The sequence below is a fragment of the Sphingomonas phyllosphaerae genome (assembly GCF_029623345.1).
GTDB lineage: Bacteria > Pseudomonadota > Alphaproteobacteria > Sphingomonadales > Sphingomonadaceae > Sphingomonas > Sphingomonas phyllosphaerae_C.
This window is the reverse complement of record NZ_JAPYKH010000021.1, coordinates 1-54,184: the sequence shown is the minus strand read 5'-3', so window position 1 is coordinate 54,184 and position 54,184 is coordinate 1. Positions and strand designations below refer to the sequence as shown.

Here is a 54,184-nt window from a genome sequence, read left to right as displayed (position 1 = left end):
GAGCTTTCGGGCGGGCAGCGCCAGCGCGTCGGCGTCGCACGCGCGCTCGTCACCGGGCCGCGGCTGCTGCTGATGGACGAGCCGTTCGGCGCGCTCGATCCGGTCACGCGCGAGGCGCTGATGGACTCGGTCGCGCGGCTGCACCGCGACCTCGCGCTGACGACGGTGATGGTCACCCACGACATGGCCGAGGCGCTTCTCGCCGCCGACCGCGTGCTGGTAATGGAGCATGGCCGCGTCGTTGCCGACGAGACGCCCGCGGCGCTGCTCGCCGGCGCGGGCGGCGAACGCGCCGCGGCGCTGGTCGCGGTGCCGCGCGCACAGGCCGAGCGGCTCGCCGCGCTCGCGCACGGCGGCCAGGCTGGGGACGGGGCATGAGCGAGGCACTCGCGCGCGTCCCCGCGCTGGCGGCGCAGCACCTGCTGCTCGCGCTCGCCGCGCTGCTGCTCGCGCTCGCCGTCGCGCTGCCGCTCGGGCTGCTCGCGGCGCGGCGACGCTACCTCGGCGCGGCGGTGCTGGGCTTCGCCAGCCTGGTGCAGACCGTCCCCAGCCTCGCGCTGCTCGCGCTCTTCTACCCCGCCTTGCTGTGGCTCTCGGCTTTGGTCGGCGGCGGCATCCCCGCGCTCGGCTTCCTGCCGGCACTGCTCGCGCTGACGCTCTATGCGCTGCTGCCGATCGTGCGAAACCTCGTCACCGGGCTCGCCGGGATCGACCGCGCGCTGCTGACCGCCGCGGACGGGATCGGCATGACCGCGGCGCAGAAGCTGCGCTGGGTCGAGGCGCCGCTGGTGCTGCCCGTGGCGATGGCGGGGGTGCGTACCGCCGCGGTATGGACGATCGGCGCGGCGACGCTGTCGACCACTGTGGGCCAGCCGAGCCTGGGCGATCTCATCTTCGCGGGATTGCAGACTCAGGCCTGGACGTTGGTGATGGCGGGCTGTGTCGGCGCGGCGGCGCTGGCGCTGGCGGTGGACGCGCTGCTGGGCTTTGCCGAGCGGGCGGCGGGGCGGCGGCAGTGGCGGCGCATGGCGGCGGCACTGGCGCTGCTGGTCGCCGCCGGCGCGGCCGCAAGCACGCCGCTGTGGCGCGGCGGTGGCGACGGCGGGCGAACGGTGGTGGTCGGCGCCAAGAACTTTTCCGAGCAATATATCCTGGCGCGGCTGATCGGCGCGCGGCTGGAGCGGGCAGGGTATAGCGTGACCTACCGCGACGGGCTCGGCTCGGCGGTGGCGTTCGGCGCGGTGGCGAGCGGCGCGGTCGACGTCTACGTCGACTATGCCGGCACGTTATGGACCGGCGCGATGGCGCGGCGCGACACCCCGCCGCGCGCCCGGCTGGTGGCCGAGCTGGCGCGCTGGACCGAGCGGTCGCGCGGCGTCACCTTGCTGGGGACGCTCGGCTTCGAGAACGCCTACGCCTTCGCGATGCGCGGCGCCGATGCGCGCGGGCGCGGCATCGCCTCGCTCGACGATCTGGTCGCGGCGGCGCCGAGGCTGCGGCTCGGCGCCGACCTCGAATTCCTCGACCGGCCGGAATGGGCCGCGATCCAGGCCGCTTATCCTTTGCGCTTCGCCGCGACGACGCCGTACAGCCCGACCTTCATGTACCGCGCGCTGGCAAGCGGACGCGCCGACGTGATCAGCGCCTTCTCGTCGGACGGACGGATCGCGGCGGAGCATCTGATTGTGCTGAGCGACCCGCGCGGCGCGATCCCCTCCTATGACGCGGTGCTGCTGCTGGCGCCGGCGCGGCGCGACGACGCGCGCTTCCGGGCGGCGCTGGCGCCCTTGGTAGGGCGCATCCCGGTGGCGGCGATGCGCTCGGCCAATTACCTGGTCGACCGCGACACCGACAAGAAGTCGCCGGAAGCGGCGGCGGCGTGGCTGGCGTCGAAGGTCGGACTGGGCGAGTGACTCCCCTCCCCTTCAGGGGAGGGGTCGGGGGTGGGGGCCTACCGCGAGCGCCGCATCTGTTATCGAGAGCGAACGTCCCGCGGAACCGACTCACCCCAGCCCTCCCCTGAAGGGGAGGGAGCGCCGCGCCCTGCCTCAGCGCACCACGCGCGGCAGGATCGAGTCGAGCAGCAGGACGCCCGCGTCGGTGACGCGCAGCCGCTCGCCGTCGCGCGCGATCAACCCCGGAAGCGCGGCGATCGCGTCGTCGTCCACGATCACCTCGACCGCCAGCCCCGTCACTCGCGCCACCCGCGCCAGGTCGACCCCCTCGGCGAGCCGCAGCCCCATCAGCAGCGCCTCGCGCGCGCGCGCCTCGGGCGCGAGCGGCTCCTCGGTGACGAGGCCGTGGCCGTTGCGCGCGACCGCGCCGAGCCAGTTCTCGGGCTTGCGGTGGCGTTGCGTCGCGCTCGCCTGCCGCCGGCCGTGCGCGCCGGGCCCGACGCCGGCATAGTCGCGGTAGCGCCAGTAAGCGAGATTGTGGCGGCTCTCCGCGCCCGGCCGGGCGTGGTTCGACACCTCATAGGCGGGCAGACCCGCGGCGGCGGTGATCGCGCGGGTCGCCTCGAACAGATCGGCGGCGGCGTCGCCGTCGGGGATGATCAGCCGCCCCGCCGCCGCCTCGGTGTGAAAGCGCGTGCCGGGTTCGATCGTGAGCTGGTAGAGCGACAGATGCTCGGTACCGAAGCCCAGCGCCTGCGCCAGCTCGCGCTCCCAGGCGGCGAGCGATTGGTCGGGCCGGGCATAGATCAGGTCGGTGCTCACCCGCGCGAAATGGCGCTGCGCGACGTCGAGCGCGCCGAGCGCTTCGGCGACGTCGTGCGCGCGGCCGAGGAACTGCAGCGCGGCGGCGTCGAGTGCCTGCAACCCGAGCGACACGCGGTTCACTCCCGCGACGGCGAGATCAGCGAAGCGCGCCGCCTCGACCGAGGAGGGATTGGCCTCGAGCGTCACCTCGAGCTCGGGCAGCGGCGCCCAGGCGGCGGTGGCGGCGTCGATCACCGCCGCGACCGTGGCGGGCGGCATCAGCGAGGGCGTGCCGCCGCCGAAGAAGATCGAGCCGAGCCGCCGCCCCGGCAGCGCCGCCGCCTCATGCGCGAGGTCGGCGAGCAGCGCGTCGCGCCACGCCGCCTGGTCGACCGCGGCGCGGACGTGGCTGTTGAAGTCGCAATAGGGGCATTTCGAGACGCAGAACGGCCAGTGGACGTAGAGCGCCAGCGCGGAATCGGTCATGGCGCCGGCGCTATGCCCTGCCGCGCCGCGCTTGACCATGGCGCGGCGCGGCGCCGCCTGCGCTCACCGCGTCGCGCCGATCGTGTCGAGCGCGTCCAGCGCCGCCGCGTCGAGCACGACCTCCGCCGCCGCGAGATTTTCGCGCAGGTGCGCCACCGACGAGGTGCCGGGGATCAGCAGGATGTTGGGCGAGCGGTGAAGCAACCACGCCAGCGCCACCTGCATCGGCGTCGCGCCCAGGCGCGCCGCGACCGCGTCGAGCGCGCCCGACTGGAGCGGGCTGAAACCCCCCAGCGGGAAGAAGGGCACATAGGCGACGCCGTCGACCGCGAGTCGGTCGATCAGTGCGTCGTCCTCGCGATGCGCGAGATTGTACATGTTCTGCACGCACGCCAGCGGCGCGATCGCGTGTGCCTCCTCCACCTGCGCGGCGGTGGCGTTGCTGATCCCCAAATGGCGGATCAGCCCCTCCTCGCGCATCGCCGCCAGCGCGCCATAGCCCTCGGCGATCGAGCCCTCGCTGCGGCCGTGGCTGCCGTCGTGGACGCGGAAGTTGACGATCGCGAGCTGCTCCAGCCCGAGGTTGCGGAGATTGTCGTGGACCGCGGCGCGCAGCGCGGCGGGGGACTGCGCCGGGTCCCACGACCCCTCCGGCCCGCGCACCGCGCCCACCTTGGTGACGATCGTCAGCCTCTCGGGATAGGGCGACAGCGCCTCGCGGATCAGCTGGTTGGTGACGTGCGGCCCGTAGAAGTCGCTGGTGTCGATATGATCGACCCCGGCGGCGACCGCGGCGCGCAGCACCGCCAGCGCGGCGTCACGGTCGCGCGGCGGGCCGAACACGCCGGGGCCGGCGAGCTGCATCGCGCCGTAGCCGAGCCGGCGCACGTCGCGATCGCCGAGCCTGTAGGTCATCTTCACGTCCATGCTGCGTCTCCTTGTTCGTGCGAGTGCAGATAGGCGCTTGCGATTGTGCCGATTAGCCGGAAGAATCGGGACGACCCGTGCGGGAACCCGAACGATGGACGCCGATCTCTCCGACCTCGAGGCCTTTGTCGCGGTGGCGCGCGCACGCGGCTTTCGCGACGCCGCGCGGGTGACCGGGCGCAGCGCCTCGACGCTGAGCGAGGCACTGCGCCGGCTGGAGGCTCGAGTCGGCCTGCGGCTGCTCCATCGCACCACGCGCAGCGTCGCGCCGACCGAGGCGGGGGCGCGGCTGCTGGAGCGGCTCGCGCCCGCGCTCGACTCGGTCGCCGCGGCGCTCGGCTCGGTCGACGAGCTGCGCGAGCGGCCCACCGGCCTATTACGGCTCAACGTGCCGGTGAGCGCGGCCAAGCTCGTGCTGCCCGCGATCCTGCCCGGCTTCCTCGCCGCCTATCCCGACATCCGCGTCGAGATCGACGCCGAGGATTCGTTCGTCGACATCCTCGCCTCCGGCGCCGACGCCGGCATCCGCTACGACGAACGGCTGGAGCAGGACATGATCGCGGTGCCGATCGGACCGCGCGTGCAGCGCTTCGCGGCCGCCGCCGCGCCCGCCTATCTCGACCGCCGCGGCCGGCCCGCACACCCGCGCGCGCTGCTCGACCATGATGGCCTGGTCGGCCGTTTCTCCAGTGGCGCGCTGGCGAGCCCGTGGGAGTTCGAGCGCGACGGGGAGGCGGTGCGGATCGAACCGCGCGCGCGGCTGATCGCGCGGGTCGCGGGCGCCGCCGACCTGCTGGTCGAGGCCGCGGGCGGCGGCGGCGGCATCGTCTACCTCTTCGAGGAGTGGCTCGCCCCCGCGCTCGCCGCCGGCGCGCTGGAGCCGGTGCTGGCCGACTGGTGGCCGAGCTTTCCGGGACCCTTCCTTTATTACTCGAGCCGCCGCCTCGTCCCGCCGCCGCTGCGCGCCTTCGTCGACCATGTCCGCGCGCTCGGCTGACGCGGATCCGCCGCGAATCGTGCCCGATCGTCGCGGCGGCGGCGTCCGCGGCTTGCGGCGATCGGCGCGTACGATCACGGAGCAGCGATGACCCACAACGAGCCGCTCGCGCGCGCGATCGCGCGGCACCTGCCGGCGGACGGCACCGTCGCCACCGCCATCCCCGGCGTGACGCTGATCCGCGCCTCGACGCCGACGCTGCCGATGCCGGTGGTGTACGAGCCGACCGTCTGCTTCGTCCCGCAGGGGCGCAAGCGCGCGCTGCTCGGCACCGCGGTCTACGACTATGATCCGGCGCACCATCTGATCGCCTCGGTCGGCCTGCCCGTGGTCGGCGCGGTGACCGCGGCGTCGCGGGAGGCGCCCTATCTCAGCCTCCAGCTCGACCTGGACCCGCGCGAGCTCGCCGAGCTGGCGCTCGACCACCCCGGCATCCCGGGCGGCGACGTCGTCGCGCCGCCGGGCCTGACGCTCGGCATCACCGCGCCCGCGCTGCTCGACGCCGCCACTCGACTGGTCGCGCTGCTCGACACGCCCGCCGACGCCGCCGCGCTGGCGCCGCTGGTGCGGCGCGAGATCCACTATCGCCTGCTCGCCGCGCCCGAGGGAGCGGCGCTGCGCCAGCTCGCGCAAGCGGACACGCGGCTGAGCCAGATCGGCCGCGCCATCCGCTGGATCCGCGACCATTATCGCGAGCGCTGCCCAGTCGACCAGGCGGCCGCGGTGGCGGCGCTCAGTCGCTCGGCCTTCCACCATCACTTCAAGGCGGTGACAGGACTGAGCCCGCTCGCCTTCCGCACCCGGCTGCGGCTGCAGGAGGCGCGGCGGCTGATGCTGAGCGAGGCGATCGAGGCGGCGAGCGCGGGCTATCGCGTCGGCTATGAAAGCCCGTCGCAGTTCAGCCGCGACTATGCGCGGCTGTTCGGCGCGCCCCCCGCCGCCGACGCCGGGCGGCTGCGCGCCGCCGCCGCGGCTGGTTGAGCGCGCCGCCGCGGCTCAGCGCCGCATCGCCACCGGGTGCGCGCCGAAGATCAGCTGCTGCGCCATCGGCCGGCCGATGAACCGCTCGGGGAAGATCGGCGCCGGCCGGCTCGCCGCGTCGAGCCGCGCGAGCTGGTCGTCGTCGAGCACTACCGCCAGCGCACCGAGATTGTCCTCGGCCTGCGCCAGCGTCCGTGCGCCCATCACCGGGGCGGTGACCGCGGGGTGGCGCAGCGTCCAGGCGAGCGCAACCTGCGAGCGCGACGCCCCGGTCTCCGCCGCCACCGCGCCAACCACCTCGGCGATCGCGAGCGAGCGCTCGTTGAGGTGCCCGGTCGAGGCGATCACGCCCTTGCGCGTCGCGGCGACGTCGGCGCCATTCTCGTCGGAGAGGTCGGCGCGCGTGTACTTGCCGGTGAGAATGCCGCCGCCGAGCGGCGACCAGGGCAGTACGCCCAGCCCGAGCGCCTCCGCCATCGGCATCAGCTCGTGCTCGACGGTGCGCTCGACCAGGCTGTACTCGATCTGCAGCGCCACCAGCGGCGACCAGCCGCGCAGGTCGGCGATCGTCTGCAGCTGCGCCACGCGCCACGCCGGCGTGTTGCACAGGCCGATATAGACCAGCTTGCCCGCCCGGACGAGATCGTCGAGCGCGCGCAGCACCTCGTCGGACCCGGTGGTGAAGTCCCAGGCGTGGAGGTAGAGCAGGTCGATCCGGTCGGTGTCGAGCTGGCGCAGGCTCGCCTCGACCGAGCGCACCAGGTTGAGACGGTGGTTGCCGCCCGAATTGGGGTCCGCCGGATCGCGCGCCATGGTGAACTTGGTGGCGAGCACCGCGCGCTCGCGCCGGCCGCGCAGGAAGCGGCCGAGCAGCCGCTCCGACTCGCCGTTGGTGTAGTTCACCGCGGTGTCGATCAGATTGCCGCCGCGGTCGAGGTAGAGGTCGAGGATGCGGCGCGCCTCCGCCTCCTCGGCGCCCCAGCCCCAGTCGGCGCCGAAGGTCATGGTGCCGAGCGCGAGCGGCGCGACGCGCAGGCCCGAGCGGCCGAGCAGGCGATAATCGGTGAGCGCGGTGGGGAAAGTCATGGATCGTGCCTCCAGTTCGGGTTCGCGCCCGAGATGGCGGCGCCGGCGCGGCAACGGTAACCGCTTCGTCCGCGAGCCTTGCCCGATCGTCCGCCAGCCGCTCCTGTTCGATTTTCTCGAACGGATAGCGCGACCTTATCGCGCTCCCCCGACTCGATTCGCTGGCGTAACCCTCTGATTGCCGGACGCCTTCCGGCGACAGTCACGAGACAGGGAGCGAGCCATGCCGACGATCACCACGCAGGACGGTACCGAGATCTTCTTCAAGGACTGGGGCCCGAAGGACGCGCAGCCGATCATGTTCCACCACGGCTGGCCGCTGTCGTCCGACGACTGGGACAATCAGATGCTGTTCTTCCTGGCGCAGGGCTATCGCGTGATCGCGCACGACCGCCGCGGCCACGGCCGCTCGGCGCAGGTCGATCACGGCCATGACATGGCCACCTATGCCGCCGACGCCGCCGCGGTCGCCGAGCACCTCGACCTGCGCAACGCGATCCATATCGGTCACTCGACCGGGGGCGGCGAGGTCGCCGCCTATGTCGCGCGCCACGGCCTGCCGCAGGGCCGCGTCGCCAAGGCGGTGCTGGTCAGCGCGGTGCCGCCGATCATGGTCAAGACCGAGCTTTATCCCGGCGGGTTGCCGATCGAGGTGTTCGACGGGTTGCGCGCCGCGCTCGCCGCCGACCGCGCCTCCTTCTACCGCGACCTGCCCGCCGGTCCCTTCTACGGCTTCAACCGCGACGGCGCCGAGGCCAAGCCCGCGGTAGTCGACAATTGGTGGCGCCAGGGGATGATGGGCAGCGCCCAGGCGCATTACGAGGGCATCAAGGCCTTTTCCGAGACCGACCAGACCGACGACCTGCGCGCGATCACGGTGCCGACATTGGTGCTGCACGGCGACGACGACCAGATCGTCCCCTACCGGAACGCCGGCCTACTCTCGGCCGAGCTGCTGCCCCAGGCGACGCTGAAGATCTATCCGGGCTACTCGCATGGCATGCTGACCGTGAACCATGAGGTGCTCAACGCCGACCTGCTCGCGTTCGTGCGGGGATGATCGTGGCCGGTGCGCTCCTCTCGAGGGGCGTACCGGCGAGACGCGTCGACAGCGCGCCGACGGGATCGTCCGGACCCGCCGGCGACGCCGCGCCGACAGCTCGGCAAGGCGCCACGGCGCGGTCCGACACCGTCGCGGTGCCGTCACGCAAATCGCTATACCGGGTCGGTCCGCCCCTCAGCGCAGGAGACCGACCGTGCCGATCTCGTCCTACCGCCCCCGCCTGCGTGACCTGCGCCCGCTCGTGCCCGCCTCCTTGCCTGCGCCGTCCGCGCCGACGCTCGCCCCCGCGCTGGCGCGCACCACTCCGGCGAGCGACTTCGCCGGCCGCGCCGGCTACGACCCCGCGCATCTCCCTGACTTCGCGGTGGCGCTGCCCTCCACCGCCGGCGTGCGCAGCGACGTGCGCGCGGTGCCCGGGCGCGACGACGGCCGGCTCGATTACACGCACTTCTCGCTCGTTCTTTCCGCCAGCCGGCGCCTCGCGCTGTTCACCGCCGCCAACCTCGACGGCGCGCAGAGCGTGTCGGTGCCGCGCGGCGGCGATCCCTGGGCGCTCGACGGCCGCCTCCCCGCCGCCGCGCAGGTCGGCAAGGAGCTGTACGCCGACAATGACTTCGACCGCGGCCATCTGGTGCGCCGCGAGGACCCCAACTGGGGCGCCGACGCCGCCACCGCCAACCGCGACACGTTCCACTTCACCAATTGCGCGCCGCAGCTCTCCGCCTACAACCAGCAGACCTGGCTCGGGCTGGAAGACCTGGTACTCGGCAATACGCGGCGCCAGCACGAGCGCGCCAGCGTGTTCACCGGCCCGGTGTTTCGCGCCGACGACCCGGTCTATCGCGGCGTCGCCATCCCGCTGGCCTATTGGAAGGTGATCGCCTTCGTCCACGACGACGGCACGCCGTCCGCGACCGCCTATATGATCGACCATGACGTCGACCTCGGCCGCGTCGAGCTGATCTTCGGGCTGTACAAGACCTATCAGCGCTCGGTCGCCGCGGTGGAGCGCGCCACCGGGCTCGACTTCGGCGCGCTCGCACTGCGCGACGGCTTCTCCAACGAGGAAGCGGCGACCGGTGCGCGGGTCGAGCGCGTGATCCGGGTCGCCGCCGACGTGCTGGTGTGACGCGCCGCCCGACCTCGCGTGCGCCGCGCCTATAATGAGCGCTGATGCGACGAGGGACGGGGTGATGACGATGGGGGACGTAGCGCGGCTGGCGGAACGGTACGCGGCGGCGCACCGGGGCGAGCCGCTCGATTACTCGGTCGACAGCCTGGCGGTGGTCGATCGCCTGCTCGACGCGCGGCGGCAGGCGAAGGGCAAGGCCGCGAGCGTCGCCGCCGAGGCCGGTTGCTATGTCGGCGAGGTGATCCGCCGCCAGCTCGGCGGCCGCTGGCGCGACACGCCCGCGACGTCGGGCAAGCGCGGCTTCCTCGGCCTGCTCGGCGGCGGCCGCCCGGCATTCGCGCCGGTGCTCGATCTCGGCGTCATCACCGTCTCGCCGGTCGAGAAGGTCCGAGCACGTCTGCGCGACCCGAGCGAGGACACGATCGAAATCTATTACGAGGCGGTGGAGCGCACCATCATCCCGCGCGTGGAGGATCTGGCTTAGGACGGGTGCGGGCTCGCCGCTTCATTCGCGCTGAGGAGAGGCTGGGCTTGTCGAAGCGTCGTCTCGAAGCGCCGCCCGACGTCAGCCGAACGGCCGCTCGAGCGACTCCTGCGGCGGGGTGAACCAGGCCGCGCCCTCCGCGGTGACGCGGAAATGGTCCTCCAGCCGCACGCCATAGCGCTCGGGCACGACGATCATCGGCTCGTTGGAGAAACACATGCCCGGCTCCAGCGGCGTCTGGTCGCCGCGCACCAGATAGGCCGGCTCGTGGATCGACAGGCCGATGCCGTGCCCGGTGCGGTGCCCCAGGCCGGGCAGCCGATAGCCAGGTCCGTAGCCGGCGCGCTCCAGCACCGCGCGCGCCGCGGCATCGATCGCCTCGCACGCCACGCCGGGCCGCACCGCCGCGAAGGCCGCGGCCTGCGCCTCGCGCTCGACGGCGAAGGTCTCGTGCACCTCGGGCGCGACGCGGCCGAAGGCGTAGGTACGCGTGATGTCGGAGTGGTAACCGTGAACGCGGCAGCCGGTGTCGACCAGCACCAACTGGTCCTCTTCGAGCAGCTGGTCTCCCGGCAGGCCGTGCGGGTAGGCGGTCGCCTCGCCGAACTGCACCGCGCAGAAAAACGAGCCACCGCCACCGATCGCCTGGTGCGCCGAGTCGATGAAGCGCTTCACCTCGCTCGCCGCGATCCCGGGACGCAGGATCGCGGCGGCGCGGCGCTGAACCTCCAGCGTCATCGCCTTCGCGGCGGCCAGACAGGCAAGCTCGGCGGCGGACTTGACCATGCGGCAGCGGTCGATCACCGCCGCGCCGTCGCTCACCGCCAGTCCGGCCCCCCGCAGCTTCTCGCCCCAACCGAACGGCAGCAGCGGGTCGAGCGCGAGCCGCGCTCCCGGCGCGAGCGCGCGCGCCACCAGCGCGACGGGATCCTCGTCCTCCTCCCACAGCGCCGTCGCGGCGGGGATCGCCAGCTCGGCGGCGAGTGAGCCCTGCTCGAATGCCGGGCAGATCATCAGCGGGTCGCCGCTGACCGGCAGCAGCAGCGCCACCATCCGCTCGGTCGCGCCCCAGCTCACCCCGGCGAAGTAGCGCAGGCTGGCACCGGCGCCGACCAGCAGCGCGTCGACGCCGAGCGCGCCCGCCAGCGCGCGCGCGCGATCGAGCCGCGCGAGATGCTCGGCCGTGCCGATCGGCGGCACAAGCGGCGCGGGGCGGATCGCGGCGAGCTCGGTGGCGAGGTCGGAGGTGCCGATGGTCATGCGAGCGTCCCGAAACGGCGGAGGGCGTAGGGCGTGAGATCGATCGCCGGCGCCGCGCCCGCGATGATATCGGCCAGCAGCTCCGCGGTGACCGGCGCGAGCGTCAGGCCGAGATGCTGGTGGCCGAACGAATAGTACAGGTTGGCGGCACGGGTCGAGCGGCCGATCGCGGGGAGATAGTCGGGCAAGGTGGGGCGTGCGCCCATCCAGCGCTCGAACGGCGCGGCGAGCGGCAGACCGAGCGCGGCGGCATGCGCCTCGAGCCGCTGCCACTTGCGCGGATCGGGCGGCGCGGCGGCGCGCCCGAACTCGACGAAGCCGGCGAGCTGGACTCGATCGGCGTAGCGCGTGGCGATGATCGACCGGTCCTCGAAGACGAGCGGCGGCAGGTCGGCGGGCCAGCCATGGGCGGCGGCGCGGACGTGATAGCCGCGCTCGGCGATCAGCGGCGCGCGCTCGCCCGCCGCGGCCATCAGCGCGCGCGAGCCGACCCCCGCGGCGACCACCACATGGTCCGCGGCATGGCCGGGCACCGCGACCCGGTCGCCGACGCGCTCGAGCGTCGCCTGGCCGGTCGCGCGCGCTACCCCGGCGGCGTCGAGCGCAGCGTCGAGCGCGGCGGCAAGCCGGTCGAGGTCGCTCACCTGCGCGCTGCCGGCGAAGCGGATCGCGTCCGCCACTCCCGGCGCGAGCGCGCGCACGCGCGCCAGCGTCGCGGCGTCGACGGCGTGGACCGTCGCGGTGCCGGTGTCCGCCGCCCGCCACGCCGCGCGACCGCGCGCGGCGCTGGCATCGCTCTCCCAGGCGACGAGATGACCGTTCGCGCGCACCAGCGCCGCGTCGCCCAGCGTGCCGGCGAGCCGCTGCCACGCCGGCAGCGCCTCGGCGAGCAGCGCACCCAGCGCGGCGCGACCGCGGCGATGCTGCGGCGGCCGCGACGCCCAGGCCAACCGCAGCGCGAACGGCAGCCAGTCGCGCGCCTGCGCGGGCGGCAGGCTCAGCGGCCCGCCGCGCCAGAACAGCCGCCGCGGGACACCGACCAACGTGGCGGGCGAGGCGAGCGGCTCGACCTGCTCGGTGGCGATATGCCCGGCGTTGCCCCAGGACGCGGCGGGCACGCCGGCCTGCTGATCCAGCAACGTTACCGCCGCGCCGCGCCGCGCCAACGCGAGCGCCAATGTGCGCCCGACCACGCCGCCGCCTATGATCAGGATGCGCATCGCCGGGTCATCCACGCCGCTTCACATGCACCGTCGTATTGTATACAATTGGCCATCACAAGTCACTGGATCTCTTCCATTAGCCTTGTTGATCGAACGTTAACCACGTGCTGAGATCATACGCAGACTACGCACGCTCCCGTGCTGCTTGAAGGACTATCATGCCCGTCAGCATCATCGCCCGCACCCTGTCCGATCGCGTGTTCGAGATCGTGCGCGAGCGCATCGTCACCGGTGAGCTGCGTGACAACATGCCGATCCGCCAGGACGCGCTCGCCAGCGAGCTGGGTGTCAGCAAGATCCCGCTGCGCGAGGCGCTGGCGCGGCTTGAGCAGGAGGGGCTGCTGACGAGCCAGGCCAATCGCGGCTACACGGTGCAGCCGATGTCGGCGGCACAGGCAGACGAGATCTTCGCGCTGCGCCTCTCGATCGAGCCCGCGGCGTCGGCGAGCGCGGCGCTGGCGGCGGACGAGGGAGGGCGACAGGCGGCACTGGCGGCGTTCCACGCGCTCGACGAGGCGGCCTCGAGCAACCTCGCGGAGGTTGCGGTGCGCAATCGCGTCTTCCACATCGCGCTGGTGCGCCCCGCCGGGCGGCGGCTGACCACCTCGCTGGTCGAGCGGCTCGGCATCCTGGCGGAGCGCTACACCGTCGCGCATCTCGCCCCGGCGGGTCGCGACGCGCGCGCGCACGTCGAGCATCAGGGGCTGATCGATAGCTGGATGGCGCGCGATGCCGAAGCCCACCAGCGTCTGCTCCACGACCATATCGCGGGTACGCTCGCCGACCTGCGCGCGCAGTTCGCGGCGGATGCGGTCGCCGCTTAGCGGCTTCACACGCAGCCCAGGCTCGCCAGCGTCGCGCGCACCGCCTCCACCAGCGGCGTGCGCGGTTCCCGCCCCAGCGTCGCCACCAGCCGCGCGTTGTCGAGTCGCAGCGGGCGCTGCCACAGATAGCGCATCTCCATCAGCTCGCGCGGCGTCTCCGCCACCAGCGCGGCGAGGCGCAGCTGCCACCACGGCAGCCGGCGGATCGGCACCGCAGGATCGCCGAGCACGCGCACGATCGCCTCGACCATCTCTCGTCCGTCGGCGTCCCACTGGCCATCGAGATGGTAGCGCGCGAAGGCGGGCAGGTCGTCGCGATCGAGCAGTTGCGCGATCGTCTCCGCCACGTCGGGCAGGTAGGCCCAGGCATGCCCGACGCCGCGCTGCCCTGGCTGGCGCACCACGCGCGGGCGCGCCCCAGGCGTCACCAGCCCCTGCGCAAACCAATTGTTCGCCGCGCCCGGGCCGAAGAAGTCGCCCGCACGCACGATCAGCACGCTGGCAGCGCCGCTCGCCGCCAGCGCCTCAAGGCGTCGCTCGAGCGCGACGCGGATCGCGCCCTTGCGCGTGACCGGCCGCTGCGGCGCGTCCTCCGCGACCAGCGGGAAGGCGTCGGGGCCGTAATTGTAGACCGTGCCAGGCAGCACCACGCGGGCGCCGGTCGCGCGCGCCGCGGCGATCGTGCTGTCGAGCATCGGCAGCACCTGACCGGCCCAGTCGCGATAGCCCGGCGGGTTGACCGCGTGGACGATCGTCGACGCGCCGACCGCGGCGGCGGCGACCGCGGCGGCGTCCCGTGCGTCGCCGCGGACCGGCTCGCAGCGTGGGTCCAGCCGCGCCGCGTCGCCGCGCAGCAGCGCGCGGACTTGCCAGCCGCCGTCGAGCAGCCGCCGTGCGGTAGCCCCGCCGATGCCGCCGGTGGCGCCGAGTATCAGGGCCAGTCGCTTGCTCATCGCTCTTCTCCTCGTTCGTGTCGTGGCGAGGATGACGAGCGTCGAGCCCATCGAAAATTGCCAAAGAACGGTGGCCTGCTATACGCAAATCGATGAGCCAGGATCCGAGCTGGGATGTCTATCGCAGCTTCGCCGCGGTGCTGCGCGAACGCTCGTTGTCGGCCGCGGCGCGCGCGCTCGGACTGACCCAGCCGAGCGTGGCGCGGCATATCGCCGGGCTGGAGCAGGCGGTGGGCGGGTCGCTCTTCGTGCGCTCGCCGCGCGGCCTTTCGCCGACCGACCGCGCGCTGGCGCTGCGCCCGCACGCCGAGGCGCTGGTCGCCGCTGCGACCGCGTTGCGCCGCGCCGGGAGCGGGTCGCCCGACGCGCCCGAAGGCGTGGTACGGGTCAGCGCGAGCCAGGCGGTGGGGGTGTGGCATCTGCCGCCGATCCTCGCCGCGCTGCGCCGCGTGCACCCGCGGCTGGCGGTCGAGCTGGCGCTGACCGACTCGGTCGACGACCTGCTCCAGCGCCAGGCCGACGTGGCGGTGCGGATGGTCGAGCCGGCGCAGCAGGCGCTGGTAGCGCGGCGGGTCGGCGCGGTGCGGCTCGGTTTCCACGCACACCGCGACTATCTCGCGCGGCGCGGTATGCCCGCGACCGTCGCGGACCTGCGCGACCACGACCTGATCGGTCCCGACACCGAGACCGCCTTCACCCGCGGCACAGCGGCGCGCTGGCTGCCGGGGCTCGACCGCGCCGCCTTCGCGCTGCGCACCGACAACGACGCGGCGCATGTCGCGGCGATCACGGCGGGGTTCGGCATCGGCATCTGCCAGACCGCGGTGGCGCGGCGCGATCCAGCGCTGGTGCGTGTGCTGCCCAAGGCACTCGACGTGGCGCTGCCGCTCTGGATCGTGATGCACGAGGACCTGCGCGGCGGCGCGCGCTACCGCGCCGTGTTCGACGCGCTGGCGGAGGGTTTAGGGCAGGTCGCCGCGGCCGACGCGCGCGCCCTTTCCCTCGCCCCGCCAGCGGAGTAGGAGCGGCGGGCGATGACCACCGCCGCCCCTCTCCTGCCGCCGGCCGACTGGCGCGACTTCCTCGCGCTGACCAAGCCGCGCGTGATGACGCTCGTCGTGTTCACCGGCCTGTGCGGGATGCTCGCGGCGCCGGTGGCGGTCGATCCGGTGCTGGGCTTCACCGCGATCCTGTGCATCGCGCTCGGCGCCGGCGCGGCGGGGGCGCTCAACCAATGGTATGAGGCTGATCTCGACGCGGTGATGAAGCGCACCGCGGCGCGCCCGCTGCCCGCGGGGCGAATGGAGCGGCAGTCGGCGCTGCACTTCGGCGTCGGGCTCGGTGCCTTCTCGGTGATCCTGATGGGGCTGGCGGTGAACCTCGCCGCGGCGGCGATCCTCGCGGTCTCGATCCTGTTCTACGTGCTGATCTACACCGTGTGGCTGAAGCGCCGCACGCCGCAGAATATCGTGATCGGCGGCGCCGCGGGCGCCTTTCCGCCGCTGATCGGCTGGGCCGCTGCAACGGGCGAGGTGGCGCTGCTGCCGCTGCTGCTGTTCGCTTTGGTGTTCCTGTGGACCCCGCCGCATTTCTGGGCGCTCGCGCTGTTCGTGAAGACGGACTACGCCAATGCGGGCGTGCCGATGCTTCCCGTGGTGGCGGGCGAGCGCGTCACGCGGCGCCAGATCGGGCTGTACACCATCCCGATGGCGCTGGTGGCGGTGGCGCCCTGGCCGCTCGGGCTCGCGGGGCCGGTCTATGGCGTGGTGGCGACCGCGATGACCGCGGTGTTCGCGCTGCTCGCCGCCTTGGTCGCCGCCGGTCGGACCAGTGCGGTGAAGCCGATGCGTCACGAGAAGCAACTGTTCGGCTTCTCGATCCTGTACCTGTTCGTCGTATTCGGAGCGCTCGTGGTGGATCGGTGGGTGGCATGACGCCGGAGGAACAACAGCTCGTCCAGAAGCGGCAGAAGGCGCGCGCGATCGTGGTGGCGGTGCTGCTCGCCGCCTTCGTGGTGCTGATCTTCTTCATCACCATCGCCAAGATCCACCAGGGCATGGGGCATTGAGCGTGCCGCGGCCGTTCCTGGGGCTCACGCGCACCGGCCGCACCGCGCTGCTGGCGGTGCTCGGCATCTGCTTCATGACCGGGCTCGCCTTCGCCAGCGTGCCGCTCTACCGGCTGTTCTGCCAGGCGACCGGGCTCAACGGCACCACCGGCCGCGCCGAGCGCGCGCCGGGCGGCGTCCACCGCTTGATCACGATCGCGTTCGACGCCAACACCAGCCCCAAGCTGCCGTGGCGCTTCCAGCCCGAGCGCGAGCAGGAGGTGGTGGAGATCGGCGCGCGCGACATGGCCTTCTTCGCCGCCACCAGCCGCGCCGCGCAGGAGACGACGGGCACCGCGACCTACAACGTCACCCCCGCGATTGCGGGCAAATATTTCACCAAGATCCAGTGCTTCTGCTTCACGCAGCAGACGCTCAAGGCGGGCGAGTCGCAGCGCATGCCGGTGATCTTCTACGTCGATCCCGCGATCCTCACCGATCCGGACACCAAGGACGTGCAGACGATCACGCTCTCCTACACATTTTACCCGGTGGATTCCGCCGGGCGAGCGGGCTAGACGAGAGCCGATAAGCGAAACGGGGAGAGCCGCGCATGGCGGGTGCCAAGAACCACGAGTACCACATCCTGCCGCCCAGCCCCTGGCCGCTGCTCAGCTCGATGGCGGCGCTGGTGCTGGCGACCGGCGGCATCATGTACATGCACTCCGCCACCGCGGGCGGCTGGGTCTTCCTGATCGGCCTCGCCGCGGTGCTGTTCTGCATGTACGGCTGGTGGCATCAGGTGATCCGCGAGGCGCATGCCGGCGATCATACGCCGGTGGTGCAGCTTCACTTCCGCTACGGCATGATCCTGTTCATCGCCTCCGAGGTGATGTTCTTCGTCGGCTGGTTCTGGGCCTTCTTCGACTTCTCGCTCTTCCCCACCGCCATGTCCTTCGTCGACGGTCAGGTGGAGCGCGCGACCGAGGGCGCCGCGGCGATCGCCGCGACATGGCCGCCCAAGGGGCTGGAGGTGATCAATCCCTTCGAGTTCCCGCTGCTCAACACGCTGATCCTGCTGTGCTCGGGCACCACGGTGACGTGGGCGCACCACGCGCTGATTCACGACCAGCGCGGCGGCGAGAAGCGCGGCTTCTGGGGCCTGCTCGGCGTCGGCGACCGCGACGGCGTGCTCAAGGGGCTGTGGCTGACGGTGGTGCTCGGCGTGCTGTTCAGCAGCATCCAAGCCTATGAGTACATGCACGCGCCCTTCCCGTTCAAGGGCATCAACTACGGCGCCGCCTTCTTCATGGCGACCGGCTTCCACGGCTTCCACGTGCTGGTCGGCACGATCTTCCTGATCGTCAACCTGATCCGCGCCTACAACGGCGCCTTCACGCCGCGGCAGCATTTCGGCTTCGAGGCGGCCGCCTGGTACTGGCATTTCGTCGACGTGGTGTGGCTGTTCCTGTTCGTCACCATCTACGTCTGGGGTGGCTGGGGCGCGCCGGTCCACGCGGGCTAAGCCGCATGTCGGGCGAGGAGCGGATCGCGCCGCGCCCGCTCGACGTCGGGCTGAAGGGACTGTGCCCGCGCTGCGGCGCGCCGACGCTGTTCGCCGGCCTGTTGCGCTTCGCCGAACAGTGTAGCGCCTGCGGGCTGCGCCTCGCCGATTTCAACGTCGGCGACGGCCCCGCCGCTTTCCTTACCCTGATCTGGGGCACGATCGTGGTCGCGCTGGCGATCACGCTCGAGCTCTCGCTGGCCCCGCCCTGGTGGGTTCACGCGCTGCTGTGGGTGCCGCTGACGCTCGCCGGGGTGATCGGCTCGCTGCGGCTGGCGAAGGGCTGGCTGATCGCGGCCGAGTATCGCAACGCCGCGCGCGAGGGGCGGGTGACGGAATGAGGCGGGTGCCGATCGTGCCGACGCTGCTGGTCGCGCTCGCCGCGGCGGCGATGGTGGCGCTGGGGCTGTGGCAGCTGCTTGAGCGAAAGCCGCAGAAGGAGGCGCTGCTGGCGCAGCTCGCCGCCAACCCACGCCTGCCCGCGGTCGCCTTCCCGCGCTTCCCCGACGAGACGTTGCTGTTCCGCCGCGCGAGCGCCTTCTGCCTCCAGCCGGTCGGGTTCGAGCGCGCGGGGGCGGGCGCGGCGGGGTTCCGCGTGATCGCGATGTGCCGCACCGGCGCCGAGGGACCGGGGCTGCGGGTGCAGATCGGCACGACGCGCGACGTCAAGGCGACACCGGTGTGGCGCGGCGGCGCGGTGAGCGGCTGGATCGCCCATGCGCCCGACTCGCGTCCGCTGATCGCGACGGTGATGGCGCCGCGCGCGCGCGAGCTGATGCTGGTGAGCGACCGCCCCGCGACGGGGCTGGCGGCGAACACACCGCCCGATCCCGCGAGCATGCCCAACAACCACCTCGCTTATGCGGTGCAATGGTTCCTGTTCGCGGGTGTGGCGGTGGTGGTCTATGTCGTCGCGCTGCGGCGGCGGGGAGACGGGCGGACGAACCCGAAAGATCCTCCCCGCTAGCGGGTAAGAAACAGGTCACCTCACCCGTTCAGATCCCCGCCCACCAGTCGTAGTCGACATTGTCTTCCCAATAGCCCCCGCGCCCCTTGCCGATTCCGGCGAGCGACTCCACCGCGGTGACGCGCATGAGATACTTGGCCTGCTTGTAGCCGAGCTGGCGCTCGACCCGCAGCCGTAGCGGCGCGCCGTGGCCGACGTCTAGGAAGCGGTCGTTCATCGCCCAAGCGAGGATCGTCTGCGGATGGAAGGCGTCGACCAGGTCGATCGACTCGTAATACGGCGCGCCGCCATAATAGTCCGCGCAGGTGAAGACGATGTAACGCGCGCGCTCGCTCAGCCCGGCGGCGCGCAGCACCTCGCCCAGCCGCGGCCCCTGCCACTTGCCGATCGCGCTCCACCCCTCGACGCAGTCGTGCCGCGTGATCTGCGCCCGCTGCGGAAAGGCGCCGAGGTCGCGCAACGACAAAGCGAGCGGCCTCGCCACCATCCCGTCCACCGTCAGCCGCCAGTCGGCGAAGCGCTCGGCGCGCAATGCGGCGTACGCGTCGGTGCCCGGGTCGCGCGTGCCGTTGGTGCGGAAGCGCGGCGACATCTGATCGGGGCGGAACTCGGGCGCGAGCGCGTTACGGTTGAACAGCGCGCGCTGGAGCCCGCGGTGGATATCCTCGCCCTTGAACAGGATCGTGCGGACCTCGGGCTGCTGGACGACGCGGTCGCACGCACCGAGCAGCAGCGCGCTGCCCCCCGCCGCGCCGCGCGCGAGCAGCTGACGCCGGTGCCACATCACTCCGGCACCCGCCACCAGCCGGTGATCATCGAGCGCAGCTCGTTGCCCACGCCAGCGAGGATCACCAGCGTCAGGTGCACCACGGTGAACAGCGCCAGCCCCGCCATCGCGAGGAAGTGGAGCGAGCGCGCCGACTGGCGCCCGCCGAACAGCTCGAGCAGCCACGGCCAGGCCGCGTCCATCCCCGGCGAGAGCGCCAGCCCGGTGAGGATCACCAGCGGCAGCAGCACGAAGATCACCGCGACGTAGCTCAGCTTCTGCAGGACGTTATACTCGCCCGGCGCCTCCGGATCGTGGAAGCGCAGGTCGAGGTGCGCGCGCACGTCGGCGACGATGTGCGCTGGAGCGAGGTCGCGGCGGCGCAGGCGCAGGTCGCGCTGGATATGACGGTTGAGGAGGCTCACGAACAGGTAGCCGAGCAGCGAGAAGGCCAGCACCAAAGCGAAGAACAGGTGCCAGCGACGCGAGATCGCGAGATTGTAGCTCGCCGGGATCGTCAGCCAGGCGGGGAAGCGCGGCAGCTGCGCCCAGGCATGATCGAAATTGGCGCCGTAGCGTCCCCAGTAGAGCCGGGGATGCGCATTGGAAATGCCCAGCCCCGAGCCGATCAGCACGATCACCGCGACCGCGTTGAGCCAGTGCCACACGCGCGTGGCAAGCCGGTGACGGCGAATGGCGGTTGCACCCATGTCCCCGTCCTAGCAGAGGTTAGGTCATGACCGAATGGCATTTCTACGAGCCCGCCCGGGGCCACGGCCTGCGCCACGATCCGCTCAACGCGATCGTCGCACCGCGCCCGATCGGCTGGATCAGCACCGTTTCGCACGCCGGCGTGCGCAACCTGGCACCGTACAGCTTCTTCAACCTGTTCAACTACAAGCCGCCGATCGTCGGGTTCTGCTCGGTGGGCGCCAAGGACTCGCTGGCGAACACGCGCGAGACCGGCGAGTTCGTGTGGAACCTGGCGACCCGCGACCTCGCCGAGGCGATGAACGCGTCCTCTGCGATGGCGCCGCCCGACGTGGACGAGTTCGCGCTGGCGGGGCTGGAGACGCTCCCCTCCGCCAGGGTGCGCCCGCCGCGCGTCGCGACGAGCCCGGTGCAGTTCGAATGCGTGGTTACCCAGATCGTACAGCTCGAGGCGAGCGGCGGCGGCTCGCTGTCCGCGTGGCTGGTGCTGGGCGAAGCGGTGGCGGTGCACGTCGACCGCGCGCTGATCCAGGACGGCGTCTACCAGACCGCGCGCGCGCGGCCGATCACGCGGGGCGGCGGGCCAGCGGACTATTTCGAGATCACGCCCGAGCAGCTGTTCCGGCTGGAGCGGCCGACGGGCTGAGCGACGGGGTGATGAACTCCTCCCCGCACGTAAGCCGCCGCCTTCCCGCGAGCGACAGGCCGATCGCATCGGGCGGTTCAGGCGACTTCCGCGCACCAAGACCTATTCCGTCGTCCCGGCCAAGACCCGGGATCCACGGTGCCGCGCACGCCCTCGCTGTTGTTCTCGGCGAAACATGGATTGCGGACCAAGTCGGGGATGGCGACTGGCGTGAAGCGTCCGGCGCGTCGCACGGTGCTATGCGATAGCCCTCCCCCTCTCACGAGCGGGGAGGATCGATATCTAAGTCGCCGGCTCCGTCCTCACGGTCGCGACAACCACGGCGAACAGCAATCCGCCGTCGGCGTCGACCAGCTCGACCCGCCACTCCTCGCCGCGTAGCAGCGCATCCACCTCGTCGCGCACCACATCGGCGGCGAACCGCACTGCCGCCGCACGGGCGTCGGCCAACGTGCTGAATTCCTGACCGATCGCGTCGGGGTGCGAGATGCCGTCGCGCACGTTGAAGAAATAGCGCTGCATCAGCGGCTCCTTTCCGCCCAGCTAGCCTTGACCTAGATCAATGGTCGTCAACGAAGGTTAGGAAGGTCGCCATTTCTCGCGCGACTCCGACGCGATCGTCTGATCGAGGTGAGGGCGCGCGCCGCGTCGGCCTCAGCCGTAGGCGCGCCAGAAGAACACCGCGGTGGTGGCGGCGGTGACCAGGATCGTCCAGCCGCGCACCACGCCCGCGGGCAGCCGCTTGCCCACGCTCGCGCCGGCCCAGCCGCCGACGATCCCGCCGAGCAGCATCGGCGCCCCCGCCTGCCAGCGCACCAGCCCGGTGGTGATAAACACCAGTGCCGCCGCGGCATTGGCCATCGCCAGCATCAGCGTGCGCGGGGCGAACAGCGCGCGCGGGCTGGCACCGGCGAGCAGCCCATAGGTGGCGGTGAGCATGATCCCGACGCCGCCGCCGAAATAGCCGCCATAGGTGCCGAGCAACGCCTGCGCGACGAACAGGCTGCGCCGCCCGATGGTGACTCGCCGCGCCAGCCACGCCGCCCCGGCGGGCCCGAACACGATCGCGACCAGCGCCACCAGCAGCAGCCACGGCACGATCAGGTCGAAGGCGTGACCGGGCGTGACCACCAGCAGGGTGCTCCCGATCAGACCGGCGACGAAGGTCACCGCCGCGAGCCGGCGCAGCGACACGCCCGCGACCGGGCCGAGCTCGTCGCGGAAGCTCCACACGCTCGCGCCCGCGCCGGGCAGCAGCGCGACATTGGAGGTGGCGTTGGCGATATTGGCGGGCAGCCCCAGCCCGAGCAGCGCCGGCAGCGTGGCGAAGGTGCCGCCGCCCGCCAGCGCGTTCATCGCGCCGCCGACCGCGCCCGCCCCGGCCGCCAGCGCGACCGCGCCCCACTCAGCCAAGCGCCGCCTGCTTCTCCGCCGCGATCCGGTCGAGCTCGGCGCGGCTCTTCTTCTCGGCCGCGGTCTTGAGCTGGCCGCAGGCGGCGTCGATGTCGCGGCCGCGCGGGGTGCGCACCGGGGCGGAGATGCCGCCTTCGAAGATGATCTCGCTGAAGCGGCGCACGCGCTCGGGCGTCGACGTCTCGTAGGCCGCGCCGGGCCAGGGATTGAACGGGATCAGGTTCACCTTGGCGGGCAGCTGATAGTGGCGCAGCAGCCGCACCAGCTCGTGCGCCTCCGCGTCCGAGTCGTTCTTGTCCTTGAGCATCACGTACTCGAAGGTGATGCGGCGCGCGTTGTTGGCGCCGGGATAGTCGGCGCAGGCCTGGAGCAGTTGCTCGATGCCGTATTTGCGGTTGAGCGGCACGATCTCGTCGCGCACCTCCTTGGTCACCGCGTGGAGCGACACCGCGAGATTGACCCCGATCTCCTCGCCCGCGCGCGCCATCATCGGCACCACGCCCGAGGTCGAGAGCGTGATGCGGCGCTTGCTGAGCGCGAGGCCGTCGCCGTCCATCACCAGCTTGAGCGCGTCGCGCACCGCGTCGAAATTGTAGAGCGGCTCGCCCATGCCCATCATCACGATGTTGGTGAGCATGCGGCCCTCGGGCTGGCTCGGCCACTCGCCGAGCGAGTCGCGCGCCAGCATCACCTGGCCGACGATCTCGCCCGCGGTGAGGTTGCGCACCAGCCGCATCGTGCCGGTGTGACAGAAGGTGCAGTTGAGCGTGCAGCCGACCTGGCTCGACACGCAGAGCGTGCCGCGATCGGCGTCGGGGATGAACACCGCCTCGTAATCCTGCCCGTCGGGGGAGCGCAGCAGCCATTTGCGCGTGCCGTCGCTGGAGACCTGCGCCTCCACCACCTCGGGGCGGCCGATGACGAAGCGCTCAGTCAGCCACGGATGCTGCGCCCTGGCGATGTCGGTCATCAGCGCGAAGTCGGTGGCGCCGCGATTGTAGATCCAGTGCCAGATCTGCTTGGCGCGCAGCTTGGCCTGGCGCGGCTCGAGCCCGGCGGCGGCGAGCGTCTCGCGCAGCTGGTCCTTGGACAGGCCGATCAGGTCGACGCGACCGTCGGGGCGCGTCACCGCGGCGCGCGGGACGGGCACGGGATCGATGTGCCCGGGGATGGGCATGGGGGCGGCCGGCTCTGTCAGCATCGCGCGCACATAGGCGATGTGAGCGGAACTTTCCAGTTCGGCGTGGGGCGCCCCTTCTCCCTACCCTTCAGGCGAAGGCTGGGGTGGGGCGTTGCCGCGGGCAGCGCGGTCGTTTACCGAGTGGCGCGCTTGCGGCACGGCCCCACCCCCGCCCCCCTCGCGGGGAGAGGAGTCACATTCTTACCCGCCCGCGCACCCCAGCTGCGCCGCGTCGATCGCGGTAGGGGCGCCCGCAAGCGTGTAGCTGTCCGCGATCGGCCGTCCCGCGCGGTCGGAGGTGGTCAGCGTCATCAGCCGTCCCGCTCGCAAGGCGGCGACGATCGCGCGGTCGGTCGCGGCGTCGGGCGCGCGCGCGCTCGCCAGATCGCCCGTCAGCCCGAAGCGGCGCTCGCCCACCGCCAGCGTCACGCGCGCGTCGGGGCCGCGCGGGCGCGACAGGCGGAAGTACACGCTGGGCGTGCGAGTCGCCCCCGCGCGCGCCACCACACTGGCGAAACCGCCGCGGCGATCGGTGGTGCCGTCGTCGCGCACCGGCTGCGCGATCGCGAAGCAGTGCGGCGGCACGCCCTCGCGCAGCGCCGCCCAGCGCTCCCACACGCCGAGGGCGCCGCGCTCCGCCGCCAGCGCCAGCGTCGTCGCAATCAGCAAGATCCTGCCCCCATTCGCGCCTCCTCCGCCTCACCTATGAAGCGCTGTGGCCCATGAGCAACGATTTTTTCTGTTTATGTGAGGTTCATGCAACGTCGTGGGCGGTAACTAATTGACCCCGCACGCCCCAGGGTCGGGGCGAGAGGACTGGAGTGAGACATGCGTAAGTTTGCATTTGCCACCGCCGCGGCCGCGTTCGGCGTCGCGTTGGCAACCCCCGCGCTGGCACAGAACGGCGACTTCAGCGGCCCGCGGCTTGAGGCGCTCGCCGGCTACGACAATCTGCGCGACGGCGGCAACGGCGATTCCGAGGGCCGCGAGGGCTTCAGCTACGGCGCGCTGCTCGGCTACGATATTCAGAACGGCAACATCGTCTACGGGATCGACGGCGAGATCACCGACGCGACCACCAAGAGCCGCAGCTACAATGAGGTGACCGCAGGCGACCGCTTCTCGGTCGAGGCCGGGCGCGACCTCTATATCGGCGGCCGGCTCGGCTACGTGATCTCGCCCGCGGCGATGATCTACGCCAAGGGCGGTTACACCAACGCGCGGGTCGAAAGCCGCTACCAGCCCAATACCGGCGCGGACAGCGAGCTGGTCGAAAAGGCCGACCTGGACGGCTTCCGCCTCGGCGCCGGGCTCGAGTATAAGCTCACCCCGACCGCCTTCGTGAAGGGCGAGTATCGCTACTCGCATTATGGCGAGATCGAGGGCTACAACATCGACCTCGACCGCCATCAGCTGATGGCCGGCCTCGGCATCCGCTTCTAAGGATCGGCCGGTGAGGCGAGGCCGGCACCGCGGCGATCGCGCTCCTGCGCACGCGCGAGCCCGGAGCCGAGAACGCTGACCTGCGTGACCCTGGGTTCCTGCGTTCGCAGGAACACGGGGCGCACCACGCACTCATATAGACGCGAAGGGTCGGGGCGCTTGCTCCGGCCCTTCACTTTTGGCTAGGACGATCCGGCCAATTGCCCCTGGTGAGTGACCTGCGGGCCCGGGGGACGTGACGATGAAGGCGACGATCGAACGCGCGACGCTGCTCAAGGGGCTGAGCCACGTGCAATCGGTGGTGGAGCGCCGCAACACCATCCCGATCCTCTCCAACGTGCTGCTTGAGGCCACCGCCGAGGGGCAGCTGCGGCTGATGGCGACGGATCTCGACCTCCAGATCAACGAAAGCGTTGCTGCCGCGGTCGACCAGCCGGGCGCCACCACCATCTCCGCGCACACCTTGTTCGACATCGCGCGCAAGCTGCCGGAAGGGTCGCAGGTATCGCTCGCCGCCGCGGATGGTCGCGTCACGATCGTGGCGGGGCGCGCGCGCTTCTCGCTCGGCACGCTGCCGCGCGACGATTTCCCGGTGATCGCCGAGGGCGAGTTGCCGGTGCAGTTCGAGCTGCCGGTCGATACGCTCAAGCAGATCATCGACAAGACCCGCTTCGCCATCTCCACCGAGGAGACGCGTTACTATCTCAACGGCATCTTCCTCCACGTCGCCGAGGGCGTGCTCAAGGCCGCGGCGACCGATGGCCACCGGCTGGCGCGCGTGACGGTCGACCAGCCCGAGGGCGCCGCCGACATGCCCGACGTGATCGTGCCGCGGAAGTGCATCGCCGAGCTGCGCAAGCTGCTCGACGAGGTGGACGGCTCGGTCGGCGTGTCGCTGTCGGGCACCAAGATCCGCTTCGATCTCGGCAGCGCGATCCTCACCTCCAAGCTGATCGACGGGACCTTCCCTGACTACAGCCGCGTGATCCCAACCGCCAACGACAAGATCCTCAAGCTCGATCCGAAGAGCTTCATGCAGGGGGTCGACCGCGTCTCGACGATCGCCACCGAGAAGACCCGCGCGGTCAAGATGGCGCTCGATCGCGACAAGATCACCTTGTCGGTGACCAGCCCGGAGAACGGCACCGCCGCCGAGGAAGTGCCCGGCGACTATGCCGCGATGCCGTTCGAGATCGGCTTCAACAGCCGCTACCTGCTCGACATCCTCGGCCAGATCGACACCGACCTGGTGGAGGTCCACCTCGCCGACGCTGCCGCGCCGACGCTGATCCGCGAAAACGACAAGAGCCCCGCTCTCTACGTGCTGATGCCGATGCGGGTGTGAGGCGCCGTCCCGCGAGCCGCTTGGCTCGCGGGATAAGGTGGCATTCGGCGATCGTCAGCGGACGGCAGGTCGCACGTCGGCAACGACGCCCGACAGCGAGTCCAGCGCGTGGTTTAGCGCGAGCAGGTTGACGTGCGCGGCACCGAGGATGGGATCCTCCGCCTGCGCCGCGACGAGCGCGCGTAGCCGCTCCACCGTCAGCCCGCGCACCCGCGCGATCCGCGGCGCCTGCGCCAGCGCGCTCGCCGGCGAGAGATCGGGATCGAGCCCCGAGCCGCTCGCCGTCACCAGATCGGCCGGCAAGGGGCCCGCGACGCCCTCGCCGCGCCGCTTGACGATATCAGCCTTGACGCGGTCGACGAGCAGCTGGCTTGCCGGGCCGAGGTTGGAGCCCGAGGAGGACAGGCCGTCATAGCCCTTGCCTGCCGCCGACGGCCGGCTCTGGAAATAGCGGTCGGCGGTGAAGGCCTGGCCCAGCACGGTCGAGCCGATCACCTTGCCGTGCGCGTCGTGCACCAGGCTGCCGTTCGCCTGGCGCGGGAAGAGCGTCTGGCCCAGCCCGGTCATCGCCAGCGGGTAGAGCAGGCCGAGCAGCGCGGCGAAGAGCAGCGTCAGCACGATCGCGGGGCGCAGCGCGGAAGAGAGATCCTTGGTCATGTCATTCCTTCTTCTTGCCCCTCCCTTTCAGGGGAGCGGGAGTAGCGTCACGCCAGCCCCAGCCCGCCCACGACCAGGTCGATCAGCTTGATGCCGACGAACGGGGCGAGCAGGCCGCCGAGGCCGTAGACCGCGAGGTTGCGCGCCAGCAGCGGGCCCGCCGCCATCGGACGATACGCCACCCCCCTGAGCGCCAGAGGCACCAGCAGCGGGATGATCAGCGCGTTGAAGATGATCGCGCTGAGGATCGCCGACTGCGGGGTCGCCAGCCCCATCACGTTGAGCACGCCGAGTCCCGGATAGAGCGCGACGAACATCGCCGGGATGATCGCGAAATATTTCGCCACGTCGTTCGCCACCGAGAAGGTGGTGAGCGCGCCGCGCGTCATCAGCAGCTGCTTGCCGAGCCCGACCACCTCGATCAGCTTGGTCGGATCGCTGTCGAGGTCGACCATGTTGCCCGCCTCGCGCGCCGCCTGCGTGCCCGTGTTCATCGCCACGCCGACGTCGGCCTGCGCCAGCGCCGGCGCGTCGTTGGTGCCGTCGCCGCACATCGCCACGAGCTTGCCGCCGGTCTGCTCCTGGCGGATCAGCGCCAGCTTGTCCTCCGGCGTGGCCTGCGCGAGGAAGTCGTCCACCCCTGCCTCCGCGGCGATCGCCGCGGCGGTGAGCGGATTGTCACCGGTGATCATCACGGTGCGGATGCCCATCGTGCGCAGCTCACCGAAGCGCTCGCGGATCCCGGCCTTGACCACGTCCTTGAGGAAGATCGCGCCGAGCAGGCGGCCGTCGCGTGCCACCGCCAGCGGGGTGCCGCCGGCGCGCGCGATCTCGTCGGTGATGCGGCGCAGCTCGGTCGCTGCGGCGGTCTCGCCCGCGCCCGCGTTGGCGCGCAGGATCGAGTCGACCGCACCCTTCTGGATCAGCGTCTCGCCGATGCGAACGCCCGAGACGCGGGTCTGCGCGGTGAAGGCGATCACCTCGGCGCCCGCGGGCATCGGCCGCTGCAGCCCGAACCGGTCGCGTGCCAGCACCACGATCGAGCGACCTTCCGGGGTTTCGTCGGCGAGGCTGGCGAGCAGCGCGGCCTCGGCCAGCTCGACGTCGCTGGCACCGCCGACGCTGCGGAACTCGCTCGCCTGGCGGTCGCCGATCGTGATCGTGCCGGTCTTGTCGAGTAGCAGCACGTCGACGTCGCCCGCCGCCTCGACCGCGCGGCCCGATTTGGCGAGCACGTTGAAGCGCACCAGCCGGTCCATGCCGGCGATTCCGATCGCCGAGAGCAGCGCCGCGATCGTGGTGGGGATCAGCGTGATCAGCAGCGCGGCCAGGATCGCCACCGGGATGCTGCCGCCGGTGTAGGCGGCGAAGCCCGGGATCGTCGCGACCGCGATCAGGAAGATGATCGTCAGCCCGACGAGCAGCACGGTCAGCGCCACCTCATTCGGCGTCTTCTGCCGCTCGGCGCCCTCGACGAGCGCGATCATGCGGTCGAGGAAGCCTTTGCCCGGCTCCACCGTGACCTTGACGCGGATCTCGTCGGAGATGACGCGCGTCCCCGCGGTCACCGCCGAGCGGTCGCCGCCCGCCTCGCGGATCACCGGCGCGCTCTCGCCCGTGATCGCGGCCTCGTTGACCGAGGCGACGCCGGCGACAACGTCGCCGTCGGAGGGGATCAGGTCACCTGTCTCGACCAGCACGATGTCGCCGACCCGAAGCTGGCTCGCCGCCACCTCGTCGTAGGCGCGCCCGTCGCCCTTCAGCCGCTTGGCGCTGAGCTCGGCCTTGGTGGCGCGCAGGCTCGCCGCCTGCGCCTTGCCGCGCCCCTCCGCCAGCGCCTCGGCGAAGGTGCCGAACAGCACCGTCAGCCATAGCCACACCACCAGCTGTGCCTTGAACGCGAGCGTCAGCCCGTCGCCGCCGATGTTGATCGTGACCGTCAGCAGCGTCGCCACGCACGCGGTCACGAACATGACCGGGTTGCGGATCAGCTCCTTCGGGTTGAGCTTGAGGAAGCTCGCCGTGATCGCGGGCACGACGAGGTCGGCCGTGAACAGGCTCTTGGTCTGGGTCTTCGCCATGTTGGCCCCCGGTTCAGAACAGCTGGCCGCGGATCATCGCGAGATGATCGGCGATCGGGCCGAGCGCGAGGCTCGGCAGGAAGGTGAGGCCGCCCAGGATCAGGATGATCCCGACGAGCAGCCCGACCCACAGGCCGCCGGTGGTCGGGAACGAGCCCGCGCTCTCCGGCGTGTACTTCTTGGCAGCGAGGCTGCCCGCGATGGCGAGCATCGGCACGATGATGAAGAACCGCCCGATCCACATCGCGACGCCGAGCAGCCCGTCGTAATAAGGCGTATTGGCGGTCAGCCCGGCGAAGGCGGAGCCGTTGTTCGCCACCGCGCTGGTGAAGGCGTAGAGGATCTCCGAGAAGCCGTGCGGCCCCTTGTTGAGCGGCCCGGCCAGCCCCTGCTGCAGCACCGACGACAAGGCGGTGAAGCCGAGGATGACGAGCGGCAGCACCGCGATCGCCAGCACCGCCAGCTTCACCTCGCGGCTCTCGATCTTCTTGCCGACGTACTCGGGCGTGCGCCCGACCATCAGCCCGGCGACGAACACCGCCAGGATCGCAAACAGCAGGAAGCCGTAGATCCCCGCGCCGACGCCGCCGACGACGACCTCGCCGAGCTGCATGTTGAACAGCGGGATCAGCCCGCCCAGCGCGGTGAAGCTGTCGTGCATCGCGTTGACCGCGCCGCACGAGGCCGCGGTGGTGACGACCGAGAACAGCGCCGAGGCGGCGATGCCGAAGCGCGCCTCCTTGCCCTCCATGTTGCCGCCCGCGACGCCGAGCTGGTGGAGCACGGGATTGCCCGCCGCCTCGGCGGCATAGGTCGCCGCGGTGCCGGCGAGGAACAGGATCATCATCGCCGCCAGGATCGCCCAGCCCTGCCGCGTGTTGCCCACCGCCTTGCCGAAGGTCCAGGTCAGCCCGGCGCCGAGCAGGAAGATCGACAGCATCTGCACGAAGTTGGTCAGCGCGGTCGGGTTCTCGAACGGATGCGCCGAGTTGGCGTTGAAGAAGCCGCCGCCGTTGGTGCCGAGCATCTTGATCGCTTCCTGGCTGGCCACCGGCCCGAGCAGGATCGATTGGCGCGCGCCCTCCAGCGTCTGGACGTCGACGACGCCGGCGAGCGTCTGCGGCACGCCACTGGCAATGTAGAAGAGTGTGATCGCGACGCAGAGCGGCAGCAGCAGGTAGAGCGTGATCCGCGTGACGTCGGCCCAGAAGTTGCCGATCGTCTTGGTCTCGCGCCGCGCGAAGCCGCGGAACAGTGCGAAGGCGAGCGCGGTGCCGGTCGCCGCGGAGAGGAAGTTGTGGATCGTCAGCCCCAGCATCTGGCTGAGGTTCGACATGGTGCTCTCGCCGCCGTAGCTCTGCCAGTTGGTGTTGGCGGTGAAGCTGATCGCGGTGTTGAACGCCAGATGCTCGCCCACCGCCCCCAGCCCCTGCGGGTTGAGCGGCAACACCGCCTGGAGCCGCAGCACGGCGTAAGTGAACAGCATCAGCGCGACGTTGAAGAGCAGCATGTGGAGCGCGTAGCGACGCCACCCCTGCTCCTCGTCCGGGTCGACCCCGGCGAGCGCGTAGAAACCGCGCTCGACCGGACCGAGCACGGGGTGGAGCGGCGTGCGCCGCCCCTCGTACAAAGCGAACAGCCACAGGCCGACCGGCTTGGTCAGCGCGAGCAGCACGCCGGTGAAGGCGAGGATCAGGAACCAGCCCTGCAAGGTCATCGCACCGCCTCCTTCAGAAGCGTTCGGGGCGGAGCAGCACCGCCACCAGGTAGACGAGGAGGCCGAGCGCGGTGAGCGCGGCCAGCCAGAGGTCGAGCGTCATGTCGCGTCTCCTCAGGCGTTGTCGCACAGGCGGACATAGGCGAGCGTCAGCGCCACCAGCCCGACCATGATCGCGACCCAGAGCAGGTCCTGCATCTCATCTCTCCCGTGTCAGAAGGCGGCGGTCAGCGCGGCCAGGACGGTGCCGCCGGCGATGCTGCCGGTGCCGTCCTGCCCCTTGCTGAAGCTCGGCCGCAGATAGGCCGACGACCGGTCCGAGAGGTCGGTGTCGACGTAGCTCAGGCCCAAGGTCAGGTTGCGCCAGGTCGCGTCGGCGCCGAGCGACCAGTCCCAATAGGAGCCGGTCGGCGCCACCGCGGTGGCGTTGGGGCCGAGCCCGGCCTGCCCCCAGCTATGACCGATATGCGCCTTGGCGGTGAGCGGCGTGCCCGCGAGCGCCAGTGCGCCGTCACCCCAGAGATAGAGGTTGTCGTCCTTGGCGCCGGGATCGGTGTAGACGCCCGCCGCGGCATCGGCGCCGGTGCGGTACCAGCGCCCGATCGCCTGCTGCTTGGGCGCATAGGCCGCGCCGGCGGTCAGCGTCGCCGGTCCGGCCGTGCCGCTCAGCTTGACATAGGGCTCGGCAAAGTCGGTCTTGTCGGCGCCGCCGGGGTACAGGTACCAGGTCAGCCCGACGTCGAGCGCGGCATTGTCGGCCAGTCTCGCCTTGTAGCCGCCGATCAGGTCGAGCTCCATGTTCGCCCCGCCGAACGTGCCCCAGCCCGCAAGATTCGAGGCCCAGGTGCCGACATAAAGCCCGCTCTCGTGCGCGACGGTGATCCCGCCCTGCACCGCCATCTGCCGGTCGCTCTGCGATACGCCGCGAAAGCGATAGTCGGACGCGATCGTGGCGGCGCCGCTGACGGTGATCGGCGAAGTCGGCGCGGCGGTGGTGTCGGCTTTCTGATCGGCCGTCGACTGCGCGCTGGCGGCGAGCGGCGCGCCGGCCATGGCGGCGAGCGCGGCCGCTTGAAGCAACTTCATCGGTCTGATTCCCCGAGGCGACACCGTCACGCGACAGTGCCTTCAAGGCAGGTCGATTAGGCGCAGCGACCGTAGCAAGGCGAGATCGATCGGGCGAAACCGCGTATAGCCGGCATATAGCGCGCGCTTCGTCGCGCCGCCACGCGCGGCACCCTTCCACCCGCGGCCAAGCCTCTCTATGCGCTGCCCTGTCGCACGAAGGTCGGTGTCGCCCGACCGGTCCCGCACGGGTGCGGGACAAGGCGCCGCAGCGCGCTCGGCGTCACTGCGCGCGGACCTCGGGAGGTAGAAAAGATGAACGTCGGCAGCATCGTCAGCTCACTCCGCCGCGCGTGACCGCGCACTGATACCGGTATCGATCGCACCCGATGATCCTGCTCACGCTCTCCGCCCTCACGCTCGCCGCCCCCGCCGCCCCCGCGGCGCCGCTCGCACAGGCGAAGAACCGCCGCGCGGCGCGCCGTGCCCGCGGCACGCTGCGCCTGCCCGAGCTCGAATTGCCCCCGGTGATGGTCGAGGCACCCGAACCCGAGGTGCCCCCGCCGACGCTCGGCGATGTCGGCGTGAGCCTCGCCAAGATCCCCGGCCCGACGATCCCGCCCGAGATTCGCGCCATGCTCGACGCCGCGATCGCGGCCAACGACGAGGCCGGGGTCGCCACCATCGTCAAATATGCGCGCGCGGGCGACCCCGGCTCGGCCGACCTGGTGCTGCGCCAGGCGAGCGACTGGCGCACCGCGCGCGCGCGCGCGCACGACGAGCGGTTGCAGCAGGCGAGCGCGTTCGAGTTGTGGACCGGCAAGGCCGAGGCGGGCGGGTTCATCTCCACCGGCAACTCGAACATCACCGGGCTGACCGGCTCGGCCGACCTCACCCGCGAGGGGCTGCGCTGGCGCCACCGGCTGCTCGGCCAGGCCGACTTCCAGCGCACCGACGGCGTCACCAGCCGCGAGCGCTACACCTTCGGCTACCAGCCCAACTACAAGGTCAGCGACCGCGCCTATATCTACGGCAATCTCGGCTATGAGTCGGATCGCTTCCTCGGCTATGTCAGCCGCTACGCGGTCTCGGTCGGCGCTGGCTACGGCGTGTTTCGCCGCTCCGGGCTGACGCTCGACCTCGAGGCCGGCCCCGCCTTCCGCCAGACCGATTTCACCGACGATTTCATGCAGAGCAGCCTCGCCGCGCGCGGCAGCATGAATCTCAACTGGACGCTGATCGGCGGCCTGCGACTGAGCCAGGAAGCCTCGGCCTATCTCGAACATTACAACAGCACGGTACGCAGCGTCAGCGCGCTTGAGGCCAAATTGCTCGGCCCGCTATCGGCGAAATTCTCCTACACCGTGCAATATGAGAGCGAGCCGCGCGACGAACGGCTCAGCACCGACACGCTCAGTCGATTGTCGCTGGTCTATAGTTTCTGAGGGGCACTCGCGGCGGAGAGCGCGACGCGAGTGGTTCGCGGTGACCCACGCCACCTCACTCGGCGCCATCCCGGACTTGGTCCATTATGACGACGAATAAAGGAAGCATCGCGGCCGACCGTACTCCGGCTCCAAACCTCCTCCATTGATCCGCATCAGTTTGATTCGGCGGAACGTTTCATCGGCGCCACCCGTATCCTCGACCCTATGCCCGCTCCCGCCACACCGTTGTTCCGCTGGACCCACCAGGCCCAGGAGGAGCTCGAGACTCTCCTCCACGGCCATGTCGCCGAGCGCTCCTTTCCCTGCGTCGGCGCCAAGGCGGCGCTCGCGCGCGGGACGCTCGACGTGCTCGCCTGCTCGCGCCTCGACAGCGCGTGGGACGACCTGCGCATCCACGACGGGCTGGTCCGCTTCGCCGCCGCCTACCGCGTCGAGCCGACGTTGTTCCGCAGCTATGCCGTGGTGTTCGAGGGACCCAACGAACTCGACGAGCCCGCCTTCGAGGCAGCGCTGTGGAAGCGCATCCAGTCGATCTCCGACAAGGACGTGTGGCGCGGGCAGTCCTATGACGGTCGCGTCAGCCACGATCCCGACAGCCCGCATTTCTCGCTGAGCTTCGGCGGCGAGGCCTTCTTCGTCGTCGGGCTCCACCCCAATGCCTCGCGCCCGGCGCGGCGCTTCGCGCGGCCGACGTTGGTGTTCAACCTGCACGACCAGTTCGAGCAGCTGCGCGCCGATGGCCGCTACGAGACGATGCGCGAAGCGATCATGGTGCGCGACGAGAAAGTGGCGGGTTCGCGCAACCCGATGCTGGCACGCCACGGCGAGCTGAGCGAGGCGCGCCAGTATAGTGGGCGGGTCGTCGATGGCGCGTGGCGCTGCCCGTTCCACTATGCCGGCGGGAGCGATCCCGCGTGAGCGAGACGATCGAGATCGCGCCGCGCAGCGGCACCGCCTTCCGCTTGCTGGCGGGTCAGCGGCTCACCGTGATCGACCCGCGCGGCGTCCAGGTGGCGGACCTGCTGGCGTACAATGCCGAGGACGTGCGCGAGGTGATCTCCTCCGGGCGCACCTTCGACTATGCCGAGACGATCCGGCTCACCGCCGGCCACCTGCTCTACTCGAATCGCTCGCGGCCGATGCTGGCGATCGTCGAGGACACGGTCGGGCAGCACGACTTCCTGCTGACGCCCTGCTCCTACGACACGTTCCACCATTTCTACCCCGAGCTGCCGCCGCACCGCGGCTGTTTCGGCAACCTCGCCGAGGCGCTGGCGCCGTACGGCGTCACCGAGGACATGATCCCGGTGGCGTTCAATTGCTTCATGAACGTGCCCGTCGACGGCGCGACCGGGAAGCTGGAGGTGCTGCCGCCAACCAGCCGAGCCGGCGACCATCTCACGCTCGAGGCGCAGATCGACCTGATCATCGGGCTCACCGCCTGCTCGGCGCCGGCGTCGAACGGCGGCAGCTTCAAGCCGATCCACTATCGCGTGGAGGGAGCGGCGGAAGCCTGACCCTCCGTGTTCCCCGGCGGAGGCCGATGTCCGGCTGGGAATGTCGAGGTGATACTCGCCGCCGTCGCCCAACTGGGCCCCGGCCTTCGCCGGGGCACGACGACCGCGCCGCTTAGTTCACCCCCGCGCGCGGTCTCGGCGCGCGCCGCTCCGCCTCGGCGATGCGTTCGGCGTAGCGCGACGCGAGGTCGAGGTGAAGACGTCGCATCGGCGCGTCGCGCGCGTGGCGCGCGGCCTGGCTCTCCTGCTCGGCGCGGCGGCGATAGTAATCGAGATCGTCCATCGTGGTCATCGCGTGATCCCTCCCGCTGTGGAGACTCTGTCACGATACGCTGCGACTCGCCTCGCATTGTGCGCTCATCTGGTCGCGATGCACCAACATTCGTCAGAAAGAGCGACGCGACTCGAAAAGAATCAGTACTACTTAGGTCAACACGGCGCGCGGCGGCCGAGCGCCGCTGCTCCCGCGCTAGCGCCGCGTCGGCGGCTGCGGCATGGCAGCGGCGATGGACCGTGACTTCCGCCGCATCGCCGCCGACGGCACCGCCGCCCCGCACCGACGCACGGTAATCGCCGAGCATCCGGTGGCGATCGAGGTCAACGGCCTCGGTTACGCGGTGATGATGGCGACTCCCGCCGATCTCGCCGATTTCGCCACCGGCTTCGCGCTGTCCGAGCGGATCGTCGCCGACGCGGGCGAGATCGCCGCGCTCGACCTCATCGAAACCGCGCAGGGCGTGATCGCGCGGCTCGCGGTGCCGCCCGCGCGCGCCGCCGCAGTGGCCGACCGGGTGCGCCGCCGCGCCAGCGACAGTTCGTGCGGTCTGTGCGGGATGGACAATCTCGACTCGGTCCACCGCGCGCTGCCGCACGTCACCGGCGCGCCGGTCGCGCCCACGGCGATCTTCGCCGCGCTGGCCGCCATGCGCGACCATCAGCCGCTCAATCGCGCCACCGGCGCCGCGCACGCCGCGATGCTGTGCGATGCCACGGGTGCGATCCGGCTCGCACGCGAGGACGTCGGCCGCCACAACGCCTTCGACAAGCTGATCGGCGCGATAGCGCGCAATGGATTGGCGTGGGACGACGGCTTCGCGTTGCTCTCGTCGCGCTGCTCCTACGAGCTGGTCGAGAAGGCCGCGCTGGCGGGCTGCGCGACGCTGGTGACCGTGTCGGCGGCGACCAGCCTGGCGCTCGACCGCGCCGCCGCGGCGGGGCTGACGCTCGTCTCGCTGGCGCGGTCGGACGCGGTGCTCTTTTCCGATCACATGCGTTAGAGGCGCATGACCAAGCAGCACGACGATCGCCCCGATTTCACGCCCTATGACGGCCCCGCGGGCGGCTGGGGCTCGATGCGCTCGCTGGCGGACATCGTGCCGCGCGAGAAGAACGTCGCGGTCACCACCGCCGAGCTGACCCGGCAGAACAAGCCCGACGGCTTCATGTGCGTCAGCTGCGCCTGGTCCAAGCCCAATCCGCCCAGCGTCGCCGAGTTCTGCGAGAACGGCGCCAAGGCGACCGCCTGGGAGATCACCAGCCAGCGCGTCACCCCCGACTTCTTCCGTGCCCATGCGCTGACCGAGCTGCGTGGCTGGAGCGACTATCGCCTCGAGGAAGCGGGGCGGCTGACCCACCCGATGAAATACGATCGCGCGAGCGACCGCTACGTCGTCGCGCCATGGGAGGAAGCGTTCGCCGCGATCGGGGCGAAGCTCAAGGCGCTCGCGCCGCGCTCGGCGGTGTTCTACGCCTCGGGCCGCGCCAGCCTCGAGACCTCGTACATGTACCAGCTGATGGCGCGGCTGTACGGCAACCAGAACCTGCCCGACAGCTCGAACATGTGCCACGAATCGACCTCGGTCGGGCTCAAGGCGGCGATCGGCGTGCCGGTCGGCACCACCACGCTGGAGGATTTCGACCACACCGACTGTATCCTGCACTTCGGCCAGAACGTCGCCACCAACAGCCCGCGCATGCTCCACCAGCTGCGGGCGGTGCACAAGCGCGGCGCGCAGATCATCGTGTTCAATCCGCTGCGCGAGCGCGGGCTGGAGCGCTTCACCGACCCGCAGAACCCGGTCGAGATGGCGACGCGCAGCGAGACGCCCATCGCCACGCAATATCACCAGGTGAAGGCGGGCGGCGACCTGGCGGCGATGATGGGCATCGCCAAATGGGTGATCGAGAACGGTCACGTCGACCACGATTTCGTCGCGGCGCACACGCACGATTACGCCACATTCGAGGCGAAGGCGCGGGCGACCGGCTGGGACGAGATCGAGCGTGAGTCGGGGCTGACCCGCGCGGCGCTCGAACAGGCGGCGGAGGCGTATGCGCGTGCCACCGCGACGATGGCGATCTACGGCATGGGGCTGACCCAGCACGTCAAGGGCGTCGACAACGTCCGCATGCTGGTCAACCTGCTGCTGCTCCGCGGCAATATCGGCAAGCCCGGCGCGGGTGTGTGTCCGGTGCGCGGGCACAGCAACGTCCAGGGCCAGCGCACCGTCGGCATCACCGAGAAGACCGAGCTGGCGCCGGTCGAGAAGCTCAAGGAACTCTACGGCTTCGACCCGCCGACCGAGAAGGGCCTCGACACCGTCGAGGCCTGCGCCGGCATCATCGACGGCACGGTGAAGGCGTTCGTCTCGCTCGGCGGCAATTTCGTCCGTGCCGCGCCCGAGACCGAGCTGCTCGAGGAGGGCTGGGCCAAGCTGGACCTGTCGGTGCAGATCGCCACCAAGCTCAACCGCAGCCACCTCATTCCCGCCGCGGGCGAGACCTGGCTGCTGCCCTGCCTCGGCCGGATCGAGCAGGATCTGCAGGCGAGCGGCCCGCAGCGCGTGACGATGGAGGATTCGACCAGCGTGATCCACCCCTCGCTCGGCAAGGTCGAGCCGGCGAGCCCGCACCTGCTGTCCGAACCAGCGATCGTCGCCGGGATCGCGCAGGCGTTGCTGCCGCCCAACCCGAAGATCGACTGGGACGCCTGGGTCGGCGACTATGCGCTGGTGCGCGACGAGATCGCCAAGGCGATCCCGCATTTCTTCGCGCGGTTCAACGAGCGGCTGCGCGAGGAAAAGGGTGGCTTCTGGAAGGGTAACAAGGCGGCCGAGCGCGTGTTCGAGACGACGAGCGGCAAGGCCGAGTTCCTGGTGCCGGACGTGCTCAACGCCACCGGCTTCACTGACAGCGACGGACGCTACCGCCTGTTGACGCTGCGCTCGAACGACCAGTTCAACACCACAATCTACGGCTATTCGGACCGTTTCCGCGGCATCAACGGCACGCGCCAGGTGGTGCTGATGAACCGCGACGACATCGCGCGCGCGGGGCTCACCGCGGGCGACAAGGTGACGCTGGCGAGCGACGCGGGCGACAACCACGAACGCCGCGTCGGCGACCTGATCGTGGTGGAATATGACGTCCCGCCGGGTTGCATCGCCGCTTATTACCCGGAGTGCAATCCGCTGATCGCGCTCGCGCATCATGCCGAGGAAAGCCACGTACCCGCGGCCAAGTCGGTGCCGGTGCGGATCGTGCGCTAGGTTCGGCCGTAGCGACGTTCATTCGATCCTCACCTGCAAGGGGAGGATCAGGCCGCTGCGTCGCGCTCCTACCCACATCAACCACGTCCGGCATAATTGTGCGACAAACCCGCCGTAGCGCGCTCGTCCGGCCGATACCGCCGGGCAGGGAGCGAGTGATGCGCGTGTTATACCTTCTGCTGGCCTCCGCCGCCCCGATCGCCGCGCCCGCACCCGCGCAGCAGCCGCAGCGCGACCTGCCCGGCACCGTCGCGCCCACCGGCAGCGCCGCTGCCACCCCCGCGCCCGGCGCCGGCACCGCGGCGCAGTCGAGCCAGGCCACCCCTGCCACCGCGCCGGCCGACGCCCCCGCCGAGAACGAGGACGAGCCCGCCGACATCGTCGTCACCGGCGCGCGGACGCAGCGCGGCGCGGTGGTGGGCGACATCACCCCCGAGGAGCAGCTCTCCCCCGCCGATATCCGCAGCTACGGCGTCAGCTCGGTCACCGAGCTGCTCAACGAGCTCAGCCCGCAGACGCGCTCGGGCCGCGGCGCCGGCGGCGCCCCGGTGGTGCTGCTCAACGGGCGGCGCATCTCGGGCTTCCAGGAGATCCGCGACCTGCCGACCGAGGCGATCGCGCGGGTCGACATCCTGCCCGAGGAGGTCGCGCTCAAATACGGCTATCGCGCCGACCAGCGCGTGGTGAACTTCGTGCTGCGCCGCCGCTTCCGCGCGGTCACCGCCGAGATCGAGGACCGGCTCGCCACCGAGGGCGGGCGCAACGCGCCGGGCGGCGAGCTCGACCTGCTGCGCATCCGCGAGCAGGGGCGCGTCAACCTCCACCTCGAGTACAATCGCGCCGACGCGCTCACCGAGGCCGAGCGCGACATCCTGCCCTCGCCCAACACCGCCGCGATCGGGGGCAATGTCGCGACGCGCGGGCGTGTCGCGATCGATCCTTTGTTCGGCACCGCGTCATCGCTTGGTGTGCCGGAGATCGCCGCGACGCGAGCACCGCTGCTGGGCGAGTTCAGCTCGACGCGCAACGTCACCGACCAGTCGGCCTATCGCACGCTGTTGCCGCAGGAGCGCACCGTTTCGGCCAACGGTACCTATGCGACGACGATCTTCGGCAACGTCGGCGCCACGCTCAACGCCACCGTCGACCACAGCCGCACCGAGGCGTTGCGCGGCCTCGCCGAGCTCGACCTGGCGCTACCGGTCGGCAATCCCTTCTCGCCGTTCGCGGTGCCGGTGACGCTGACGCGCGCGTTCGACACGATCGATCCACTCACCCAGCAGATCGAGACCACCCAGCTCCATCTCGGCGGCACGCTCAACGGTGACCGCGGGCGCTGGCGCTGGTCCGTGACGGGGAACGTCGATCGCGACAGCAGCAACACCGTCACGCAGACCGGCTTCGACGGCAGCGCGCTGCAGGCGCAGCTCACCGCGCTCGACCCGGCGGCGAATCCTTATGGCCCGCTGACGCTCGCACGCGCGGCCGACAACAGCGCGCGTTCCACCTCGACCACCGCCGGGCTCGACGCGCTGGCGAGCGGGCCGCTGTTCGCGCTGCCCGCGGGCGACGCCAACGCCAGCCTGCGCATCGGCGCCTCCACCAGCGATTTCTCGAGCCGCTCGGTGCGCTTCGGCACGCCGGTGGCGGCCGACATCGGGCGCGACATCGCCTCCACCCAGCTCAACCTCGACCTGCCGATCGCCAGCCGCGCCGAGGGCGTGCTGGCCTTTCTCGGCAATCTCTCGCTCAACGGCAATGTCGCCGCCGACCGCGTCTCCGACTTCGGTACGTTGTGGACCTATGGCTATGGCGCCAACTGGCGCCCGATCGAGGCGGTGCGGCTGCTCGCCTCGGTGACCGACCAAGCCGAGGCGCCGACCGCGGCGCAGCTCGGCAACCCGGTGGTGTCCACCCCCGGCGTGCGCGTGTTCGACTATGTCCGCGGCACCACCGCGACGGTGACGACGGTGACCGGCGGCAACCCGTTGCTGGTTCGGGACGAGCGCCACGCGCTCAAGGTCGGGCTCGACGTCAAGCCGTGGAGCGCGCGCGACATCCGCTTCCGCGCCGATTACACGCGCCAGACCACCGACGACCCGATCGCCAGCTTTCCCAGCGCCACCGCGGCGATCGAGGCGGCCTTCCCCGATCGCTACACGCGCGATGCCGAGGGCAATCTGCTGCGCATCGACACGCGCCCGATCAACTTCGCGCGGCGCGAGACGTCGCAGCTGCGCTACGGCGTCAATCTGTCGTTCCGACTCAAATCGAAGATTCAGAAGGAGCTGGAGGCGTTCCGCGCCGGCACCGGCCCTAACCCGTTCGCCGGCATGCGCCCGCCCGGCGAGCGGCGCGGCGGCGAGGGCGGCGGCCGCGAGGGAGCCATCGACCGCACCCGGCCCGACGGCAGCGCCGCGCGCGGCGGCGACGGCACGCCGGCGCCGGGCGGCAACGGCGCGCCGTCGGGCGGGAGCGGTGGCGCGGGGGCTGGCGGCGGACCGGGTAGCGGTGATCCCGGCGGCGGCTTCGGGCGGTTCGGACGCGGCGGCGGCGCGCAGGCGGGTGGCCGGCTCCAGTTCGCGCTCTATCACACCTGGCATCTCACCGAGCGAGTCACCGTCGCGGACAGCGGCCCGGTGCTGAACCTGCTCGACGGCGATGCGATCGGGAGCGCCGGCGGCCAGCCGCGCCACGAGCTCGAGGGTCAGGCCGGCTATACCAACAACGGTCTCGGCGCGCGGATCTCGGTCAATTACCAAAGCGCCACGCGGGTCAACGGCGGGACCGCGGCAGCCCCGGAGACGCTCGACTTCGGCAGCATCGCCACCGCCAATCTGCGCCTCTTCGCCGACCTGGGCGGCCGGATCGACTGGGTCCGCGCGCACCCCTGGATGCGCGGCGCGCGCGTGAGCCTGCAGCTCGACAATCTGTTCAACACACGCCAGCGAGTCACCGACCAGGCCGGCGAGGTACCGATCGGCTTCCAGCCGGGCTATCTCGACCCGATCGGGCGCACCGTGCGGCTGTCGCTGCGGAAATTGTTTTACTGAGGCGGGTCGCGGGCGGGCTCGCGCGCTCGGCCTGTCGCGTCAGGGAAGCGCGAGCGTGCTCCTGCGCACGCAGGAGCACGGCGCCACGAGCGTCGCGCCAGTGATCCTGGGCTCCTGCCTGCGCAGGTGCGTCGCGCCGGAGCTCAGAACGAGGACCAGTCGTCCTCTGCCACCGCTGCTGCCGCGCTGCCGCGCTGCCGCGCGACCGGTGCGGGCCGACGCGCCGGCACCGGCGCCGCGCTCGCCGCCCGCTTCGGCAGCGCGCGGACGGTCGCGCGCGGCGCCGCCATCGGCGCACCGCCGAGCGTGAAGCGCGCGATCTCGGCGGCAAGCGTGTCCGCCTCGCCCGCCAGGTTGCGCGCCGCCGCGGTGGCCTCCTCCACCATCGCGGCGTTGCGCTGGGTCACCCCGTCCATCTCGCCGACCGCGGTGTTGACCTGCTGCAGCCCCTGCGACTGCTGCTCGGCCGAACCCGAAATGTCGGACACCAGCGTGCTGATCTCGCCGATGCGGCCGATGATCCGCTCGAGCGAGCGCCCGGTCTCGCTGACCAGGGCGACGCCGGCGTCGACCGTCTCGACCGAGGCGGTGATGCGCTGCTTGACATCCTTGGCAGCGTCGGCCGAACGCTGCGCCAGTGCGCGGACCTCCGAGGCGACCACCGCGAAACCCCGGCCTGCATCACCCGCGCGTGCCGCTTCCACGCCCGCGTTGAGCGCGAGCAGATTGGTCTGGAAGGCGATCGCGTCGATCACCGCGATGATGTCGGAGATCTCCGACGAGGTCCGCTCGATCCCCGCCATCGCCTCGACCGCGCGGCGCACCACCGCGCCCGATTCCTCCGCCTCGGCGCGCGCGACGCCGACGATCTGGTTGGCGCGCCCCGCGCCGGAAGCAGTCTCGCGCACCGTGGCCGTAATCTGCTCCATCGCCGCCGCGGTCTCCTCCAGGCTCGCGGCCTGCTGTTCGGTGCGCTGCGACAGGTCGTCCGACGCCGCGCTGATCTCGCCCGCGCCGCGGTGGATGCCCTCGGACACCTGCGCGACCGAGCTCATCGTGGCCTGCAACGCCACCACCGCGTCGTTGAAATCGTGCTTGAGCTTGAGGAACGGGCCGCTCAGCTCCGCGTCGATCCGCGCGGTGAGGTCGCCCGCGGCGAGGCGGCCGAGCCCCTCGCCCATCGCCAGCGCCATCTGGCGCTGCGTGTCGCACTCGCGCGCGGCGAGCGAGCTCTCGCGGAAGATCGCCATTGCCTTGGTCATGCGGCCGACGCAGTCGCGGTTGGCGGTATGATCCACCGGGCTGTCGAGGTCGCCCGCGGCGAGCCCCTCCATCCGCACCACGGTCTCCACATAAGGCGTGCAGATCAGCCGCGCGGCGATCAGCGTCACCGCGACCACCGCGACGACCCCGGCGAGCGCACCGCCGATCACGAGGCGCGGATCGGCCGCGGCACCGGCGAGCACGCCGTAGACGGCACATCCCGCGATGGCGCTCGACAGCACCAGGTACACCAAGGTGAGCACCTTGAACTTCACGCGAATCGGCGCGTGCCGACCGAACCACTCGACCATCCGGGCCGCCCCCGCTGACGGCCGAACGAAATGAGCGGCCGAGGAGTCCGCCTTGCGCCCGGCACCGCTAAGATTCCGCTAAGTGACTACATTCACTATGAAAGTATAACATCCGTAGCGGAGGTAAATCACTCCGCCGGCATCGTGCCCGCGAGCGGCGCGAAGCGCGCGACCTGCCGTCCGATCAGCCGCAGCTGATCGCGCACGGCCGGGTCGCTGACCCCGCCGACGTCGTCGAACTTGGTCAGCTGGGTGTTGATCGCGGCGGCGAACGGCGTCGGCCAGCCGCGCAGCGCGTGGACGATCGAGCGCAGTGCCGCAATCGTCGAGCCGGTCGCCTGCCAGCCATAGGCGGTGGCGATCAGCCCGACCGGCAGGTCGGCGAGATAGGGCCGCTGGTCGCGCGCGGTCTCCTCGAGCAGGTCGAGCGCGTTCTTCACCACGCCCGAGATGCTGCCGTGGTAGCCGGGGCTGGCGATGATCACCGCCGAGGCGTCGCGCACCGAGTCGACGAAGGCGCGCTCCGCCGTGGTGCGGCTGGTGGCGCGCGGGTCGTAGAGCGGCAGCCGCGCCATGTCCTCGCCACCGAACAGACGGGTGCGAAACCCTTCCTCTCGCGCGGCGTCGAGCGCGACGCGCAGCGCGCGCTCGGTCGATGAGATGCCGCCGATCGTACCACCGATCCCGACCACCAGCGGCGCCTGCGCGCCTGTCGCTTCCTCGCTCATGCTGGGGCCCTCATGGCACGCGGTCGCGCCTTGCGACAACTGTCATATCGCTGTAAGACACTCCGCAGCATGCGCCCCCCCTACGAACCCGGCCGCGTCCGCTACCATCACACGCGCGGCGACTCGCCCGGCGCGGTGACCGACGAGCATGGCGCGCCGCTCCCGTCCTTCGACTCGTGGCGTGACGACGGCGCCCCGCCGCCGCCGCCTCCACCGCGCGACGAGCGCCCGTGGGACGAGCCGTCGCGCGACGACGACGGCTTCTGGCAGCAGGAGCGGCGGCGCTGGCCCGATCCACTGCCGCCGCCGCGGCCCTGGTGGCGGCGCGTGCGCTGGGGTCGCTGGCTGGTGCGCGGCGCCGCGGCCTTCATCGTGCTGTTCGTCGTCGCGGTGATCTGGCTGGCGGTAACTGCGCCCCTGTCGCGCTCGCTCAAGCCGCCGACGCCGCCCTCGATCACGCTCACCGCGGCGGACGGCACGCCGATCGCGCGGCGCGGCGCGATCATCGGCGCGCCCGTCGATGCCGCCAAGCTGCCCGCGCACGTGCGCGAGGCGTTCCTCGCGATCGAAGACCGCCGCTTCTACTCGCACTGGGGGGTCGACCCGCGCGGCATCGCGCGTGCGGCCTGGGCCAATCTCGGCTCGGGCGGGGTGCGCCAGGGCGGCTCGACGATCACGCAGCAGCTCGCCAAGAACGCCTTCCTCGACGCCGACCGCACCGCCGCGCGCAAGCTGCGCGAGGCGATGATCGCCTTCTGGCTGGAGGCGTGGCTGAGCAAGGACGAGATCCTCTCGCGCTATCTCTCCAACGTCTATTTCGGCGACAACGTCTACGGCATCACCGCGGCGTCGCGGCATTATTTCGGACGCACCCCGATCCAGCTGAGCGTCGGCCAGGCGGCGATGCTGGCCGGGCTGGTCAAGGCACCGTCGCGGCTGGCGCCGACCGGTAACCTCAAGGGTGCGCGCGCGCGCCAGGCGGTGGTGGTCGGCGCGATGGTCGACGCCGGCTTCCTGTCGCAGGACGAAGCGGCGCGGGTGCAGCCGCAGCGCGTGCTCGCCGAGCGGCCTGAGACGCTGCCCACCGGCACCTATTTCGCCGACTGGGTGCTGCCCTCGGCGCGCGAGGTGGCGGGCGAGTCCGGCACCGAGGCGACGGTGCGCACCACGCTTGACCGCGGCTTCCAGCGCACCGCCGAGCGCGTCGTGCGCCAGGCCTCGCTGCGCGGCATGCAGGCCGCGCTGGTGGCGATGAAGCCCGACGGCACCGTGGTGGCGATGGTCGGCGGCAAGGATTATCGGACCAGCGCGTTCAACCGCGCCGTCCAGGCCAAGCGCCAGCCGGGCTCCACCTTCAAGCTGTTCGTCTATCTCGCCGCGATGCGCTCGGGCCTGACCCCCGCGACGGTGATGGACGACGCGCCGGTCGAGATCGCGGGGTGGAAGCCGCGCAACGACGACGGCCGCTACCTCGGCCCGATCACGCTGCAGCGCGCCTTCGCGCGCTCGTCCAACGTGGTGGCGGCGCGGCTGACGCAGCAGGTCGGCGTGCGCAACGTGATCAAGGCGGCGCGCGATCTCGGCATCACCACGCCGATCGCCAACGAGGCGACGATCGGGCTGGGCACGTCCGAGGTGTCGCTGCTCGAGCTGACCGGCGCCTATGCCGCGGTGGCGAGCGGGCGCTATCCGGTGGTGCCGCGCGGGGTCGAGGGCGGGCGCAGCGCAAGCTGGTACGAGGCGATCGCGGGGCGCGACAGCGCCATGCCCGACAAGATCCGCGACGAGATGCGCACGCTGCTGGGCTCGTCGATCCGCGGCACCGGGCGCGGCGCCAACCTGCCGGTCAGCGCCTTCGGCAAGACCGGGACCAGCCAAGGCGGTCGCGACGGTTGGTTCATCGGCTTCGCCGGCGACCTGGTGGTGGGCGTGTGGGTGGGGCGCGACGACAGCGCGCCCAACCCGGGGCTGCACGGCGGCGGCATCCCGGCGCAGATCTGGCGCCAGTTCATGATGTCCGCGCTGCACATCCCGGTCGCGGTCGCGCCGGTGGAGGACGAGATGGCGGCGCCGATCGATCCCGCCAACATGCTCGACCAGATGGGTGTCGACCTGGGCGGCGACGTCGGCCGCGCCGTGGATGAGGCACGCCCCCGCGTCGAGGACGCGCTCGACCGGCTGCGCGAGATGGGCATCGAGCTGCCCCGCCCACCCGCGCCGCGCGAGCGCGTGCCCGAGCGGCGGCGTCTCGACGAGGGTCGCGGCGAGGACGGCGGCGACGGCTTCGAGGAGGACGGAGGGCCGGGCGGATTCTGACGAAGCGGCGGTGAGGGGTGCACGCGGAGGCGCCAAGAGGACGCATCGGACCGAAGCTGAGACCGCCCTACCAGCGGGCGACGGCGAGACGCCGCTGCGGTTCCGGGCCCGCAACCGTCATCATCCCGGCTGCGAGGCGGGATCCATGGTCCCGTGACAGCAACGGCTTAGGTGCATGCGGCACGATGGACCCCGGCTCAGGGCCGGGGTGACGAAATTTCACGTATCGGTGAACGTGGCAGGGAATTGCTGCCCTCGCTGCGAACACAAACTCGCATCACCGCATGCACCACCCCCACGCGCCCCGACAGGGCAAGCGCGGGGGTGGCACCCGCACGCCTCAGAAGTGCGCGATCACGCCCGCCATGGGGCGCACCGTCTCGAAGTCGCCGCGAGTCGAAATCTCGGCGCGGAAACGCACCCCTTCCTTCTTCACCAGCCCATCGAGGCCGACCGCGGAGGGTCCGAACTCGCCGCCGATGCCGTAGGAGATGCGGCCATAGTCACCGCTGTTCGGGCCGTAGCGGTCGAAATTGACCCACTGGTAGCCGACCTTGCCATAGACCAGCCCGGTCTCGCCAGCGCGCACGCCGGCGCGCCCGTGCACGCCATATTCCCAATCCACGTCGCCGCTGAAGCCCTTGGCGGCATTGCCCTCGACGCCGACGAAGAACGAACCGAGCGGCACATTGACGCCCGCCACGCCCTCGACCAGCCCGCCCTTCAGGCGGTTGCCCGGCGCATTATAGGGGATGCCGTGGCCGGGATCGCTCTCGAACCCCTCGTAACCGCCCATCACGCCGACGTACGGGTCGATGCCGAACTTGCGCGACCCGTCGCTGGTGGTGTCCTGCGCCTGGGCGGCGGCGGGAACGAGGAAAGCGGCAGCAACGGCTGCCAGAAGCAACGTCTTCATGTCATACCTTCGTGAGAGAGGCGCGATGCGTCGGCGCCTCGCCCGTTCGAACGGGTCGCGGCGGTGGGGGGGTCCAACAAAATTGGAAAAAACCGTCGGTGTGGCCGATCGGCCACGCGCGTGCGACGGCGGCCGCTGTCCTACGACCCCGCCGCCGTGCCATCCCTCTCCGCATGCCCCATCGTCACCGCGCCCCGCCGCGTCCCGCCTCTGACTCCCTCCCGCGTGGCCGCGGCGCGACACGCGCGACGGACTCAACATTCGCAACATTCGCGCCCGCCGGCACCACCTTGACCGCCCCGCGCGGCTGACCGAAGGCACTGATCATGCGCTTCTTCTCCGACAATGCCGCGCCGGTTCACCCCGCCGTGCTGCGCGCCCTCGCCGACGCCGACAAGCTCGACACCGCCTATGACGGCGATCGCTGGTCGAAGGCGCTCGACGCGCGCTTCGCCGCGCTGTTCGAGACCGAGACGCTGCGCGTCCTGTGGGTGCCGAGCGGCACCGCGGCCAACTGCCTTGCGCTCGCCGCACTGTGCCCGCCGCACGGCGCGGTGCTGTGCCACCGCGATTCGCACATCCAGAACGACGAGTGCGGCGCGCCCGAATTCTACACCCACGGCGCCAAGCTGCTGCTCGCCGAGGGCACCGGCGCCAAGCTGACGCCCGATACCGCCGCGGCGGTGCTCGACCTGCAACGCTACGACGTGCACCAGCAGCGCCCGCACGCGCTCTCGATCACCAACGCCACCGAATATGGCCGGGTCTACACGCCCGCCGAGGTCGCCGCGCTCGGCGCGCTGGCGGCGGGGCGCGGGCTCGGCTTCCACATGGACGGCGCGCGCTTCGCCAACGCGGTGGTGTCGACCGGCGCCTCGCCCGCCGATCTCACCTGGCGCGCCGGGGTCGACGCGCTGAGCTTCGGCTTCGTCAAGAACGGCGGGATGAACGCCGAGGCGCTCGTCTTCTTCCGCCCCGAGCTGGCGGAGGAGACGCTGTTCCGCCGCAAGCGCGCCGGGCACCTGCTGAGCAAGGGACGCTATCTCGCCGCGCAGCTGCTCGCGATGCTCGACCGCGACCTGTGGCTCGACTGCGCGCGCGCGAGCAACGCGGGCGCGGCGCTGCTCGCCGAAGCGGCGGGCGAGCGGCTGGTCCACCCGGTCGAAGCGAACGAGGTGTTCCTGCGCGTCACGCCTGAGGAAGCGGCGCGGCTGCGGTCGCTCGGCTTCGACTTCTACGACTGGGGTCCCGGCGAGGCGCGGCTGGTGATCAGCTGGGACCAGCGCGCCGAGGACATCCGCCCGCTCGCAGAGGCGATCGCGGCGCTGTGAGCGCGCGTAATTTTCTCCCCTCCCCTTCAGCGGAGGGGCCGGGGGTGGCGTGCTCCCGCGGTCGGCGCGCTTGGGGAGGTGCTCCACCCCAGCCCCTCCCCTCAAGGAAAGGGGCGCCGCTCGCCGCCAGATCGGCCCCATGACCCCCCGCCCCAACAGCACGCGCGCGGCGGTGCTCATCCCCTTCGCGATCGTCACCTTGATCTGGGGCTCGACCTGGATCGTCATCCGCGACCAGCTCGCCGGCGCCGGTGTGCCGCCGAGCTGGTCGGTGAGCTACCGCTTCCTCGTCGCCGGGCTGACCCTCACCGCGGTCGCCGCCTGGCGCGGCGAGCTCGGCGGCGCGCACCGGCGCGACCCCGGCTTCTGGCGTTTCGCCGCACTGGTGGCGCTGCTCCAGTTCGTGATGAACTTCAATTTCGTCTACCGTGCCGAGCAGCATATCACCTCGGGGCTGGTGGCGGTCACCTTCGCGCTGCTGCTGGTGCCCAACGCGCTGTTCGGGCGGATCTTCCTCGGCCAGCGGCTGGGGCGGCAGCTGCTCGCCGGCTCGGCGATCGCGATGGCGGGCGTGGCGCTGCTGTTCGTGCGCGAGGCGCGCGGCGACGCCAATGGCGCGCACCAGACCGTGCTGGGCATCGCGCTCACCCTCGTGGCGATCCTTTCGGCCTCGGTGTCGAACGTGATGCAGGCGACCGAGCGCGCGCGGCGCTACCCGATGGTACCGATGCTCGCCGCCGCGATGCTGCTCGGCGCCGGCATGGACGCGGGCTGGGCCTGGCTCACCACCGGCCCGCCGGTATTCGATCCGCGGCCGAGCTATGTCGCGGGCGTGCTGTACCTCGGGATCGCTGCCTCGGCGCTGGCCTTCACACTCTACTTCCGCCTCATCCGCGTGATCGGTCCGGCCAAGGCGGCCTACAACAGCGTGATCGTGCCGGTGATCGCGATGCTGCTGTCGACCTTGTACGAGGGTTATCGCTGGACGCCGCTGGCCGCGGCGGGGGCGGCGCTCGCCGGGGTCGGGCTGGTGGTGGCGCTCAGCGCGCGCAGGCCGGTGCGATAGTCGGGGAAGAGCAGGTGCCAGCCGAGCACACGCTTAGCCTTGGCGTTGGAGACGCGGCGGTTCTCGGCGTGGAAGGCGCGCGCCGCCGGGCTAAGCGCCGCCACGGGCACGATCGGCGGCGCGGGCAGGCCGAGCAGCCGCGCGGCGTGCTCGAGCACCGCGTCCTGCGGCGCGGGCAGGTCGTCGGCGAGATTATAGGCAGCCGCGGGCGCGTCGAAGCCGGCGACGACGCCGCGCGCGAGGTCGGCGACATGGACGCGGCTGAACACTTGCCCGGCCGCGCCGGTACGCCGCGCCTCGCCGGCGGCAACCCGGTCGAGCGGCGAGCGGCCCGGGCCGTAGATGCCGGGCAGGCGGAAGACGCGCGCGCCGAGCGCCAGCCACGCCGCGTCGGCGCGGTTGCGGCCGGCGCGGCGACCGCGATCCGCGGGAGCGCTCTCGTCGACCCATGCGCCCGCAGTGTCGCCGTAGACGCCGGTGGAGGAGAGATAGCCGAGCCACTGCCGGCCGAGCAACGCGCCATACCGCGCGAGCACCGGGTCGTCGCCGGCGCCGTCGTGCTCGGGCGGAACGGAGGCGAGCACGTGCGTGGCGGCGGCAAGCCCGGCGCGCACCGCGTCGGCGTCGTCGAAGCGGATTGTCCCGTCGCGGCCGTCGCGCGTGGTGGCGAGCAGGGGGGCGCCCGCCGCGTCGGCGATCGCGCGCGCCGCATAGCCAAGTCCGAAGATGAACAGCCGCATGTCGTTCTTCCCCCCGTTCCGCCCCAGCGAGGAGACGAGCGGGCGCGCGCGCGGTTCCGCCGGCCACCGTGGCGCGACCGGCGGGCGGCGCTGCCGTGCCGCTCACTCGTGAATTATCGTTATCCATCGACCGCTTGGGGCACGCGCCGCGTCAAGGCGCGTTCTCGCTCGATGCTGGCCCCCGCCGTTCCGCCCCCGTCGCTGCACCGGAGGGCGCCCTCGACCCCAATCCGGGTCGCCGACGCGGCGCTCCGCCGTCTGTGGGCGGCGGGTTGGGCCCATACGCCCGGTCTCGATCCGACGGCGCTGGTCGCCATGGCGGCGCGCCGCGCCGGGGTCGATCCCGACGAGGACGGCGTCGGGTGGCGCCGGCGGCCCGCGCTCTTGTGCGACGATCTCGAGGGACCGGCGCAGCTCAGCGGCCTTGGCCGGACGATCGCGCACGGCCAGCTCGTTGGCGCGCTGGCGACGCGCTTCCGCGCGCACGCTCTGTGGCGACGCCACCCCGAGATCGCGGCGCAGCCGATCCCCGCACCGGTGATCGTCGTCGGCCAGATGCGCTCGGGCAGCACGCGCGTGCAGCGGTTGCTCGGGCTGCCGCTCACCGCCGGGGTAAGCACGGCGATGCGCGCCTATGTCGCGGCCACCGCGCGCCTCACCGTTACGACCCGGTCGCCTATGGGCTGGCGCCGAGGTCCGCGCTACCGACCGGGGCAGCGGTCGTGGTGTGAGCGATGGACCGCGGCGCGGTCCCGCACGTTCGGGCGGGACGAACTCGAGACGAGGCACCCAGATGGACTATCGCAAACTCGGCACCACCGGCCTCGACGTCTCGCCCTTGTGCCTCGGCTGCATGACCTTCGGCCTGCCCGACCGCGGCAACCACAGCTGGACGCTCGACGAGGAGGCGAGCCGCCCGATCCTGCGACGGGCGGTCGAGGCGGGGATCAACTTCTTCGACACCGCCAACGTCTATTCCGACGGCACCTCGGAGGAGATCGTCGGCCGCGCGCTCAAGGAGTTCGCGCGGCGCGACGAGCTGGTGATCGCCACCAAGGTGCACGGGCGCATGCGTCCCGGTCCCAACGGCGCCGGGCTCAGCCGCAAGGCGATCATGAGCGAGATCGACGCCAGCCTGCGCCGGCTCGGCACCGACTATGTCGACCTCTACCAGATCCACCGCTTCGACTTCGAGGTGCCGATCGAAGAGACGCTCGAGGCGCTGCACGACGTGGTCAAGGCGGGCAAGGCACGCTACATCGGGGCGTCGTCGATGGCGGCGTGGCAATTCGCCACGATGTTGCACGTCGCCGACGCCGAGGGCTGGACCCGCTTTGCGACGATGCAGAACTATCTCAACCTGCTGTACCGCGAGGAGGAGCGCGAGATGCTGCCGCTCTGCGCGGCGGAAGGCGTCGGCGTGATCCCGTGGAGCCCGCTCGCACGCGGGCGACTGACACGCGAGTGGGACGAGGCGACCGAGCGCTCGCGCACCGACGCGTTCGGCAAGACATTGTACGAGCACACCGCCGCGGCCGATCGCCGCGTCGTCGAGGCGGTGGCGGCAGTCGCGGCCGAGCGCGACGTGCCACGCGCGCAGGTCGCGCTGGCCTGGGTGCTCGCCAAGCCCGAGGTGTCGGCGCCGATCGTCGGCGCTTCCAAGCCGGGGCACCTCGACGACGCGCTCGCCGCGCTGGAGCTGGGGCTCAGCGAGGGCGATATCGCGCGACTGGAGGAGGCCTACGTCCCGCACGCGGTGGTCGGCCACTCGACGCAAGGCTTCCTGTGAGCGCGAGGTGGAGGGCGTGACCCCGCTGCTGCTCCTTGCCGCCGCGGCGGCGCCGGTGCCGGGCACGGTGGCGGTGGTGGTGCGCGACCGTGGATCGGGGCCCGCCGCGGCGCGCTACGTTGAAGCGGCCACCGAAGCGCTCGCGCGCGCCGACTTCACCCCGCTGCCCGACGCTGCACACAGCCGCTACGTTGCCGAGCTCGCGGTCAGCGCGACCGAGAATGGAGTGGTCACGTCGCGCGGCGCCGAGGTGGCGCCGCCGGTCTACCAGGGCGGCGGCTTCTCGGTCGGCCTGCCCTCGCGCAAGGAGCAGCTTCACGCGTTGGTGGTGACCAAGCTGCGCGTCACCATCTCGCTGCGGGCCGACTCGCAGGTGGTGTGGACGGCCGAGGCCAGCACCGCGCGCGCCGCCGGCACGGCGACTGGATCACCCGAGGCGGTGGCCACCGCGCTGTGCGATGCGCTGCTGCGCTGGTTTCCTCATCCTTTGCCCGGCCCGCTTTCGGTGCCGTGAGGCTGGTGGCGAAGCGTTAACGTCCCGCGGTTAAGGCAGCAGCGACCGGCCCGCCGCGCGGGCTCCGAGGATGCGCTGCCATGTTCCGACGCTTATTGGGTAACCGCCGCGGCGCCACCGCGATCGAATACGGGTTGATCGCCGCGCTGGTGGCGGTCGCCGCGATTGCGGCGATGAAGGGCCTCGGCAACCAGCTCGTCAACACCTATAACCGCACCGCCGCGAAGATCAGCGCAGCGGGCGCGTGAGCGCGCTGGCGCTCGGCTGGGCGATGGTGCAGCTGCTCGCCGCGGGGGTCATTGTCGCAGGCGCGCTGGGCGCCGGCGTGGCGATGGCGGCGCATGGCGAGCGGCGCCGGCTGGTGACGCTGCCGCGCGCGGCGCCACGCGGCCGGCTCTCGGCGCAGACGCTTGCGTTGATGGAGCGCGTTGCCGATTGACACGCGATCGGCAACGGCTGCGGCGCCGGCTCACTTCGCAGCACCGCCGGACTGCTATTCCGCCGCCTGTGCCCAGATGGTGGGATCGTCCTCGCGCGCCACCAGCGCGAGGCCGTGTGCGATTGAGGTGAGCTCGCCGCCCGAGGCGATCCGCTCCGGGCCGAAGCGCGCCTCGAATAGCGCCCGCACGGCGGGGACCAGCGAGGTACCGCCCGTCAGGAAAACGCGATCGATCGCCGCCTCGGTCACCGCCGAACGCGCCAGCGCCGTGTCGAGCGTCGCGGCGATGCGGGTGATATCGTCGGCGATCCAGCGCTCGAAGTCGACGCGGCGCACTTGGGTATCGATTGCGATCCCCTCCCCTTCGAAGCGAAAGCGCGCCTGCTCGGCCCCGCTCAGCGCTCGCTTGAGCTGCCCGACCGCGTCGTACAACGCATAGCCTTGTTCATGCTCGATAAGCGCGATCATCCGCGCGATCGCCTCGGGATCGAGCGCGCTACGTCGCAGCTTCTCCAGCTCGGCGAGGGTTCGGCGATTGCGCATCAGTGCCAGCCGCGACCAATCCGCGACCTCGACGAACCAGCCGCCGGGAATATCGAGCACCTTGTCGAAGGAGCGGTAACGTCCACCCTTGCCGAGCTGGGGCAGGACGAGCTGATCAACGATACGGGCGTCGAAGCGATCGCCCGCGATTCCGATGCCCGCGTGCGCGAGCGGCGTGCAGCGCCGTTTCGCGCCCGGCGCGGCGACCTGGACAACCGAGAAGTCGCTCGTCCCGCCACCAAAATCCGCGACGAGCAGCGTCGCCGGGCGATCGAGCGCGCTGGCATCGGCGAAGGCGGCGGCGAGCGGCTCGTAGACGTAATGGATTTCGCGCGCGATGCCGTCGAACATGGCATCATAGCGGCGGCGTGCGAGCGCCGCGTCCGGGCGCGTGCCCGCGTAGGTGACAGGGCGGCCGACGACGAGGCGGTCGACACGGTCGAATGCACCGCCGGCCGCTTCGCTGATCTGCGCGAGGAACAGGCGTCCGAGCTGCTCGAAGCTGTAGCGCTTCTCGAATACGGGCGCGGTGTCGAAGGAGGTGCTGGCCGCGACCGACTTGAACGACTGGAGGAAACGGCTGTCGGCAGGAAAGTCGAGATATTCACGTATCGCGGCAGGGCCGGCGGCTGCCGCGAGGCCGTCGCGCGCGCCGGCGTCGTGCCAGAAACACAGCGCGGTGCGGTAGAGCGCGGCGTCGCCGTCGAGCGCGACGAGTGTCGGAGCGGTGTCGCCGGCGTCCATGCGGGCGAGAACCGTGTTGGTCGTGCCGAAGTCGAGGCCGAGCGCGGTCATGCGGGTTTCCGGTAAGGGGGATCGTGCCCTAGCGCCGCGCGGCGTGCGCGACCAGACCGGCGAGTACCGCGGTGAGCGGGCGGGACCGGCGCGGCGCCGACACGAGCGCCCCCGTCAGCGTTGTGCTGCGGGGGCGGGCTGATGTGGGAA

The 54,184-nt window shown here is 71.4% G+C and carries 54 protein-coding genes (1 of these 54 cut by a window edge); 31 read left to right on the top strand and 23 right to left on the bottom strand.

All coding sequences use genetic code 11. The features are described 5' to 3' along the window. A protein-coding gene (locus tag QBJ89_RS16720) for an ATP-binding cassette domain-containing protein (RefSeq protein WP_277981608.1) crosses the window boundary here: on the top strand, nucleotides 1-378 show its end. Its footprint begins 432 nt before the window's first position; 378 of the gene's 810 nt are visible here — the last part of the coding sequence; the start codon falls outside the window, past its left edge; the stop codon is at nucleotides 376-378. After that, nucleotides 375-1,913, top strand: a complete 1,539-nt coding sequence (locus tag QBJ89_RS16715; RefSeq protein ID WP_277981607.1) for an ABC transporter permease/substrate-binding protein — start codon at nucleotides 375-377, stop codon at nucleotides 1,911-1,913. The genes QBJ89_RS16720 and QBJ89_RS16715 overlap by 4 nt, the downstream gene beginning before the upstream one ends. Nucleotides 1,914-2,048: 135 nt before the next feature. Here QBJ89_RS16715 and hemW read toward each other — a convergent pair whose 3' ends face one another. Beyond that, on the bottom strand, nucleotides 2,049-3,185 hold the full coding sequence (gene hemW / locus QBJ89_RS16710) for a radical SAM family heme chaperone HemW (protein WP_277981606.1): 1,137 nt from the start codon (nucleotides 3,183-3,185) through the stop codon (nucleotides 2,049-2,051). Between the two features lie 63 nt (nucleotides 3,186-3,248). Next, nucleotides 3,249-4,112 carry an oxidoreductase gene (locus QBJ89_RS16705; protein WP_277981605.1) on the bottom strand — a complete coding sequence of 288 codons (864 nt, stop codon included), beginning with the start codon at nucleotides 4,110-4,112 and terminating at the stop codon, nucleotides 3,249-3,251. 94 nt (nucleotides 4,113-4,206) lie between these two features. Between QBJ89_RS16705 and QBJ89_RS16700 the strand changes: the two genes are divergently transcribed. After that, the gene (locus QBJ89_RS16700) at nucleotides 4,207-5,109 is read left to right on the top strand and encodes a LysR family transcriptional regulator (protein ID WP_277981604.1); all 903 of its coding nucleotides are present in this window, start codon (nucleotides 4,207-4,209) and stop codon (nucleotides 5,107-5,109) included. An 87-nt stretch (nucleotides 5,110-5,196) separates the two neighbouring features. After that, entirely contained in the window at nucleotides 5,197-6,090 is an 894-nt protein-coding gene (locus QBJ89_RS16695; protein WP_277981603.1) for an AraC family transcriptional regulator, read from the top strand. A 15-nt stretch (nucleotides 6,091-6,105) separates the two neighbouring features. Here QBJ89_RS16695 and QBJ89_RS16690 read toward each other — a convergent pair whose 3' ends face one another. Then, entirely contained in the window at nucleotides 6,106-7,176 is a 1,071-nt protein-coding gene (locus tag QBJ89_RS16690) for an aldo/keto reductase (RefSeq protein WP_277981602.1), read from the bottom strand. 223 nt (nucleotides 7,177-7,399) lie between these two features. Between QBJ89_RS16690 and QBJ89_RS16685 the strand changes: the two genes are divergently transcribed. The 3 genes from QBJ89_RS16685 (at nucleotide 7,400) to QBJ89_RS16675 (ending at nucleotide 9,855) form a co-directional block, all read left to right on the top strand. Continuing rightward, nucleotides 7,400-8,236: an alpha/beta fold hydrolase gene (locus tag QBJ89_RS16685; protein ID WP_277981601.1), complete on the top strand. Its 837-nt coding sequence runs from the start codon at nucleotides 7,400-7,402 to the stop codon at nucleotides 8,234-8,236. 196 nt (nucleotides 8,237-8,432) lie between these two features. Next, complete coding sequence (locus QBJ89_RS16680) at nucleotides 8,433-9,368, top strand: DNA/RNA non-specific endonuclease (RefSeq protein ID WP_277981600.1); 936 nt, start codon at nucleotides 8,433-8,435, stop codon at nucleotides 9,366-9,368. A gap of 64 nt (nucleotides 9,369-9,432) precedes the next feature. Next, a complete protein-coding gene (locus tag QBJ89_RS16675; protein WP_277981599.1) occupies nucleotides 9,433-9,855 on the top strand; it encodes a DUF6278 family protein in 423 nt (140 codons plus the stop codon). Nucleotides 9,856-9,936: 81 nt separating this feature from the next. Here QBJ89_RS16675 and QBJ89_RS16670 read toward each other — a convergent pair whose 3' ends face one another. Then, the gene (locus tag QBJ89_RS16670) at nucleotides 9,937-11,115 is read right to left on the bottom strand and encodes a M24 family metallopeptidase (RefSeq protein ID WP_277981598.1); all 1,179 of its coding nucleotides are present in this window, start codon (nucleotides 11,113-11,115) and stop codon (nucleotides 9,937-9,939) included. Beyond that, nucleotides 11,112-12,335 (bottom strand): NAD(P)/FAD-dependent oxidoreductase, encoded by a 1,224-nt coding sequence (locus QBJ89_RS16665; protein ID WP_277981597.1) that lies wholly within the window; start codon nucleotides 12,333-12,335, stop codon nucleotides 11,112-11,114. The genes QBJ89_RS16670 and QBJ89_RS16665 overlap by 4 nt, the downstream gene beginning before the upstream one ends. A 161-nt stretch (nucleotides 12,336-12,496) precedes the next feature. Between QBJ89_RS16665 and QBJ89_RS16660 the strand changes: the two genes are divergently transcribed. Further along, nucleotides 12,497-13,162 carry a GntR family transcriptional regulator gene (locus QBJ89_RS16660; RefSeq protein ID WP_277981596.1) on the top strand — a complete coding sequence of 222 codons (666 nt, stop codon included), beginning with the start codon at nucleotides 12,497-12,499 and terminating at the stop codon, nucleotides 13,160-13,162. A gap of 5 nt (nucleotides 13,163-13,167) precedes the next feature. On the opposite strand, the gene QBJ89_RS16655 is transcribed toward QBJ89_RS16660, so the two are convergent. After that, on the bottom strand, nucleotides 13,168-14,115 hold the full coding sequence (locus tag QBJ89_RS16655; protein ID WP_277981595.1) for an NAD-dependent epimerase/dehydratase family protein: 948 nt from the start codon (nucleotides 14,113-14,115) through the stop codon (nucleotides 13,168-13,170). A gap of 92 nt (nucleotides 14,116-14,207) precedes the next feature. Here QBJ89_RS16655 and QBJ89_RS16650 point away from each other — a divergent pair, with 92 nt between their 5' ends. The 7 genes from QBJ89_RS16650 to QBJ89_RS16620 are packed head-to-tail and all read left to right on the top strand — an operon-like array spanning nucleotide 14,208 to nucleotide 18,693. After that, nucleotides 14,208-15,137: a LysR family transcriptional regulator gene (locus tag QBJ89_RS16650; RefSeq protein WP_277981594.1), complete on the top strand. Its 930-nt coding sequence runs from the start codon at nucleotides 14,208-14,210 to the stop codon at nucleotides 15,135-15,137. A 12-nt stretch (nucleotides 15,138-15,149) separates the two neighbouring features. Further along, a complete protein-coding gene (locus tag QBJ89_RS16645) occupies nucleotides 15,150-16,049 on the top strand; it encodes a heme o synthase (protein ID WP_277981593.1) in 900 nt (299 codons plus the stop codon). Continuing rightward, nucleotides 16,046-16,183: a hypothetical protein gene (locus QBJ89_RS16640; RefSeq protein WP_223012649.1), complete on the top strand. Its 138-nt coding sequence runs from the start codon at nucleotides 16,046-16,048 to the stop codon at nucleotides 16,181-16,183. The genes QBJ89_RS16645 and QBJ89_RS16640 overlap by 4 nt, the downstream gene beginning before the upstream one ends. Before the next feature lie 2 nt (nucleotides 16,184-16,185). Next, a complete protein-coding gene (locus tag QBJ89_RS16635) occupies nucleotides 16,186-16,740 on the top strand; it encodes a cytochrome c oxidase assembly protein (RefSeq protein ID WP_277981592.1) in 555 nt (184 codons plus the stop codon). Between the two features lie 35 nt (nucleotides 16,741-16,775). Beyond that, nucleotides 16,776-17,687, top strand: coding sequence for a cytochrome c oxidase subunit 3 (locus QBJ89_RS16630; protein ID WP_277981591.1), 912 nt, complete (start codon nucleotides 16,776-16,778; stop codon nucleotides 17,685-17,687). 5 nt (nucleotides 17,688-17,692) lie between these two features. Next, a complete protein-coding gene (locus QBJ89_RS16625; RefSeq protein WP_277981590.1) occupies nucleotides 17,693-18,067 on the top strand; it encodes a DUF983 domain-containing protein in 375 nt (124 codons plus the stop codon). Then, complete coding sequence (locus QBJ89_RS16620; RefSeq protein ID WP_277981589.1) at nucleotides 18,064-18,693, top strand: SURF1 family cytochrome oxidase biogenesis protein; 630 nt, start codon at nucleotides 18,064-18,066, stop codon at nucleotides 18,691-18,693. Before QBJ89_RS16625 ends, QBJ89_RS16620 begins: the two co-directional genes overlap by 4 nt. 28 nt (nucleotides 18,694-18,721) lie before the next feature. Here QBJ89_RS16620 and QBJ89_RS16615 read toward each other — a convergent pair whose 3' ends face one another. Together QBJ89_RS16615 and QBJ89_RS16610 are read right to left on the bottom strand one after the other, a co-directional pair. Continuing rightward, nucleotides 18,722-19,477: a molybdopterin-dependent oxidoreductase gene (locus tag QBJ89_RS16615; protein WP_277981626.1), complete on the bottom strand. Its 756-nt coding sequence runs from the start codon at nucleotides 19,475-19,477 to the stop codon at nucleotides 18,722-18,724. Beyond that, complete coding sequence (locus QBJ89_RS16610; RefSeq protein WP_277981588.1) at nucleotides 19,477-20,169, bottom strand: cytochrome b/b6 domain-containing protein; 693 nt, start codon at nucleotides 20,167-20,169, stop codon at nucleotides 19,477-19,479. The genes QBJ89_RS16615 and QBJ89_RS16610 overlap by 1 nt, the downstream gene beginning before the upstream one ends. A gap of 26 nt (nucleotides 20,170-20,195) precedes the next feature. On the opposite strand from QBJ89_RS16610, the gene QBJ89_RS16605 reads away from it, so the two are divergent. Further along, nucleotides 20,196-20,816: a flavin reductase family protein gene (locus QBJ89_RS16605; RefSeq protein ID WP_277981587.1), complete on the top strand. Its 621-nt coding sequence runs from the start codon at nucleotides 20,196-20,198 to the stop codon at nucleotides 20,814-20,816. A 282-nt stretch (nucleotides 20,817-21,098) separates the two neighbouring features. Here QBJ89_RS16605 and QBJ89_RS16600 read toward each other — a convergent pair whose 3' ends face one another. The 4 genes from QBJ89_RS16600 to QBJ89_RS16585 all read right to left on the bottom strand — a co-directional run bounded on the left by QBJ89_RS16600 (nucleotide 21,099) and on the right by QBJ89_RS16585 (nucleotide 24,078). Beyond that, a complete protein-coding gene (locus tag QBJ89_RS16600; protein WP_277981586.1) occupies nucleotides 21,099-21,338 on the bottom strand; it encodes a DUF6894 family protein in 240 nt (79 codons plus the stop codon). 132 nt (nucleotides 21,339-21,470) lie between these two features. Continuing rightward, a complete protein-coding gene (locus QBJ89_RS16595) occupies nucleotides 21,471-22,229 on the bottom strand; it encodes a sulfite exporter TauE/SafE family protein (protein ID WP_223012642.1) in 759 nt (252 codons plus the stop codon). After that, nucleotides 22,222-23,406 carry a 23S rRNA (adenine(2503)-C(2))-methyltransferase RlmN gene (rlmN, locus tag QBJ89_RS16590; RefSeq protein WP_223012641.1) on the bottom strand — a complete coding sequence of 395 codons (1,185 nt, stop codon included), beginning with the start codon at nucleotides 23,404-23,406 and terminating at the stop codon, nucleotides 22,222-22,224. Before rlmN ends, QBJ89_RS16595 begins: the two co-directional genes overlap by 8 nt. 204 nt (nucleotides 23,407-23,610) lie before the next feature. Continuing rightward, nucleotides 23,611-24,078 (bottom strand): hypothetical protein, encoded by a 468-nt coding sequence (locus QBJ89_RS16585; protein ID WP_277981585.1) that lies wholly within the window; start codon nucleotides 24,076-24,078, stop codon nucleotides 23,611-23,613. A 159-nt stretch (nucleotides 24,079-24,237) separates the two neighbouring features. On the opposite strand from QBJ89_RS16585, the gene QBJ89_RS16580 reads away from it, so the two are divergent. Then, the gene (locus tag QBJ89_RS16580) at nucleotides 24,238-24,852 is read left to right on the top strand and encodes an outer membrane protein (RefSeq protein WP_277981584.1); all 615 of its coding nucleotides are present in this window, start codon (nucleotides 24,238-24,240) and stop codon (nucleotides 24,850-24,852) included. Between the two features lie 241 nt (nucleotides 24,853-25,093). Next, on the top strand, nucleotides 25,094-26,197 hold the full coding sequence (gene dnaN, locus QBJ89_RS16575; RefSeq protein WP_277981583.1) for a DNA polymerase III subunit beta: 1,104 nt from the start codon (nucleotides 25,094-25,096) through the stop codon (nucleotides 26,195-26,197). A gap of 54 nt (nucleotides 26,198-26,251) precedes the next feature. On the opposite strand, the gene kdpC is transcribed toward dnaN, so the two are convergent. The 5 genes from kdpC to QBJ89_RS16550 form a co-directional block, all read right to left on the bottom strand. Next, complete coding sequence (gene kdpC, locus QBJ89_RS16570; RefSeq protein ID WP_277981582.1) at nucleotides 26,252-26,854, bottom strand: potassium-transporting ATPase subunit KdpC; 603 nt, start codon at nucleotides 26,852-26,854, stop codon at nucleotides 26,252-26,254. Between the two features lie 47 nt (nucleotides 26,855-26,901). Further along, a complete protein-coding gene (gene kdpB, locus QBJ89_RS16565) occupies nucleotides 26,902-28,935 on the bottom strand; it encodes a potassium-transporting ATPase subunit KdpB (RefSeq protein ID WP_277981581.1) in 2,034 nt (677 codons plus the stop codon). Nucleotides 28,936-28,948: 13 nt separating this feature from the next. Then, nucleotides 28,949-30,652, bottom strand: a complete 1,704-nt coding sequence (kdpA, locus tag QBJ89_RS16560) for a potassium-transporting ATPase subunit KdpA (protein ID WP_277981580.1) — start codon at nucleotides 30,650-30,652, stop codon at nucleotides 28,949-28,951. 13 nt (nucleotides 30,653-30,665) lie between these two features. Then, nucleotides 30,666-30,755, bottom strand: coding sequence for a K(+)-transporting ATPase subunit F (kdpF, locus tag QBJ89_RS16555; RefSeq protein WP_132911068.1), 90 nt, complete (start codon nucleotides 30,753-30,755; stop codon nucleotides 30,666-30,668). Between the two features lie 110 nt (nucleotides 30,756-30,865). Next, nucleotides 30,866-31,738: a TorF family putative porin gene (locus QBJ89_RS16550; protein ID WP_277981579.1), complete on the bottom strand. Its 873-nt coding sequence runs from the start codon at nucleotides 31,736-31,738 to the stop codon at nucleotides 30,866-30,868. 368 nt (nucleotides 31,739-32,106) lie between these two features. Here QBJ89_RS16550 and QBJ89_RS16545 point away from each other — a divergent pair, with 368 nt between their 5' ends. The 3 genes from QBJ89_RS16545 (at nucleotide 32,107) to QBJ89_RS16535 (ending at nucleotide 34,682) form a co-directional block, all read left to right on the top strand. Then, nucleotides 32,107-33,162 (top strand): DUF481 domain-containing protein, encoded by a 1,056-nt coding sequence (locus QBJ89_RS16545; RefSeq protein ID WP_277981578.1) that lies wholly within the window; start codon nucleotides 32,107-32,109, stop codon nucleotides 33,160-33,162. Between the two features lie 207 nt (nucleotides 33,163-33,369). Beyond that, nucleotides 33,370-34,083, top strand: coding sequence for a guanitoxin biosynthesis heme-dependent pre-guanitoxin N-hydroxylase GntA (gntA, locus tag QBJ89_RS16540; RefSeq protein ID WP_277981577.1), 714 nt, complete (start codon nucleotides 33,370-33,372; stop codon nucleotides 34,081-34,083). Beyond that, nucleotides 34,080-34,682, top strand: coding sequence for an urea carboxylase-associated family protein (locus tag QBJ89_RS16535; protein WP_277981576.1), 603 nt, complete (start codon nucleotides 34,080-34,082; stop codon nucleotides 34,680-34,682). Before gntA ends, QBJ89_RS16535 begins: the two co-directional genes overlap by 4 nt. Nucleotides 34,683-34,794: 112 nt before the next feature. Here QBJ89_RS16535 and QBJ89_RS16530 read toward each other — a convergent pair whose 3' ends face one another. Further along, a complete protein-coding gene (locus QBJ89_RS16530; RefSeq protein WP_277981575.1) occupies nucleotides 34,795-34,974 on the bottom strand; it encodes a hypothetical protein in 180 nt (59 codons plus the stop codon). A 202-nt stretch (nucleotides 34,975-35,176) separates the two neighbouring features. Between QBJ89_RS16530 and fdhD the strand changes: the two genes are divergently transcribed. The 3 genes from fdhD to QBJ89_RS16515 all read left to right on the top strand — a co-directional run bounded on the left by fdhD (nucleotide 35,177) and on the right by QBJ89_RS16515 (nucleotide 41,283). Beyond that, the gene (fdhD, locus tag QBJ89_RS16525; RefSeq protein WP_277981574.1) at nucleotides 35,177-35,959 is read left to right on the top strand and encodes a formate dehydrogenase accessory sulfurtransferase FdhD; all 783 of its coding nucleotides are present in this window, start codon (nucleotides 35,177-35,179) and stop codon (nucleotides 35,957-35,959) included. Nucleotides 35,960-35,965: 6 nt separating this feature from the next. Continuing rightward, nucleotides 35,966-38,230 (top strand): FdhF/YdeP family oxidoreductase, encoded by a 2,265-nt coding sequence (locus QBJ89_RS16520; protein ID WP_277981573.1) that lies wholly within the window; start codon nucleotides 35,966-35,968, stop codon nucleotides 38,228-38,230. 158 nt (nucleotides 38,231-38,388) lie between these two features. Beyond that, on the top strand, nucleotides 38,389-41,283 hold the full coding sequence (locus QBJ89_RS16515) for a TonB-dependent receptor (RefSeq protein WP_277981572.1): 2,895 nt from the start codon (nucleotides 38,389-38,391) through the stop codon (nucleotides 41,281-41,283). 143 nt (nucleotides 41,284-41,426) lie between these two features. On the opposite strand, the gene QBJ89_RS16510 is transcribed toward QBJ89_RS16515, so the two are convergent. After that, nucleotides 41,427-42,857 (bottom strand): methyl-accepting chemotaxis protein, encoded by a 1,431-nt coding sequence (locus QBJ89_RS16510; RefSeq protein WP_277981571.1) that lies wholly within the window; start codon nucleotides 42,855-42,857, stop codon nucleotides 41,427-41,429. 128 nt (nucleotides 42,858-42,985) lie between these two features. Next, nucleotides 42,986-43,585, bottom strand: a complete 600-nt coding sequence (locus QBJ89_RS16505) for an NADPH-dependent FMN reductase (protein WP_277981570.1) — start codon at nucleotides 43,583-43,585, stop codon at nucleotides 42,986-42,988. Nucleotides 43,586-43,654: 69 nt separating this feature from the next. Between QBJ89_RS16505 and QBJ89_RS16500 the strand changes: the two genes are divergently transcribed. After that, complete coding sequence (locus QBJ89_RS16500) at nucleotides 43,655-45,901, top strand: transglycosylase domain-containing protein (RefSeq protein WP_277981569.1); 2,247 nt, start codon at nucleotides 43,655-43,657, stop codon at nucleotides 45,899-45,901. Between the two features lie 340 nt (nucleotides 45,902-46,241). Here QBJ89_RS16500 and QBJ89_RS16495 read toward each other — a convergent pair whose 3' ends face one another. Further along, a complete protein-coding gene (locus tag QBJ89_RS16495; protein ID WP_277981568.1) occupies nucleotides 46,242-46,817 on the bottom strand; it encodes an opacity protein in 576 nt (191 codons plus the stop codon). A 326-nt stretch (nucleotides 46,818-47,143) separates the two neighbouring features. On the opposite strand from QBJ89_RS16495, the gene QBJ89_RS16490 reads away from it, so the two are divergent. Both QBJ89_RS16490 and QBJ89_RS16485 read left to right on the top strand, forming a co-directional pair. After that, the gene (locus QBJ89_RS16490; RefSeq protein WP_277981567.1) at nucleotides 47,144-48,148 is read left to right on the top strand and encodes a threonine aldolase family protein; all 1,005 of its coding nucleotides are present in this window, start codon (nucleotides 47,144-47,146) and stop codon (nucleotides 48,146-48,148) included. A gap of 139 nt (nucleotides 48,149-48,287) precedes the next feature. Next, nucleotides 48,288-49,214, top strand: a complete 927-nt coding sequence (locus QBJ89_RS16485) for a DMT family transporter (RefSeq protein WP_277981566.1) — start codon at nucleotides 48,288-48,290, stop codon at nucleotides 49,212-49,214. Here the strand turns inward: QBJ89_RS16485 and QBJ89_RS16480 are convergent. After that, nucleotides 49,124-49,954 (bottom strand): NAD(P)-dependent oxidoreductase, encoded by an 831-nt coding sequence (locus QBJ89_RS16480; protein WP_277981565.1) that lies wholly within the window; start codon nucleotides 49,952-49,954, stop codon nucleotides 49,124-49,126. The genes QBJ89_RS16485 and QBJ89_RS16480 overlap by 91 nt on opposite strands. A 793-nt stretch (nucleotides 49,955-50,747) precedes the next feature. Here QBJ89_RS16480 and QBJ89_RS16475 point away from each other — a divergent pair. The 4 genes from QBJ89_RS16475 (at nucleotide 50,748) to QBJ89_RS16460 (ending at nucleotide 52,696) form a co-directional block, all read left to right on the top strand. Continuing rightward, nucleotides 50,748-51,743 (top strand): aldo/keto reductase, encoded by a 996-nt coding sequence (locus QBJ89_RS16475; RefSeq protein WP_277981564.1) that lies wholly within the window; start codon nucleotides 50,748-50,750, stop codon nucleotides 51,741-51,743. 16 nt (nucleotides 51,744-51,759) lie between these two features. Next, nucleotides 51,760-52,257 carry a hypothetical protein gene (locus QBJ89_RS16470; protein ID WP_277981563.1) on the top strand — a complete coding sequence of 166 codons (498 nt, stop codon included), beginning with the start codon at nucleotides 51,760-51,762 and terminating at the stop codon, nucleotides 52,255-52,257. An 80-nt stretch (nucleotides 52,258-52,337) separates the two neighbouring features. Continuing rightward, a complete protein-coding gene (locus QBJ89_RS16465) occupies nucleotides 52,338-52,505 on the top strand; it encodes a Flp family type IVb pilin (protein ID WP_277981562.1) in 168 nt (55 codons plus the stop codon). Then, nucleotides 52,502-52,696 carry a hypothetical protein gene (locus QBJ89_RS16460; RefSeq protein WP_277981561.1) on the top strand — a complete coding sequence of 65 codons (195 nt, stop codon included), beginning with the start codon at nucleotides 52,502-52,504 and terminating at the stop codon, nucleotides 52,694-52,696. Before QBJ89_RS16465 ends, QBJ89_RS16460 begins: the two co-directional genes overlap by 4 nt. Nucleotides 52,697-52,750: 54 nt before the next feature. Here QBJ89_RS16460 and QBJ89_RS16455 read toward each other — a convergent pair whose 3' ends face one another. After that, the gene (locus QBJ89_RS16455) at nucleotides 52,751-54,034 is read right to left on the bottom strand and encodes an Hsp70 family protein (RefSeq protein WP_277981560.1); all 1,284 of its coding nucleotides are present in this window, start codon (nucleotides 54,032-54,034) and stop codon (nucleotides 52,751-52,753) included. Nucleotides 54,035-54,184 lie beyond the last annotated feature (150 nt).

Bases quoted from the DNA above. Each gene is read 5' to 3' on its own strand.
- QBJ89_RS16715 (WP_277981607.1), top strand. From the start codon at position 375: ATGAGCGAGGCACTCGCGCGCGTCCCCGCGCTGGCGGCGCAGCACCTG.
- hemW (WP_277981606.1), bottom strand. From the start codon at position 3,185: ATGACCGATTCCGCGCTGGCGCTCTACGTCCACTGGCCGTTCTGCGTC.
- QBJ89_RS16705 (WP_277981605.1), bottom strand. From the start codon at position 4,112: ATGGACGTGAAGATGACCTACAGGCTCGGCGATCGCGACGTGCGCCGG.
- QBJ89_RS16700 (WP_277981604.1), top strand. From the start codon at position 4,207: ATGGACGCCGATCTCTCCGACCTCGAGGCCTTTGTCGCGGTGGCGCGC.
- QBJ89_RS16695 (WP_277981603.1), top strand. From the start codon at position 5,197: ATGACCCACAACGAGCCGCTCGCGCGCGCGATCGCGCGGCACCTGCCG.
- QBJ89_RS16690 (WP_277981602.1), bottom strand. From the start codon at position 7,176: ATGACTTTCCCCACCGCGCTCACCGATTATCGCCTGCTCGGCCGCTCG.
- QBJ89_RS16685 (WP_277981601.1), top strand. From the start codon at position 7,400: ATGCCGACGATCACCACGCAGGACGGTACCGAGATCTTCTTCAAGGAC.
- QBJ89_RS16675 (WP_277981599.1), top strand. From the start codon at position 9,433: ATGACGATGGGGGACGTAGCGCGGCTGGCGGAACGGTACGCGGCGGCG.
- QBJ89_RS16670 (WP_277981598.1), bottom strand. From the start codon at position 11,115: ATGACCATCGGCACCTCCGACCTCGCCACCGAGCTCGCCGCGATCCGC.
- QBJ89_RS16665 (WP_277981597.1), bottom strand. From the start codon at position 12,335: ATGCGCATCCTGATCATAGGCGGCGGCGTGGTCGGGCGCACATTGGCG.
- QBJ89_RS16660 (WP_277981596.1), top strand. From the start codon at position 12,497: ATGCCCGTCAGCATCATCGCCCGCACCCTGTCCGATCGCGTGTTCGAG.
- QBJ89_RS16655 (WP_277981595.1), bottom strand. From the start codon at position 14,115: ATGAGCAAGCGACTGGCCCTGATACTCGGCGCCACCGGCGGCATCGGC.
- QBJ89_RS16650 (WP_277981594.1), top strand. From the start codon at position 14,208: ATGAGCCAGGATCCGAGCTGGGATGTCTATCGCAGCTTCGCCGCGGTG.
- QBJ89_RS16645 (WP_277981593.1), top strand. From the start codon at position 15,150: ATGACCACCGCCGCCCCTCTCCTGCCGCCGGCCGACTGGCGCGACTTC.
- QBJ89_RS16640 (WP_223012649.1), top strand. From the start codon at position 16,046: ATGACGCCGGAGGAACAACAGCTCGTCCAGAAGCGGCAGAAGGCGCGC.
- QBJ89_RS16630 (WP_277981591.1), top strand. From the start codon at position 16,776: ATGGCGGGTGCCAAGAACCACGAGTACCACATCCTGCCGCCCAGCCCC.
- QBJ89_RS16625 (WP_277981590.1), top strand. From the start codon at position 17,693: ATGTCGGGCGAGGAGCGGATCGCGCCGCGCCCGCTCGACGTCGGGCTG.
- QBJ89_RS16620 (WP_277981589.1), top strand. From the start codon at position 18,064: ATGAGGCGGGTGCCGATCGTGCCGACGCTGCTGGTCGCGCTCGCCGCG.
- QBJ89_RS16615 (WP_277981626.1), bottom strand. From the start codon at position 19,477: ATGTGGCACCGGCGTCAGCTGCTCGCGCGCGGCGCGGCGGGGGGCAGC.
- QBJ89_RS16610 (WP_277981588.1), bottom strand. From the start codon at position 20,169: ATGGGTGCAACCGCCATTCGCCGTCACCGGCTTGCCACGCGCGTGTGG.
- QBJ89_RS16605 (WP_277981587.1), top strand. From the start codon at position 20,196: ATGACCGAATGGCATTTCTACGAGCCCGCCCGGGGCCACGGCCTGCGC.
- QBJ89_RS16600 (WP_277981586.1), bottom strand. From the start codon at position 21,338: ATGCAGCGCTATTTCTTCAACGTGCGCGACGGCATCTCGCACCCCGAC.
- rlmN (WP_223012641.1), bottom strand. From the start codon at position 23,406: ATGCCCATCCCCGGGCACATCGATCCCGTGCCCGTCCCGCGCGCCGCG.
- QBJ89_RS16580 (WP_277981584.1), top strand. From the start codon at position 24,238: ATGCGTAAGTTTGCATTTGCCACCGCCGCGGCCGCGTTCGGCGTCGCG.
- dnaN (WP_277981583.1), top strand. From the start codon at position 25,094: ATGAAGGCGACGATCGAACGCGCGACGCTGCTCAAGGGGCTGAGCCAC.
- kdpC (WP_277981582.1), bottom strand. From the start codon at position 26,854: ATGACCAAGGATCTCTCTTCCGCGCTGCGCCCCGCGATCGTGCTGACG.
- kdpB (WP_277981581.1), bottom strand. From the start codon at position 28,935: ATGGCGAAGACCCAGACCAAGAGCCTGTTCACGGCCGACCTCGTCGTG.
- kdpA (WP_277981580.1), bottom strand. From the start codon at position 30,652: ATGACCTTGCAGGGCTGGTTCCTGATCCTCGCCTTCACCGGCGTGCTG.
- kdpF (WP_132911068.1), bottom strand. From the start codon at position 30,755: ATGACGCTCGACCTCTGGCTGGCCGCGCTCACCGCGCTCGGCCTCCTC.
- QBJ89_RS16550 (WP_277981579.1), bottom strand. From the start codon at position 31,738: ATGAAGTTGCTTCAAGCGGCCGCGCTCGCCGCCATGGCCGGCGCGCCG.
- QBJ89_RS16545 (WP_277981578.1), top strand. From the start codon at position 32,107: ATGATCCTGCTCACGCTCTCCGCCCTCACGCTCGCCGCCCCCGCCGCC.
- gntA (WP_277981577.1), top strand. From the start codon at position 33,370: ATGCCCGCTCCCGCCACACCGTTGTTCCGCTGGACCCACCAGGCCCAG.
- QBJ89_RS16530 (WP_277981575.1), bottom strand. From the start codon at position 34,974: ATGACCACGATGGACGATCTCGATTACTATCGCCGCCGCGCCGAGCAG.
- fdhD (WP_277981574.1), top strand. From the start codon at position 35,177: ATGGCAGCGGCGATGGACCGTGACTTCCGCCGCATCGCCGCCGACGGC.
- QBJ89_RS16520 (WP_277981573.1), top strand. From the start codon at position 35,966: ATGACCAAGCAGCACGACGATCGCCCCGATTTCACGCCCTATGACGGC.
- QBJ89_RS16515 (WP_277981572.1), top strand. From the start codon at position 38,389: ATGCGCGTGTTATACCTTCTGCTGGCCTCCGCCGCCCCGATCGCCGCG.
- QBJ89_RS16510 (WP_277981571.1), bottom strand. From the start codon at position 42,857: ATGGTCGAGTGGTTCGGTCGGCACGCGCCGATTCGCGTGAAGTTCAAG.
- QBJ89_RS16505 (WP_277981570.1), bottom strand. From the start codon at position 43,585: ATGAGCGAGGAAGCGACAGGCGCGCAGGCGCCGCTGGTGGTCGGGATC.
- QBJ89_RS16500 (WP_277981569.1), top strand. From the start codon at position 43,655: ATGCGCCCCCCCTACGAACCCGGCCGCGTCCGCTACCATCACACGCGC.
- QBJ89_RS16495 (WP_277981568.1), bottom strand. From the start codon at position 46,817: ATGAAGACGTTGCTTCTGGCAGCCGTTGCTGCCGCTTTCCTCGTTCCC.
- QBJ89_RS16490 (WP_277981567.1), top strand. From the start codon at position 47,144: ATGCGCTTCTTCTCCGACAATGCCGCGCCGGTTCACCCCGCCGTGCTG.
- QBJ89_RS16485 (WP_277981566.1), top strand. From the start codon at position 48,288: ATGACCCCCCGCCCCAACAGCACGCGCGCGGCGGTGCTCATCCCCTTC.
- QBJ89_RS16480 (WP_277981565.1), bottom strand. From the start codon at position 49,954: ATGCGGCTGTTCATCTTCGGACTTGGCTATGCGGCGCGCGCGATCGCC.
- QBJ89_RS16475 (WP_277981564.1), top strand. From the start codon at position 50,748: ATGGACTATCGCAAACTCGGCACCACCGGCCTCGACGTCTCGCCCTTG.
- QBJ89_RS16465 (WP_277981562.1), top strand. From the start codon at position 52,338: ATGTTCCGACGCTTATTGGGTAACCGCCGCGGCGCCACCGCGATCGAA.
- QBJ89_RS16455 (WP_277981560.1), bottom strand. From the start codon at position 54,034: ATGACCGCGCTCGGCCTCGACTTCGGCACGACCAACACGGTTCTCGCC.